This window comes from Saccharopolyspora hattusasensis (assembly GCF_050972075.1).
Taxonomy (GTDB): domain Bacteria; phylum Actinomycetota; class Actinomycetes; order Mycobacteriales; family Pseudonocardiaceae; genus Saccharopolyspora; species Saccharopolyspora hattusasensis.
Genome location: NZ_JBPCDC010000001.1, coordinates 5,594,827 through 5,651,237 on the forward strand (window position 1 = coordinate 5,594,827; position 56,411 = coordinate 5,651,237).

The 56,411-nt window shown below is 67.3% G+C and carries 54 protein-coding genes, 1 tRNA gene and 1 pseudogene (2 of these 56 only partly in view); 33 read left to right on the plus strand and 23 right to left on the minus strand.

What is annotated here, in order from left to right; genetic code table 11:
- Positions 1-2,541, plus strand: partial view of a coiled-coil domain-containing protein gene (locus tag ACRXBZ_RS26705; protein ID WP_433881413.1) — the 3' portion only. The gene continues 2,016 nt to the left of window position 1, outside the view; only the last 2,541 of its 4,557 coding nucleotides appear in the window; its start codon lies beyond the left edge, outside the window; it ends in the stop codon at positions 2,539-2,541.
- A gap of 824 nt (positions 2,542-3,365) precedes the next feature.
- On the opposite strand, the gene ltrA is transcribed toward ACRXBZ_RS26705, so the two are convergent.
- The 5 genes from ltrA to ACRXBZ_RS26730 form a co-directional block, all read right to left on the minus strand.
- A complete protein-coding gene (ltrA, locus tag ACRXBZ_RS26710; protein ID WP_433879290.1) occupies positions 3,366-5,144 on the minus strand; it encodes a group II intron reverse transcriptase/maturase in 1,779 nt (592 codons plus the stop codon).
- A 714-nt stretch (positions 5,145-5,858) separates the two neighbouring features.
- Complete coding sequence (locus tag ACRXBZ_RS26715; RefSeq protein ID WP_433881414.1) at positions 5,859-6,842, minus strand: IS4 family transposase; 984 nt, start codon at positions 6,840-6,842, stop codon at positions 5,859-5,861.
- 99 nt (positions 6,843-6,941) lie between these two features.
- Positions 6,942-7,148 carry a hypothetical protein gene (locus tag ACRXBZ_RS26720; RefSeq protein WP_433881415.1) on the minus strand — a complete coding sequence of 69 codons (207 nt, stop codon included), beginning with the start codon at positions 7,146-7,148 and terminating at the stop codon, positions 6,942-6,944.
- Positions 7,149-7,600: 452 nt separating this feature from the next.
- Positions 7,601-8,176: a TIGR03086 family metal-binding protein gene (locus ACRXBZ_RS26725; RefSeq protein ID WP_433881416.1), complete on the minus strand. Its 576-nt coding sequence runs from the start codon at positions 8,174-8,176 to the stop codon at positions 7,601-7,603.
- A 596-nt stretch (positions 8,177-8,772) separates the two neighbouring features.
- A complete protein-coding gene (locus tag ACRXBZ_RS26730; RefSeq protein WP_433881417.1) occupies positions 8,773-8,964 on the minus strand; it encodes a helix-turn-helix domain-containing protein in 192 nt (63 codons plus the stop codon).
- A 509-nt stretch (positions 8,965-9,473) separates the two neighbouring features.
- On the opposite strand from ACRXBZ_RS26730, the gene ACRXBZ_RS26735 reads away from it, so the two are divergent.
- A complete protein-coding gene (locus ACRXBZ_RS26735; RefSeq protein ID WP_433881128.1) occupies positions 9,474-9,881 on the plus strand; it encodes a hypothetical protein in 408 nt (135 codons plus the stop codon).
- 70 nt (positions 9,882-9,951) lie between these two features.
- Here ACRXBZ_RS26735 and ACRXBZ_RS26740 read toward each other — a convergent pair whose 3' ends face one another.
- Together ACRXBZ_RS26740 and ACRXBZ_RS26745 are read right to left on the minus strand one after the other, a co-directional pair.
- On the minus strand, positions 9,952-10,713 hold the full coding sequence (locus ACRXBZ_RS26740) for a glycosyltransferase family 2 protein (protein ID WP_433881418.1): 762 nt from the start codon (positions 10,711-10,713) through the stop codon (positions 9,952-9,954).
- A 3-nt stretch (positions 10,714-10,716) separates the two neighbouring features.
- On the minus strand, positions 10,717-11,433 hold the full coding sequence (locus ACRXBZ_RS26745; RefSeq protein WP_433881419.1) for a UTRA domain-containing protein: 717 nt from the start codon (positions 11,431-11,433) through the stop codon (positions 10,717-10,719).
- On the opposite strand from ACRXBZ_RS26745, the pseudogene ACRXBZ_RS26750 reads away from it, so the two are divergent.
- The 6 genes and pseudogenes from ACRXBZ_RS26750 (at position 11,335) to ACRXBZ_RS26775 (ending at position 15,856) form a co-directional block, all read left to right on the plus strand.
- A pseudogene (locus tag ACRXBZ_RS26750) lies at positions 11,335-11,787 on the plus strand (GGDEF domain-containing protein). The gene ACRXBZ_RS26745 and the pseudogene ACRXBZ_RS26750 overlap by 99 nt on opposite strands.
- A gap of 11 nt (positions 11,788-11,798) precedes the next feature.
- Positions 11,799-11,987 (plus strand): hypothetical protein, encoded by a 189-nt coding sequence (locus ACRXBZ_RS26755; protein ID WP_433881420.1) that lies wholly within the window; start codon positions 11,799-11,801, stop codon positions 11,985-11,987.
- A 14-nt stretch (positions 11,988-12,001) separates the two neighbouring features.
- Entirely contained in the window at positions 12,002-12,937 is a 936-nt protein-coding gene (locus tag ACRXBZ_RS26760; protein WP_433881421.1) for a hypothetical protein, read from the plus strand.
- 116 nt (positions 12,938-13,053) lie between these two features.
- Positions 13,054-14,529: a replication initiator gene (locus ACRXBZ_RS26765; protein WP_433881422.1), complete on the plus strand. Its 1,476-nt coding sequence runs from the start codon at positions 13,054-13,056 to the stop codon at positions 14,527-14,529.
- A 2-nt stretch (positions 14,530-14,531) separates the two neighbouring features.
- Complete coding sequence (locus ACRXBZ_RS26770) at positions 14,532-14,714, plus strand: helix-turn-helix transcriptional regulator (protein ID WP_433881423.1); 183 nt, start codon at positions 14,532-14,534, stop codon at positions 14,712-14,714.
- Positions 14,714-15,856, plus strand: a complete 1,143-nt coding sequence (locus tag ACRXBZ_RS26775) for a site-specific integrase (protein WP_433881424.1) — start codon at positions 14,714-14,716, stop codon at positions 15,854-15,856. Before ACRXBZ_RS26770 ends, ACRXBZ_RS26775 begins: the two co-directional genes overlap by 1 nt.
- A gap of 79 nt (positions 15,857-15,935) precedes the next feature.
- On the opposite strand, the gene ACRXBZ_RS26780 is transcribed toward ACRXBZ_RS26775, so the two are convergent.
- Positions 15,936-16,009, minus strand: a tRNA-Arg gene (locus ACRXBZ_RS26780).
- Positions 16,010-16,143: 134 nt separating this feature from the next.
- Positions 16,144-16,701: a DUF3558 family protein gene (locus ACRXBZ_RS26785; protein ID WP_433881425.1), complete on the minus strand. Its 558-nt coding sequence runs from the start codon at positions 16,699-16,701 to the stop codon at positions 16,144-16,146.
- A gap of 121 nt (positions 16,702-16,822) precedes the next feature.
- Between ACRXBZ_RS26785 and ACRXBZ_RS26790 the strand changes: the two genes are divergently transcribed.
- The 7 genes from ACRXBZ_RS26790 (at position 16,823) to ACRXBZ_RS26820 (ending at position 30,596) form a co-directional block, all read left to right on the plus strand.
- A complete protein-coding gene (locus ACRXBZ_RS26790; RefSeq protein WP_433881426.1) occupies positions 16,823-18,844 on the plus strand; it encodes a bifunctional copper resistance protein CopD/cytochrome c oxidase assembly protein in 2,022 nt (673 codons plus the stop codon).
- 122 nt (positions 18,845-18,966) lie between these two features.
- Positions 18,967-19,377, plus strand: coding sequence for a single-stranded DNA-binding protein (gene ssb / locus ACRXBZ_RS26795; RefSeq protein ID WP_168586921.1), 411 nt, complete (start codon positions 18,967-18,969; stop codon positions 19,375-19,377).
- Between the two features lie 142 nt (positions 19,378-19,519).
- Positions 19,520-21,196 carry an energy-dependent translational throttle protein EttA gene (gene ettA / locus ACRXBZ_RS26800; RefSeq protein WP_168586922.1) on the plus strand — a complete coding sequence of 559 codons (1,677 nt, stop codon included), beginning with the start codon at positions 19,520-19,522 and terminating at the stop codon, positions 21,194-21,196.
- Between the two features lie 77 nt (positions 21,197-21,273).
- Positions 21,274-24,192 carry a hypothetical protein gene (locus tag ACRXBZ_RS26805; protein WP_433881427.1) on the plus strand — a complete coding sequence of 973 codons (2,919 nt, stop codon included), beginning with the start codon at positions 21,274-21,276 and terminating at the stop codon, positions 24,190-24,192.
- A 303-nt stretch (positions 24,193-24,495) separates the two neighbouring features.
- Complete coding sequence (locus ACRXBZ_RS26810; RefSeq protein ID WP_433881428.1) at positions 24,496-29,466, plus strand: NAD-glutamate dehydrogenase; 4,971 nt, start codon at positions 24,496-24,498, stop codon at positions 29,464-29,466.
- Positions 29,467-29,530: 64 nt separating this feature from the next.
- On the plus strand, positions 29,531-29,962 hold the full coding sequence (locus ACRXBZ_RS26815; RefSeq protein WP_433881429.1) for an acyl-CoA thioesterase: 432 nt from the start codon (positions 29,531-29,533) through the stop codon (positions 29,960-29,962).
- Positions 29,955-30,596 carry a DUF8010 domain-containing protein gene (locus tag ACRXBZ_RS26820; RefSeq protein ID WP_433881430.1) on the plus strand — a complete coding sequence of 214 codons (642 nt, stop codon included), beginning with the start codon at positions 29,955-29,957 and terminating at the stop codon, positions 30,594-30,596. Before ACRXBZ_RS26815 ends, ACRXBZ_RS26820 begins: the two co-directional genes overlap by 8 nt.
- Positions 30,597-30,615: 19 nt before the next feature.
- On the opposite strand, the gene ACRXBZ_RS26825 is transcribed toward ACRXBZ_RS26820, so the two are convergent.
- Positions 30,616-30,906 (minus strand): hypothetical protein, encoded by a 291-nt coding sequence (locus ACRXBZ_RS26825; RefSeq protein ID WP_433881431.1) that lies wholly within the window; start codon positions 30,904-30,906, stop codon positions 30,616-30,618.
- A 610-nt stretch (positions 30,907-31,516) separates the two neighbouring features.
- On the opposite strand from ACRXBZ_RS26825, the gene ACRXBZ_RS26830 reads away from it, so the two are divergent.
- The 3 genes from ACRXBZ_RS26830 to ACRXBZ_RS26840 all read left to right on the plus strand — a co-directional run bounded on the left by ACRXBZ_RS26830 (position 31,517) and on the right by ACRXBZ_RS26840 (position 33,227).
- Positions 31,517-32,032, plus strand: a complete 516-nt coding sequence (locus ACRXBZ_RS26830; protein WP_433881432.1) for a DUF3558 family protein — start codon at positions 31,517-31,519, stop codon at positions 32,030-32,032.
- 248 nt (positions 32,033-32,280) lie between these two features.
- Positions 32,281-32,712 (plus strand): hypothetical protein, encoded by a 432-nt coding sequence (locus ACRXBZ_RS26835; protein WP_433881433.1) that lies wholly within the window; start codon positions 32,281-32,283, stop codon positions 32,710-32,712.
- A 17-nt stretch (positions 32,713-32,729) separates the two neighbouring features.
- Positions 32,730-33,227 carry a DUF3558 family protein gene (locus tag ACRXBZ_RS26840; RefSeq protein WP_433881434.1) on the plus strand — a complete coding sequence of 166 codons (498 nt, stop codon included), beginning with the start codon at positions 32,730-32,732 and terminating at the stop codon, positions 33,225-33,227.
- A gap of 287 nt (positions 33,228-33,514) precedes the next feature.
- Here ACRXBZ_RS26840 and ACRXBZ_RS26845 read toward each other — a convergent pair whose 3' ends face one another.
- Both ACRXBZ_RS26845 and ACRXBZ_RS26850 read right to left on the minus strand, forming a co-directional pair.
- Complete coding sequence (locus ACRXBZ_RS26845) at positions 33,515-33,721, minus strand: hypothetical protein (RefSeq protein ID WP_168586928.1); 207 nt, start codon at positions 33,719-33,721, stop codon at positions 33,515-33,517.
- A gap of 40 nt (positions 33,722-33,761) precedes the next feature.
- Complete coding sequence (locus ACRXBZ_RS26850; protein WP_433881435.1) at positions 33,762-33,938, minus strand: hypothetical protein; 177 nt, start codon at positions 33,936-33,938, stop codon at positions 33,762-33,764.
- Between the two features lie 227 nt (positions 33,939-34,165).
- Here ACRXBZ_RS26850 and ACRXBZ_RS26855 point away from each other — a divergent pair, with 227 nt between their 5' ends.
- From ACRXBZ_RS26855 to ACRXBZ_RS26890, 8 genes are all read left to right on the plus strand, one after another.
- On the plus strand, positions 34,166-34,447 hold the full coding sequence (locus ACRXBZ_RS26855; RefSeq protein ID WP_433881436.1) for a helix-turn-helix domain-containing protein: 282 nt from the start codon (positions 34,166-34,168) through the stop codon (positions 34,445-34,447).
- Positions 34,447-35,022: a DUF5753 domain-containing protein gene (locus tag ACRXBZ_RS26860; RefSeq protein WP_433883980.1), complete on the plus strand. Its 576-nt coding sequence runs from the start codon at positions 34,447-34,449 to the stop codon at positions 35,020-35,022. Before ACRXBZ_RS26855 ends, ACRXBZ_RS26860 begins: the two co-directional genes overlap by 1 nt.
- Before the next feature lie 20 nt (positions 35,023-35,042).
- Positions 35,043-35,237: a DUF397 domain-containing protein gene (locus ACRXBZ_RS26865; protein WP_433881437.1), complete on the plus strand. Its 195-nt coding sequence runs from the start codon at positions 35,043-35,045 to the stop codon at positions 35,235-35,237.
- 453 nt (positions 35,238-35,690) lie between these two features.
- Entirely contained in the window at positions 35,691-36,038 is a 348-nt protein-coding gene (locus ACRXBZ_RS26870; RefSeq protein ID WP_433881438.1) for a hypothetical protein, read from the plus strand.
- Positions 36,039-36,055: 17 nt separating this feature from the next.
- On the plus strand, positions 36,056-36,553 hold the full coding sequence (locus ACRXBZ_RS26875) for a DUF3558 family protein (protein WP_433881439.1): 498 nt from the start codon (positions 36,056-36,058) through the stop codon (positions 36,551-36,553).
- A 16-nt stretch (positions 36,554-36,569) separates the two neighbouring features.
- Positions 36,570-37,016: a DUF5753 domain-containing protein gene (locus ACRXBZ_RS26880; RefSeq protein WP_433883981.1), complete on the plus strand. Its 447-nt coding sequence runs from the start codon at positions 36,570-36,572 to the stop codon at positions 37,014-37,016.
- A gap of 46 nt (positions 37,017-37,062) precedes the next feature.
- A complete protein-coding gene (locus tag ACRXBZ_RS26885) occupies positions 37,063-37,266 on the plus strand; it encodes a DUF397 domain-containing protein (protein ID WP_433881440.1) in 204 nt (67 codons plus the stop codon).
- A 391-nt stretch (positions 37,267-37,657) separates the two neighbouring features.
- Positions 37,658-38,236, plus strand: coding sequence for a hypothetical protein (locus tag ACRXBZ_RS26890; RefSeq protein WP_433881441.1), 579 nt, complete (start codon positions 37,658-37,660; stop codon positions 38,234-38,236).
- Here ACRXBZ_RS26890 and ACRXBZ_RS26895 read toward each other — a convergent pair.
- Positions 38,214-39,839 (minus strand): AMP-binding protein, encoded by a 1,626-nt coding sequence (locus ACRXBZ_RS26895; protein WP_433881442.1) that lies wholly within the window; start codon positions 39,837-39,839, stop codon positions 38,214-38,216. The genes ACRXBZ_RS26890 and ACRXBZ_RS26895 overlap by 23 nt on opposite strands.
- A 657-nt stretch (positions 39,840-40,496) precedes the next feature.
- Between ACRXBZ_RS26895 and ACRXBZ_RS26900 the strand changes: the two genes are divergently transcribed.
- Positions 40,497-40,625 carry a DUF397 domain-containing protein gene (locus ACRXBZ_RS26900; RefSeq protein ID WP_433883982.1) on the plus strand — a complete coding sequence of 43 codons (129 nt, stop codon included), beginning with the start codon at positions 40,497-40,499 and terminating at the stop codon, positions 40,623-40,625.
- Between the two features lie 135 nt (positions 40,626-40,760).
- Here ACRXBZ_RS26900 and ACRXBZ_RS26905 read toward each other — a convergent pair whose 3' ends face one another.
- From ACRXBZ_RS26905 to ACRXBZ_RS26935, 7 genes are all read right to left on the minus strand, one after another.
- Entirely contained in the window at positions 40,761-42,014 is a 1,254-nt protein-coding gene (locus ACRXBZ_RS26905) for a hypothetical protein (protein WP_433881443.1), read from the minus strand.
- A 3-nt stretch (positions 42,015-42,017) separates the two neighbouring features.
- On the minus strand, positions 42,018-42,284 hold the full coding sequence (locus ACRXBZ_RS26910; protein ID WP_190817974.1) for a hypothetical protein: 267 nt from the start codon (positions 42,282-42,284) through the stop codon (positions 42,018-42,020).
- A 109-nt stretch (positions 42,285-42,393) separates the two neighbouring features.
- Positions 42,394-43,692, minus strand: coding sequence for a heparan-alpha-glucosaminide N-acetyltransferase domain-containing protein (locus tag ACRXBZ_RS26915; RefSeq protein ID WP_433881444.1), 1,299 nt, complete (start codon positions 43,690-43,692; stop codon positions 42,394-42,396).
- Positions 43,693-43,785: 93 nt separating this feature from the next.
- Positions 43,786-44,847 (minus strand): alpha-amylase family glycosyl hydrolase, encoded by a 1,062-nt coding sequence (locus ACRXBZ_RS26920; protein ID WP_433881445.1) that lies wholly within the window; start codon positions 44,845-44,847, stop codon positions 43,786-43,788.
- A 139-nt stretch (positions 44,848-44,986) separates the two neighbouring features.
- Entirely contained in the window at positions 44,987-45,370 is a 384-nt protein-coding gene (locus ACRXBZ_RS26925; RefSeq protein ID WP_168586940.1) for a globin, read from the minus strand.
- A gap of 135 nt (positions 45,371-45,505) precedes the next feature.
- Entirely contained in the window at positions 45,506-46,477 is a 972-nt protein-coding gene (locus tag ACRXBZ_RS26930) for a mechanosensitive ion channel family protein (RefSeq protein ID WP_433881446.1), read from the minus strand.
- 167 nt (positions 46,478-46,644) lie between these two features.
- Complete coding sequence (locus tag ACRXBZ_RS26935; protein ID WP_433881447.1) at positions 46,645-48,762, minus strand: prolyl oligopeptidase family serine peptidase; 2,118 nt, start codon at positions 48,760-48,762, stop codon at positions 46,645-46,647.
- 224 nt (positions 48,763-48,986) lie between these two features.
- Here ACRXBZ_RS26935 and ACRXBZ_RS26940 point away from each other — a divergent pair, with 224 nt between their 5' ends.
- Positions 48,987-49,637 carry an HNH endonuclease gene (locus ACRXBZ_RS26940; protein ID WP_433881448.1) on the plus strand — a complete coding sequence of 217 codons (651 nt, stop codon included), beginning with the start codon at positions 48,987-48,989 and terminating at the stop codon, positions 49,635-49,637.
- Positions 49,638-49,707: 70 nt separating this feature from the next.
- Here the strand turns inward: ACRXBZ_RS26940 and ACRXBZ_RS26945 are convergent, their stop codons facing one another.
- Complete coding sequence (locus ACRXBZ_RS26945) at positions 49,708-50,088, minus strand: hypothetical protein (protein WP_433881449.1); 381 nt, start codon at positions 50,086-50,088, stop codon at positions 49,708-49,710.
- 389 nt (positions 50,089-50,477) lie between these two features.
- Here ACRXBZ_RS26945 and ctaJ point away from each other — a divergent pair, with 389 nt between their 5' ends.
- Together ctaJ and ACRXBZ_RS26955 are read left to right on the plus strand one after the other, a co-directional pair.
- On the plus strand, positions 50,478-50,738 hold the full coding sequence (gene ctaJ, locus ACRXBZ_RS26950; protein WP_433881450.1) for an aa3-type cytochrome oxidase subunit CtaJ: 261 nt from the start codon (positions 50,478-50,480) through the stop codon (positions 50,736-50,738).
- On the plus strand, positions 50,725-51,228 hold the full coding sequence (locus ACRXBZ_RS26955; protein WP_433881451.1) for a DUF5130 family protein: 504 nt from the start codon (positions 50,725-50,727) through the stop codon (positions 51,226-51,228). The genes ctaJ and ACRXBZ_RS26955 overlap by 14 nt, the downstream gene beginning before the upstream one ends.
- Before the next feature lie 295 nt (positions 51,229-51,523).
- On the opposite strand, the gene ACRXBZ_RS26960 is transcribed toward ACRXBZ_RS26955, so the two are convergent.
- A complete protein-coding gene (locus tag ACRXBZ_RS26960) occupies positions 51,524-52,270 on the minus strand; it encodes a response regulator (protein ID WP_433881452.1) in 747 nt (248 codons plus the stop codon).
- A gap of 160 nt (positions 52,271-52,430) precedes the next feature.
- Complete coding sequence (gene pepN, locus ACRXBZ_RS26965; RefSeq protein WP_433881453.1) at positions 52,431-55,004, minus strand: aminopeptidase N; 2,574 nt, start codon at positions 55,002-55,004, stop codon at positions 52,431-52,433.
- A 264-nt stretch (positions 55,005-55,268) separates the two neighbouring features.
- On the opposite strand from pepN, the gene ACRXBZ_RS26970 reads away from it, so the two are divergent.
- The 3 genes from ACRXBZ_RS26970 to ACRXBZ_RS26980 form a co-directional block, all read left to right on the plus strand.
- A complete protein-coding gene (locus tag ACRXBZ_RS26970) occupies positions 55,269-55,883 on the plus strand; it encodes a mycothiol-dependent nitroreductase Rv2466c family protein (RefSeq protein ID WP_433881454.1) in 615 nt (204 codons plus the stop codon).
- A 218-nt stretch (positions 55,884-56,101) separates the two neighbouring features.
- Positions 56,102-56,311: a hypothetical protein gene (locus ACRXBZ_RS26975; RefSeq protein WP_433881455.1), complete on the plus strand. Its 210-nt coding sequence runs from the start codon at positions 56,102-56,104 to the stop codon at positions 56,309-56,311.
- Positions 56,308-56,411, plus strand: the start of a protein-coding gene (locus ACRXBZ_RS26980) for an endonuclease V (RefSeq protein ID WP_433881456.1). The gene runs 559 nt beyond the window's last position; 104 of the gene's 663 nt are visible here — the first part of the coding sequence; its start codon is at positions 56,308-56,310; its stop codon lies off the right edge, out of view. The genes ACRXBZ_RS26975 and ACRXBZ_RS26980 overlap by 4 nt, the downstream gene beginning before the upstream one ends.

Genomic DNA, 56,411 nt, shown 5'->3' on the forward strand with positions numbered 1-56,411 from the left:
GTGGCACCGGATCGGGAGGTGGTGTTGCCCAGTGGTTCCGGGCTGCGGCGCCTGGGCTGGGGGGCTGGGCTGCCCGCCGAGGTGGCAGGTCCTCCCCAGCGTCAGCGTCCCGGTGGGCCGGTGGCCGGCACGACGAGGAAACGGGAGCAGGCCGGCGAGGGTTCCCGGGCACCCAAGCGGCGGAAGGTGCAAGGACCCGTTGTTGAGGCTGGTTCCGGGAATCACGGCGGTGAGGGCGACGGGCCCGCGCCGACCAATCCGGCAGCACAGCAGGACCCGAGTGCGGAGCAGGAGCGGAAACAGAAACGCAAGGTATACGCCGCGACGCGGCGCCGGAAGGAGCGGGCCGAAGCCGCTCTGGTTAAGAAGTTGGAGGCGAAGCCGCCGGAGACGTTGACGCAGAAGGAACGGGAGGATCTGGCCCGGTTTGGGCCGGAGGTGGCGGAGCGGAGACGGAAAAACGCGGAAAAGGTTGCGAACCGGCGCCGGAATAAAAAGGACCGGATTGTGGGGTTGGAGGAGCAGGGGTGGCTGACTCCGAGGCAGCGGGCTGAGCTCGATTTGCGCAAGACAATACAAAAGGACGAAAAGGAGCAAAATCGGCTGGCGGAGCGAGTGTCGAGGCTGAAAAAAGATATCGAGGCGTTGGAGGCGCTGGGGGAGCCGACCGAGGCTGTGCGGGACAGGCTGGCGGACCAGAGGGCTAAGCGGGTTGATTCTGTGAAGGTTTTGGAAGCGGTGAGGGCAAGGCTGAAGGAAGATAAGGCGGCGCTGGGGATGATGCTGGCTGAGGGGGTGGGGGAGGCTGGGGGGAGGGTGGGTGCGGGGGCAAGTGGGCAGCAGGATCAGCGGGATGCGATGGTGCCCAGCGGGGTATCGGAGCGGGCTGGGGCTGATCGGGACGAACATTTTGATCAGGACGCGGGGTCGGAGGGAAGCGACGATCTCGCTGCGAGTCTGACGCAGCGGGCTGAGCTCGATTTGCGCAAGAGAATACAAAAGGGCGAAAAGGAGAAAAATCGGCTGTCGACCCGAGTGTCGTGGCTGAAAAAAGATATCGAGGCGTTGGAGGCGCTGGGGGAGCCGACCGAGGCTGTGCGGGACAGGCTGGCGGACAAGAGGGCTAAGCGGGCTGATTCTGTGAAGGTTTTGGAAGCGGTGAGGGCAAGGCTGAAGGAAGATAAGGCGGCGCTGGAGATGGAAAGGGTTGCGAACTGGCGCCGGAAAAAGGACAAGATTGTGGGGTTGGAGGAGCAGGGGTGGCTGACTCCGAGGCAGCGGGCTGAGCTCGATTTGCGCAAGAAAATACAAAAGGACGAAAAGGAGCAAAATCGGCTGGCGGAGCGAGTGTCGAGGCTGAAAAAAGATATCGAGGCATTGGAGGCGCTGGGGGAGCCGACCGAGGCTGTGCGGGACAGGCTGGCGGACAAGAGGGCTAAGCGGGCTGCTTCTGTGAAGGTTTTGGAAGCGGTGAGGGCAAGGCTGAAGGAAGATAAGGCGGCGCTGGGGATGATGCTGGCTGAGGGGGTGGGGGAGGCTGGGGGGAGGGTGGGTGCGGGGGCAAGTGGGCAGCAGGATCAGCGGGATGCGATGGTGCCCAGCGGGGTATCGGAGCGGGCTGGGTCTGATCGGGACGAACATTTTGATCAGGACGCGGGGTCGGAGGGAAGCGAAGATCTCGCTGCGTGGCTTGATTGGGCGAATGATGAGTGGGCTGGGTCGGGGGATGCGGGTGGCGCGGAGCAGAGTGGCGTTGTATGGGATGGGTTGGATAGCGGCGTTGTTTCTGGTGCGTCGGTTGAGGAGGTGATGGGGAATCCGGCCGGGCAGGAGCGGGTTGCGGCATCGTTGCCGGGCCGGGTCGAGGACCAGCAGACGGAGTGGGGGGCGGAGTGGGAGTTGGATGCGGATGTGCGGGCGGAGCGGGCGGAGACGCGGGAGGGGTTGGTTGAGGAGGAGCAGGCGGATGCGGCTCGCGATGAGGAGCCGGACGTGCGGGTTGCGTTGCTGCGGGAGTCGCTGAAGCAGGCCGAGTCTGAGCTGGCTTCGGTGGAGGCGTTGCCGGGCGGGGACGGGATTGAGCGGGCGGAGTTGGCGGTGTTGCCGGGGTTCGATGGGGGTTTGCGGGAGTACTGGGAAAAGGCGCAGTGGCGTATCGAGGAGTTGCGGGCGGAGTTGGCCGTGATGGTGAACGACGAGGGTGAACCGGCCGGGCAACACCTGGGTGAGACGGGAGAGGAGCGGGCTGCGGCATCCGTGCCGGCCGAGGTTGCGGCGTTGGCCGAGCTGACGGATCGGATGGAGCAGCATTTGCAGGCGATGCCGCCGGAGTACAACCCGGGCGGTGTGCGTGAGCAGGTCGCATTGGCGAAGCAGTGGGTGAGCCGGGGGCAGTGGACTCCAGATCAGTTGCAGACGGTTCGGTCGGGGTTGGCTGCGGTGCGGGCGGCGGAGAGGAAGTTGCGACACGATGCTGGCCGGGCGAAGGAGGCGCAGGCGATAGGCGGGGGCGAGCAGGGTCCCGGCAAACTCGGGTTTTAGCATGTCAGGAGCAGTTCGATGGGCCGGTTGAAATCGCGGGCGTGATGTCGGCGAGTGGCGGCGATGTTGGTGTGGCCGGCGAGTCGGAGCAGGCTGATGGCGGTGTTGCGGACCGCTGCCGTGTTCGGCGATGGCCTTGTGGGCTATTGCCTTGCGTATCCCGCGATACCAGGTCTCCCACTGGGTGGGGGGTCACCTTCGGTGCCTGCATCCGCTCGAACGGGCTGGATGGAATCTCTTCCTCGACGTCACGCAGCCACCGGAACAGCTGCTGCAACGACCTGTACTGCCTCAATGCCACGTAGCTTAAGTTGATCATGCTGCGCGGGGTTGGAGTTTGTAGAGGTGGATGGTGGCCGGTGCGGGGTGGCGGGTGCTTGCGGGCTCGTCGGGTTTTTTGATGCGGTAGTTGTTGTGGCGAGCGCGTTTGACCGCGCGGGGGCAGGTGCGGTGCCGTCGGACGGGGTTGGGCTTGCGGGCGATTTCGGCCAGGATCTCGGGTAGGGCGGTGTTCCAGTCCTCAGGGGGGAAAAGCCGCCGTACCGGTGGCGGTACGGCGGACGAGGCGCAGTGTGCGGGTGAAACTGATCCGGTCTGGGTCGATGTCGGCGGCCTCGGCGGCGCGGGCGATGAGCACGGACAGGGCGTAGTGCACGGTCAGCCAGGCCCAGATTTCCTGGCGGACCAGTTCCGGTAGTCGCGAGCGCAGGATGCGTCCGGGTCCGCGGAGGTGGGTCTTGAGCTGGTCGTTGGCGGTTTCCTCTTATCGGGTAAGGCCAGCGGGTTGCCCCGCTGGCCTCCCCTCAGCACTGCCCGTGCGGCTTTCACCGCGAGTCAGCGCAAGCAAGCCGCGAGGGCGGTGTGGGAGTGCAGGCTGTGCGGCTGCGCTGGCGAGCGAGGAGTTCGCGCTGGCAGGCCGCGTGGACGAGGCGGGTGTGGTCACCGTCTGGTGAGCTGGGCCGTCCGTGATGGGTGAGGTAGTTGGCGTTGATCGCCCGTCGGACGACGTGCTGCCACCACCGTTCCCATTCGTGGGGGGACTGCGGTTGGTCGGCGGTCAGGATCGGTCCCCGGCAGATCGGGCAGCGGCCGTCCTGCTTGGTGAGCAGGCGCAGCGTGTAGCTGTCCAGCGGGGGTTTGACGCGCCGTCGCCGGTTGGCCCAGTACTCGGCCAGGGCAGGGTCATCTGGGGATGCCGCGCCCTTGACCATGGTGTGCCGGACGATGCCGGTCCAGGAGGGTTTCGCCAGGTAGGTGCCGCTGGCGGCGTCACCGAACACCCAGCGATCGTTTCTGAACTTGTTGTATTTGCCGAAGTAGCGGGCCACGATCCATTTCTTCGGCTTGTTGGCGTGGCTGAAGGTTGCCCACTTGTAGCAGAGCACCCACAGATAGTTGTCCAGACTGGAAAATGTGCTGGACGAGACCACGCCCCGGTAGTAGGCCGTCCAACCCCGGGTGATGGGGTTGATCCTGGCGATGACCGCAGCCGCGTTCGCCCCGCGCAGGGCGCGGAACTCGGTGCGGAGCCGTTCCCGGATTCGCTGGACAGCCGCTTTCGATGGTTTGATCAGCAGCTTGCCGTGATACCGCCTGATGTTGAAGCCCAGAAAGTCGTACCCATCATCATCGATGTTTACGATCTTGGTCTTTTCCTCATTGAAGCTGAGACCCCTGGGTGCCAACCATTCAGCGATTCTGGCCTTGATTTCCTGTGCCTGCCGCTGGCTGTGGCAGAGTGCGACCAGGTCGTCGGCGTACCGAATTACCATCGGTGAGCCCGGTTTGATTTTCCTCGCCTCGCTGGTGCCGGCGGGGTAGTATTGGACTCCGGCTGCTGTTTCCAGCCCATGCAGAGCGACATTCAGTAGGAGTGGGCTGATCACGCCACCCTGGGGTGTGCCCTCATCGGTTGGCGTGAACCCTTTTCCTTCCTCTATCACACCGGCTTTCAGCCATTCCCGGATCAGGTCCCTGGCCGGGAAAGACCCGAGTGCTTCCAGTAGCCGGTTGTGGTCGATCTTGTCGAATGCCGCTGCCAGGTCCGCGTCCAGAGCCCAGACCCGCTTGGTCTTGGCGGAACAGCAGGTCTGGAAGATCGCCCCGATCGCGTCATGGCAGCTTCGCCCCGGTCGAAACCCGTAAGACTTGGGTTCGAACTGGGCTTCCCACTCAGCTTCGAGTGCATTACGGACCCTGCCTTGATGGCAGCGGTCCGCGATGACCGGAATTCCGAGCGGCCTCAGCTTTGCACGGTTTCCCGCCTTGGGTATATAAACCCTCTTCACCGGCCGGGGACGCCAGGTTGCGGCTTCGCGATGCACCCGCACCGCCAGCTCCATCCTGGCCTGAGGAGTCAAGGCGACCTCCGCATCGACCCCGGCGGTTTTGCGTCCCGCGTTCAACTGCGTCGCTTGCCGCACGCTGACCAGCGTGTTGCTCCAGCTCCGCAGCATGAGTTTCTGCAGGTTCCTGACCGTGGCCAGGGAACCCTCCCGCGCCGCCTTGAAGATCCGCTGCCGTAGCCGCCGTACGTTTTCCTCGTGCAGGCGCCAGTCAATGGCGGCCCAGTCGAGGGTCACGTCCTTGGGTCCGTTCACCATCGGTGTCTAACTTGTCCTTCGGTTCCAGGGTTTCGGCTGCTTGTCTTCAAAGGCTCACCTGCCCACGTCAGCGCCTCTTTCAAGGCCCGGGCACCAGGCCCGGTATCCGGCCAGTTATCCAGTGGCGGCGGCCGGGAGGTGCCGTCGTGTTGCCGCTGGTTTCCTGTTGACTTTCGTCCACCGCCACCAGGGTTTCTCCCGATGACGATGACGCCGTTATCGGCATGACCGGCTTTTGCTTCTTGGGCATCTTGTTCCCGGCAGAGGATTCCGCCTTCCTCGCGGTTGGCCTACCTGCCCGCCCCCAGGCGATCAGGACTCTGCCGGGGTTTCCATGTTCCGCACGTGTGAGATGCGGCCGGGGTGGGTGCCTCCTATACTCCGGGGCGGTGGTGTCCTCCCGATCAGCGCTGGGTCTCCGATCGGCACCTGCCGTTTCTCAACGGCCAGCCCTGTCATCCGCCTGACACATTCCACCGGCGGAAGCCACTATTACGAAGCATGCGGAGATTCACCTACATTCACCCGTCCGGCCTTCTCCTCGCCCGCTGCCGCTGGGTGGAACAGCAGCAGCTTCGGCTTTTACCCTGGGCTTCACACCCCGCGGTTACCCACGACGCATGCCAAGGCGGAGACGATCCCGCGGACACTGGACCGGATCACGTCTTCACTAGGGGAACCTCCAAACAACGTGACCACTCACATCGTGCGACCTCACGTCGCACCCCAGCGGTCGTGGTAAGCGGCGGCCAGTTCATCAGCCCGTGCCTGGGCGGGATCGAGGATTGTGGACAGCAGCACGATCAACTCGCCGGTGCCGTTACCGTCCCGGTCGGGCACGTCATATTCGACCACCCTGACCAGGTGGGCCTCGTCAGGGTCCAGCTCGGTCCCGGCACAGGCAGCGGCGATGATGCGCTCCCGGTGGGCGCCCCGGATTGCCGGGTTGATCACGACCGAGACGTAGGTCCCGTCGGACAAGACCGCCACGACAGGCAGCCGCAGTTGGGTCGGAGCCCGCCACAACAACGCCGCCCCGGTGCGCACCGCGGCGGCCCAGGCGTCGAAGGAGTAGAAATTGCGGTCCGCGGTGAGCAACTCGTCCGGGTGCAGCCGCGGGTAGAGCCGGGCGGCCAGCGTCGCCTCCCCCTGCGACCACGCCCCGACCTCCGCGGCCACAAACGCGTGCGTACCACACTCGGCCAGGGCCACCACCCGCGCTTTCGGGAACGCCGACCGGTTCTTGCCGGACCCGGCGTAGCTGAAGGCCTCCGCGTTGTCCCTGCTGTCCGGCAGATCCACATCGAACCCATCGATCGCCAGCAACCGCCAGTGCCGCAGCCACGCTCCCCGAGTGTCCACTGTGGCCACCGGCTGCGCCACGCCCTCGAAAACATCGGCCAGCACCGCCGAACCCAACCGCTTACGCGCCTGGGTGATCCCACTGGATGTCGGCGCCTGCCACGACGCGTCCCAGCAGCCGAACCGCGACAACGACCCGGTCACCTTCATGGCGACCTCCTCATAGTCATCGTCGGGAAACAAGCACAATCCCATCGTCAGATACGCCACCACATGCGGCGGCAACGTCCCACCCGAACGCTTCGCACCGACACCACGCGCAGCCACCGCCAGGTCAATCACATCCCGCGGCACCGCCGAAACCAGCACACCCAACGACACCTGATCCGGCGCCACCGTCACACCTGAGGTCACGGATCATGATCAGACCACACCACCACCCACGATCACGCCGCCACACCGCGATACCCACAGAAACCCAGCTCAACACCATGATCAACTTAAGCTACGCGGCATTGTGTACTGCCTGGCCACCGTCGCGGGCGACAGCAGCTTGCCGGTGCGCTGGTTCGGCCGCTCCTGAAGGTGGACGATGTAGTGCCCGACGTGCTCGCGGGTGATCGCGCTGGCCGAGGTCGGCATACCTCGGTCGACGAGAAACTTCACGAACTCCTCGCCGACGTTGAGGTAGGACACGATCATGCTCGGCGCGGTATTCGTGGCGCGCAGGTGGCGCCGCCAGTCGGTCAGCAGCTCGCCGAGGTCGTCGAGCGCGGCGGTCTGCGGAGCGCGGGCGCGCGCTGAGTAGTCGGCATAACCCGAGAGTCCGGTCGCCGAGTCCTTTGCTCGCCATACGCTGTGCGGGACTCAGTCCCTACGTCTTGCCTGGTGGCGCCCCCAGCAGGACTCGAACCTGCGACCTAAGGATTATGAGAGCTCGTTTGTCGTCCTCTGTGGTCCGTTGCTGAAACCTGTTGTATTCTCGGCTAATTCCGAAAGCAAACGATGGACGATCGGCCTTGCTTGTGATCGTTTGCTGTTAATTCATGGGGGTAAAGTGGGGGCACTTTTCCTGCTTCCGCCCGGCACGGAGCCTGCCTTCAGGATGGCGGGAAGGAGTCAAGGGGCGAAGCTCCGTAGGACGAGTTGATCAGTCATTTGCCCCAGTTGACGGGACGGCCGAGGAATGCGGCAAGTCTGTCTATAACTGGAGCGTCCTCCGATACGGCCTGTGCATGCTCGAATCGGCCGGTTCGTGCTGGTGTGGTGAACTCGCGGCGGACGAATGCCAAAGCCTGTTCCACCAGGTCCTCGGGGAGGCTAGCGGGCGGTTCGGTTGCCTGGGCAAGATCCCAGCCGTGGGTGAGAAGATCAGCCAGACGCACGTGCAGGAGTGCTGCGCCGGTGGCTTCACCGAAAGGCCCCTGGTAGGTGTGTTCGAGAACGCCGGGTCGATCGAATGCAGCCTGCACCGCTGCACCGGATCTGACGTAGGCGTTTACTGGTGCACCGTTGAGGTGGTCAGTGCCAGGTTCGGGCGGTGGCTGACGCTTCAGGGAACTGGCTACAGCTAGGTTCACGTCCACCAGGTGGTTCACTAAGTCCTTCACGGTCCAGTCGGTGCACGGAGTCGGGTCCGACCACTGTGCTTCACGGATGCTGGAAACCAGGTGGCCGACGGCATTCAACGCTCGGTTGAGCTGTTCCACGGACGGAGTCAGCGGCGTCATCAAGGTTCTCCATGTCGTGCTTCCGGGCTAGATAAGGCAGTTGATCTTAGCTTCGATTGCTCAAGCGAGGCGATGATCGTCAAGCTCTACCGGACCACAAGCGGGCAACCCCGTTCGGCACGCGATGGCTCGGCACCTCGCCGGAGTGGTAAGGCGACCAGCTCGGCGACGTGCCCAGCACCGTTCTTAGATGGCTCGCCCAGGTGACCAGTGGAGTCGGGACTCCCGGCGATTCAAAATCTCCATCTCGGCGGCTTCTGCGGGGCCGTCTGCCTTCCGCTCGCGCCAGGCCGGGACCGCCGGCCTTTCCGCTCGCGCCCGGTCGCCGTCGTTGGCCGGCCGGGACCGGTGAGCGCAGCGAGCCGCACGCCCGGCCGGCCAACGACGGCCTGACCGGGCTTGCATACAGGAAGGTCGGCGGTCCCGGCCTGGCTCGCATACAGCAGGCAGGCGGCCCCGCAGGGCCGCCCTTGATGAAGTAGAGAAAGTTTAAACACACGTGGGCTGGGGCCTGACCTGGTGATGGCGGCTCAAACGTGTGGATCATCGGGCACCCCGAATGAGGGGCGAGTGATCAGCCGTAGAAGCCCATTGGGCTAGTCGCGCTCCCGGCGGTGCTTCTCGGCGAGCTTGCGTAGCTCTTCCCGGACCGTTTCAAGGTCGAACCTGTACTTGCCGCCAGGTGTCACGAGCGCGATCGAGATCAGGCCTTCATCGGCGTAGCGGCTGATCGACCGGCGCGAGATTCCAAGCTCTTTCGCCAGTTCGCCGGATGAGAGCAGCCGCATTACCCGAACGTATGGCCGCCGACTGGCCCGCGCTGCCTGTCTGGCCTGTCCGGCCTCACTGGCCTACCATCTGGCCTGACTGGCCTCAATGACCGATTCGCGGAGGTGGTTATGGACCGGAGCGCGTGGGTCGTGGGCATCTGCGGCCACATCTATGTCTGGCCACGTGGTGAGTGTGTGCAGGTTTTTGGTCAGGTGGAGTACGTCCGGCGACTCTCCGGCGAGACCCGCGATGCCCACCCGTTCAAGGTCGTCGTAGTGCCCTGGTTTCAGTCGGTTGATGAGTTTCGGGCTTGGTGTCGAAACGACAGAACGAGGCCGAGTGAAGACAGTCGGCCATACCTGAGAAGTTTGCCGCGCCGGTCCCGGGAGATTGAACGAGCCGACCCGACAACAGCGGCGCAGAATGCTGGTTGATGGCAGACACAGATGATCTCGACCAACGGACTAGTCACCACTCGGCGTGGGACCGTCCTGCGGAGCGTCACTGGTGGCCTGAAGGCGTCGATGTGGCCTCGGTCGATGCTGCTAGCAAGGTGACTGAAGCGCTGGAGACGGTCGAGCGGGCACGTGGCCACCTCTACGAGTGGCACCAGCTGATCGGCTCAGCCAACGATAAGCTCAACGTGGCCGTGCGGGCGCTACGCAGCACCGGACACACCGAGCTCGCTGACGCCGTCGAACGCAACCTTGTGGGCCGTAACGTCCTTCCCGGCCGTTGGACGTTCCAAGCAATCGAGGAATTTGACGAGGGCTACTACGAACCCTTCCGCAACAACGAGGAGCACGTTCGTCAGATCATGCTCGGCGGTCGACGGCATGTGTACGAGGCTGCGATGAAGGAGGCCGCGCGTAGCGTTGACGAGTCCGGCGCACCCTTGCCGTGGCATGCGGCAACGCCAGAGTCAGGAACCTGACCCATAAAGATCGGCGCTGCCTGGTTGTAGCCAAGCAGCGCCGTTGTCCTACGTCGTCTTTGAGTTTGAGCTAGTTCATCTCGGTACTGCTCGCCGTCCAGCGCCATCCAAGCTCCCGCAGGGCGTCGGCTCGCGAGAGGATCGCCGTGTTTCGAAGATGGCCTTCGTCGGGTCGGTAGTCAGCCGTTTGAGCCGTAGTCGCTCCTGGCCACTTGCGGTAGTACAGCCCGGGATCGGGCAACATCACACCTGGTGCCACGGCTTCAACTGCGAGCATCAGCGCCACATCTTCATCGGCGAACAGTGCCGGCCACCCGCCAAGAGCACGCACAAGCGCCGTATAGGTGCACATCGTCGTGCCGACAACCTGAAGCTCACCGGCCGCCTGGCCCTCGTACAGGACGCCGGGGGACAGCGGTCCCGGCTCCGGGTCGCATGGACCAGGCAGTAGCGAACCGTCCGGCATGAGATCGAGTGTCGAGGACACACACCAGGCGAATTCCGGCGAACCCGTCAGGGCCTTGACGTCCTGGGCGAGGGCGCCTGCCGGAAGGATGTCGTCGGCGTCAAGCGTGCGCATGAGCTCGCCCTCGGCGCGATTAAGACCGATCGTGCGTGCCATCGAGGCGCGGCCGTGCTGACTGGCACCGGGCGAGATACGCGGGTCTTTCGGTAGGAGATCGTCAAGGAGACCGGTTTGCCCGTCCTCCTGAACAATCCACTGCCAGTCCCATCCGTCCGGAAGCTCCTGCGAGGAAAGGGATTCGTAGGTGTCAAGCAGGTGTTGATGCTTGCCGCGGACGACAGCCGTCACGATCGACATCTTGTGCATGCGTCACCACCTATCCAGGCGCTCGACGTAACACACCTCGGTCCGATCAGCGGGGTAGACGGCTTCGGAAAGCTCGACCACTCGCCCCTCGATGTCGATGGACTTCGAGCGTCCGCGAAGCAGCGGAACACCCTCGTTCAGTCCCCACTGCTGGCGCTCGATGGTTGTCGGGGTGACGGACCAAAGAGTCGTCTCGAAGCGGTCCAGCTCGATACCGACGGTGTAGAGCTGGTGTTGGTGTCCTCCGGGCCAGGGTTCGTTGTTCTCGTCGAGAAGGGCCGGGTTGGACTCGATTAGTGCGCGCGGAATGTAGCTGACAGACCATGACGTGTAGGTGCCGCTGCGCTTATCGACCATCGAATACTCGCGCTTGATCAATGACACCCCGGCTTCGATGCCGAACTCCTGCGCGAGTTCCTCGGTTGTCTCAACCTCGGTGTAGTTGGCCGAGAATTCGACGTCTTGGACACTGTCGCCGGTCGTCATCTCAAGAGCGCCGCTTGCCGCCCGCATATCTTCAGGCTCGCGAACGAGGTTCTTCATGGCCTGGCCCATCTCGGCCGGCAACTTGATCGGCTGCGGACCGACTCGCTGACGGGCTTGGGCAACCGGGCAGCGCTGGTGGCCGCGTTCGAACGGGCTCGACGGTCGCCCGGCCTGCTCGGGGTGGCGCTCGGTGACCTCAATGGGTTCAAAGTGCTCAATGACACCCACGGACACCGCTTTGGGGATCGGGTGCTGCTCGAAGTCGCGGCGGTACTGCGGCACTGAGCTCCTGAAGTGAACATGATCCCGTTCCGGCTGCACGGCGACGAGTTCGCGCTCCTGCTGCCGGATGTGGCCGGCCACCCCGAGGCAGACCGCGCCGTCCGCTGTGTACAGACCGCAGTGTCCCGGTTGACCGAAGTCGACGGCCAGCCGATCGAAGTCTCGATGGCACTGGGCGTGGTTACCGCACCGACCACCATGCCGAACCTCTCCACGCTCCTGGCGATCGCCGATGACCGCATGTACGGCGACAAGCACGCCACCCGCACCCACCACACCAAGAACACGGTTTCCGTTTCCCTGTAAGGAGTTTCGAAGTGCAGAGCATCAATATTCACCTCACCGGCCGCAGCGTCCTGACCGGTCTGATGCTGCTCGCGGTCGTGCTCGGCGTGCTGGCGCTGGTGTGGCTGCTGGTCACCCCGGCCTGGGCGATCGGGATCGGCGCGGGCCTGGTCCTGCTCATCCGGGGCCTGGTCTGGCTGTTCAAGCCCCACAGCGAGTAGGAAGGAAACGCAACGTGGGCCTGCTGCGCCGTAAACACGACGACAACGCCCCCGCCAAGACCGGGAAGACCCGGCGGGTACGCAAGCTAGGAGACCGGATCTCCGAGGCTCGGCAACTGCGGGGCCTGGTGCGGGACCCGGACCTGCAAGCCGTGGAGATGGAGCGGCGGGGACAGCGGACCCTGAAGGGCCTGTGGTTCTTCCTCGCGCTGGGCCTGGTGTTCACTACCGCCGGTGTTCAGCGCTTCCTCGCAGGCGGGACGACCATGGTCGATCCGTTGTGGTGGGCCGCGTGGACGGTGGAACCGATGTTCGCCGGGCTGCTGATCGTGATCCTCAACTTCGAGGCCGTGATCCTGTCCTACAACGTCAAACCCGATCACGAGTGGTGGGTCCGGCTGAAGAAGGTGCTGCTGACCTCCACGCTCGCGATGAACGTCATCCCGCAAGTAGTCCCGCTCGTACGGGGCAACTGGGCCGAGTTCAATCCCGGGTCGGCAGCCGTGCACGCGATCATCCCGGTCATCGTCTACGGCATCGCCGAAGTCATCCCGGTCATCCAGGCCAAGCAGCGGAAGGTCCTGCTCCTGATCTACGAGGCCACGGAACAAGCCGAGGACACCGAGGACGCCGACGAGCAGGAAGCGCCGGACACCGAGCCGGCCCCGGCCCCGGTACCGGCTCCCGAACCAAGCCCGGCACCCGTAAGCGGACCAGCCCCGGCACCTGTTTCCGAACCTGCTCCGGTACCGGTGATGCCTGCGATCCGGCGGGCTCCACGGCTCCCGGCTCCGATCCTCCACACGCTCAAGGACGCCCGTTCCCGGGCTCTGGCTGAGGGTCGGGAGTTCACCGCCGCCGACATCCAGCGGGTAGCCAAGCTGTCGGCGGACATTGCCGAACAGGTCGCGGCCGAGTTCGCCACCCACAACGGTCACGCCTTCAACTGAAACCCGTTGCGGGACAACTGAAAACAGATCCAGCACAACCATGCTCGGCGGGCAGCACCGCGGGGATGGACCTGGTGGTGATGCCCGCCGGGCTCTATCCCTCGAAAGGTCACCACATGGTGTTGCCCACGCTCCCGGACGTCGACCGCATCAAACAGCGCATCCAAGCCCCCGATTACCGCGACTGGCGCAAGAAGGTCGAAGACGTCTACGGCTGCCTGCACCCGGTCCGGCTCTCCGGCAGCTGGCAGATCACCGACAAAACCACCGGAGCCGTGCTCACCCGCCCCGACGGGCGCCCGGCCGAGACCAGCGGGCACATCCTGTCCCCCTGCGGCAACCGCCGCGAGTCGGTCTGCCCGGCCTGCTCGGACCGCTACGCCGCCGACGCCTTCCAGCTCATGCGCGCGGGCCTCTCCGGTGGCTCCAAAGGCGTCCCGGTCACCGTGTCCGACAAGCCCCGCCTGTTCGTGACCCTGACCGCCCCGTCGTTCGGTCCGGTGCACAACCGACGTACCGACAACGGCAAGGCTCTGCCCTGCCGCTGCGGGCGCTACCACCACGAACACGACCCGCTGATCGGCCAAGCGATCGACCCCGACGGCTACGACTACACCGGACACGTCCTGTGGCAGGCACACAGCGGCAAGCTCTGGAACCGCTTCACTCAGAAGCTGCGGCGGTACCTCGCCCGCGCGGCCGGGCTCACCGTCCGCGACTTCAAGGACCACGCCCGGCTCTCGTACGCCAAGGTCGCCGAGTTCCAGCGGCGCGGCATCATCCACTTCCACGCCGTGATCCGCCTCGATGGCCCCGACGGCGCGATCGACGCCACCCCAGCATGGGGCACGGTCGAGTTGCTGGCCGACGCTGTGCGGGCCGCTCACGCCGACACCACCGTCACCTCACCGAAGTTCAACGGCCAGGCGCTGACGTTCGTGTGGGGTGAACAGGTCGACATCCGGCCAATCCGCCCCGCTGAGGCGCGCCGGTTCGAGGACGAGAACGGCACGATCAGCGATGACCGGATCGCCTCCTACGTGGCCAAGTACGCCACCAAGGGCACCGGCAAGTCCGAAGCCGCGGACCGGCCGATCCGCTCCCGCACCGTGATCGAGCTCCTGCGCACCACCGAGCACCACAAACAGATCATGCGCACCGCCTGGGACCTCGGCGCACCCATCGTCTGCCCCGACTGCCACCCCGACGGCGAGCACCAAGCCGGCGGCTGCCCCTGCGCTGCGATCGACCACTGCGCCACCTGCGACAACGGCGGCTGGATCCCCGGGCCGCTCGACGAACTCAACCTCCGGCGCTGGACGCACATGCTCGCCTTCCGTGGGCACTTCCTGTCCAAATCGCGGGCGTACTCGACCACGTTCAAGCAGCTCCGCGAAGACCGGCAGATCTGGCGCTTTGAGCAGAACCTCGCCGAACTCGGCGTCGACGCCGACACCGTGACCGTGGTCAACCACTGGGACATGACCAGCGTCGGCCACCGCACCGACGAAGAACGCGAACTCGCCGCCGCCATCGCCGAACGCACCCGCCAAGCACGCAAAAACCGCTACGCCACCGAAAGGAAAGACTGACCATGATCCGCAACCTCTGGGGAATCGAAGACGTCTCCAGCTACCTCGGCGTTCCCGTCGGCACCCTCTACCAGTGGCGCTCTCGGGGCTATGGTCCGGTCGGCCGCAAGATCGGCAAGTACGTCCGGTTCAAGCCCGACGACGTCGAGTCCTGGTTCGAATCCCAGGCTGAGGGGGTGGCCTGATGGGAAGACCGCCGTTGGCGCTGGGGACGTACGGCGAGATCCGGTGCTACCAGCTCGGACCGAAGAAGTGGCGGGCTAGGACCAAGTACCGCGACTACGACGGCAAGGTCCACGACGTCGAGCGGGTCGGACAGAGCAAGGTAGCGGCCAAGGAGAACCTTCGCGCGGCTCTACGCGATCGCTCTCGTGCAGCCGTGGGTGAGGAAGTCGCTTCAACCACAAAGCTCGACATCGTTGCCGAATTGTGGCTTCGAGAGTTGGACGAGTCGGACAAGGCGCTGCGAACCAAGCGAACGTATCGGGAAAGTTGGACACGTGATGTTCAGCCAGCCGTCGGGGGCCTGCGTGGTTCGGAGATCACGGTTTCCCTGGCGACCCGGGTTCTGCGGACCGTGCACGACACCGCCGGACCCGGAAGCGCGAAACACGCCAAGGTCGTCCTCGGCGGCATCATGGGCATCCTCGTCCGACATGACGCGATCGAGACCAATCCGATCCGAGAGGTGGTCCTCCCGAAATCCGGTAGCAAGAAGGTCAAGAAGGAACGGATGACCCTGGAACCGGAGGAGCTGCCGAAGCTACGGAAAGCGATCAGCTTGGACAAGAAAGCCGTCAAGCGCGACCTTCCGGACTTGGTCGATAGCCTGGCTGCCCTTGGGTGCCGGATCGGAGAGCTCCTGGCTCTCGACTGGACCAAGATCGACTTCGAGGCCGGGACGATCGCAATCGAAGGCACGGTCATCCGGGAGAAGGGCGTCGGCCTGTTCGTGCAGCCGCACACCAAGTCATCGGCCGGGATGCGGACGGTTGAGCCGCCGCCGTGGCTCATCGAGATCTTGAAGCGCCGGTGCGCGGAGGCGGAATGTGAATGGATCTACCCATCCAAGGCGGGAACCCTTCGTGATCCCGACAACACCCGAGCGGATCTACGGGAGGCCGTGGAGGAAACCCCTTGGGAAGGTCTTCATCCGCACGCCTTCCGGCACCTGGTCGCCACGATGCTCGATGCGGCGGGACTCTCCGCGCGGGAGATCGCTGACTACCTCGGACACGAGAAGGTCAGCATGACCCAAGACGTGTACATGAATCGCAAATCGAAGGGGAGCTCGGCGGCCAAGGCGCTGGGAAACATGCAGCTCTGAGCCTGATGGCATTGGTGGGGTTAAAGTGGGGGTTGATCTTGAACGAGATCAACCCCCACTTCGTTTACCAGGCGTTTTGCGCCCCCAGCAGGACTCGAACCTGCGACCTAAGGATTAGAAGTCCTTTGCTCTATCCAGCTGAGCTATGGGGGCCGATCGGAGCGCGGCTCGCCTTAGCCGCAGCAAGCAGGGTAGCCGCCGCCGCCCGCAGGGGTGGGACTGACGCCGCTTCGTTGCCAAGCCGGTACCGAACGGCAAGCTGATCGACAACCAGACGCCGCCCCCGATCAGGTCGGTGGCAGCTTGTGCAAGGCGGCGGCCGTTAGCTTGCCCAGCTGCTCAGCGGTGTCGGCCGCGGCCGCCCCGTGCATCGAGAGCATGGTCAGCAGCGTCCGGTCGGACCGGATCGCGGTGGCCGCGGTGCAGGTCTGGTGGCTGTCCACCAGTTCGCAGTACAACCAGGCCGAATGCCCCTCGATGTCGAGCTGCACGCCGCGCGGTTGGCGGCCGGACGCGACCTCGTAGGGCTCGTAGAAGCCGGCCGCGGCGGTATTCTCCGGGCCGCTGGCCAACGCCTGGGAGCAGGTCCCGGCGATCGGGTTGTCCGGGTGTGGCGGCCCGGCCGGACCGCCGACGACCGCGAGGTCCGCGGGTGTCAGCAGGGTGCACGGATCGATCCCGTCGAAGTTGCGCGGGATCGCGATGCGCGCCTGTGCGGCGACGGTCGATCTCGGCTGGGCGGGCTCTGCCGGGTGGTTCTCGTGGAACCCCGCCGCAGGGATCGGCTCGCCCGGGATCTTCGAGGCGCAGCCGGTCACCGTGCACAGCAGCAACATCGGCAACATGAATGCACAGCGACGGACAGTGGTCACTCCGCAACCGTAGCGGCCCGCACGTGCGGCAAGCCACGCTCCCGGCCGCCATCCTGCAAGGTGGCCGCCCAGGATCGGCCGTTACGCTCGGTATGTGCCATCCGAGACCCCCGCGCCAGCACCGGAACGGCGCACGTCGAGCACGGTCGGCGTGCTGGTCATCACCGCCGGGGTGCTGGCGGCGCTGATTGCCGCCGCCCTGACCGCGCTTTCCGCCGGCGCCTCCTACGCGCTGCTCGGCCTGCCGGATCCCGGGCCGATCACGCAGTACGGCCTGCCGGTGGTCCGGGTGGTGGCCGAATCCGGTGCGGTGGTGTGCATCGGCTCGCTGCTGCTGGCCGCGTTCGGGATTCCGGCGAAGCGTTCGGGTCCGCTGGCCGCCGACGGTTACGCCGCCGTGCGGACCGCCAGCTGGGCGGCCGCGGTGTGGTGCGTGGGTGCGGCGCTGATGGTGCCGTTCATCGTCGCGGACGCCGCTGGGCGCCCGGTGGGGGACGTGCTCAGCGTCGACGTGCTCTTCGGCCTGGTCGACGCGTTGGAAGAAGCCAAGGCGTGGGCGCTGACCGCGCTGATCGCGTTCGTGGTCGCCCTGGTCTGCCGGGTGGTGCTGTCCTGGGGCTGGACCGTCGTGGCCTTCGTCCTGGGGCTGGCCGGGTTGTTCCCGGTGATCGCCACCGGCCACTCCGCCAGCGGCGGCGCGCACGACATCGCGACCAACAGCCTGCTCGTCCACCTGTTCGGCGCGGTCCTGTGGGTGGGTGGCCTGGTGGCGCTGCTGGCGCACGCCGCCCGCCGGGGTGCGCACCTCCCCCTGGTGGCCCGGCGCTTCTCGCAGATCGCCCTGGTGTGCTGGATCGCGATGGCGCTTTCCGGCATGATCAACTCGCTGGTCCGGGTGTCGCCGGCGGACCTGTTCACCTCCACCTACGGCTTCCTGCTGGTGCTCAAGGTCGTCGGCCTGGTGGCGCTCGGCGTGTTCGGGTACTTCCAGCGCAGCGGCGTCGTCCGGCGGTTGGACGACGGGCCCGGTGCGGCCGCGCTGCTGCGGTTGGGCGCGGCGGAGGTGCTGATCATGTTCGCCACGATCGGCGTCGCCGTCGCCCTCGGACGCACCCCTCCGCCGGAGGGGAGCAAGGCGGTGCCGGGCCGGACGGAGCTGCTGATCGGCTACCCACTGGACGCCCCGCCGACGCTGTTCCGGCTGCTGTTCGACATGCGGTTCGACCTGATCTACGGCACGTCCGCGATCGCGCTGGCCGGGCTGTACCTGTGGGGCGTTTACCGGCTGCGCAAGCGCGGTGACGCCTGGCCGGTCGGGCGGACCATCGCCTGGTTGTGCGGGTGCGCGACGATCTTCATGGCCACCTCGTCGGGCATCAGCAAGTACGCGCCCGCCATGTTCAGTGTGCACATGGGCCAGCACATGCTGATGTCCATGCTGGCACCGGTCTTCCTGGTGCTGGCCGGTCCGACTTCGCTGGCGCTGCGCGTGTTCAAGCCCGCCGGGAAGACGCAGCCGCCGGGACCGCGCGAATGGCTGCTGGCGTTCGTGCACTCGCCATTGGCGCGCGTGCTGACCAATCCGTTCGTGGCGTTGGCGCTGTTCGTCGGCTCCTTCTACGCGCTGTACTTCTCCGGTCTGTTCGACGTGGCGCTGACCCAGCACTGGGCGCACCTGGCGATGAACGCGCACTTCCTGCTGGTCGGCTACATCTTCTACTGGCCGGTGATCGGCATCGACCCGGCGCCGCGCCCGCTGCCGTCGCTGGGCAAGGTCGGCCTGGTTTTCGCCTCCATGCCGTTCCACGCGTTCTTCGGAATCGTGCTGATGATGTCGCAGACGGTGATCGGGGCGTCCTTCTACCGCGGCCTCGACCTGCCCTGGATGACCGACCTGCTTGCCGACCAGCGGCTCGGCGGCGGCCTGGCGTGGGCGTCGGGCGAGGTGCCGCTGGTCGTGGTGATGCTGGCGCTCCTGATCCAGTGGTCCAGGGCGGATTCCCGGGCGGCCCGGAGGATCGACCGGAAGGCCGATGCGGACGGCGGCGCGGACCTGGCCGCGTACAACGAAATGCTGAGGCAACTGGCCGAGAAGGACACCCCCCGTCGCAAGTGACCTGGCCGATCGGCCGGAATGTGCACGAAACGTGGTAAATCTGTCGCGCTGCGTGACATCGCTCGGGCAATCTCTTGGTCAGGGGCCGGAGTCCGGCCCCGCGGGACCGAGAGGAGCGGCAGATGTTCGAGACGCAGGTGACGGTGGTGGGCTACGTCCTCACCGACCCCGTCGTGCGGGAGACGCAGAACGGCCACCGGGTGGTCAACTTCCGGGTGGTGGCCGCCTCCCGCCGGCTTGACCGGGACACCGGGGAATGGGTGGATGGCGACCGGTTCTACGCCACGGTGAACTGCTGGAAGCGGCTGGCCGACGGGGTCGCCAGCGCGTTGGGCAAAGGCGATCCGGTGGTGGCGACCGGGCGGCTGCGCACCCGCGATTACGAGTCGGGCGGGCAGTGGCGCACCGTCGTCGAGTTGGAGGCCAACGCGATCGGGCTGGACCTGGCGCGGGGCGCGCCACCGGAGGTGCCTGGCATGTCAAGACCACGTCCGGGAAGCGAGCGCGGGTTGGTTTCCGTGCCTGGCGGTTGACCGCGATCTTCGCCGCCGGGCCAGCGACAACTTCGATCCGGAGGAGGTGATAGGTGCCGGTACGAGGCGTATTGACGCCGACGGCGAGGGGCTGGGGGACCGCGTGCGCGGTCCGACACGGGGCGCAACTACGATTCATGTCATGGCCGAGTTCATTTACACCATGAAAAACGTGCGCAAGACGCATGGTGACAAGGTCATCCTCGACAACGCGACCATCCAGTTCTACCCCGGCGCCAAGATCGGCGTCGTCGGTCCGAACGGGGCTGGCAAGTCGACCGTGCTGCGCATCATGGCGGGACTCGACCAGCCGAACAACGGTGAAGCGTTCCTCACGCCGGGTTACACCGTCGGCATCCAGCAGCAGGAGCCTCCGCTCAACGAGGAGAAGACGGTCCTCGGCAATGTCGAGGAGGGCGTCGGGGAGATCAAGCAGAAGCTCAACCGCTTCAACGAGATCGCCGAACTGCTCGCGACCGACTACTCCGACGAGCTCATGGAGGAGATGGGCAAGCTCCAGGAGGACCTGGATCACGCCGACGCGTGGGAACTGGACTCCCAGCTGGAGCAGGCGATGGACGCCCTGCGGTGTCCGCCGCCGGACGCGGAGGTCAAGAACCTCTCCGGTGGCGAGCGCCGCCGGGTCGCCCTCTGCAAGCTGCTGCTGAGCAAGCCCGACCTGTTGCTGCTCGACGAGCCGACCAACCACCTCGACGCCGAGAGCGTGCTCTGGCTGGAACAGCACCTCGCCACCTACCCGGGCGCCGTGCTCGCCGTTACCCACGACCGGTACTTCCTGGACAACGTCGCTGGCTGGATCCTGGAGCTGGACCGCGGCCGCACCTTCCCCTACGAGGGCAACTACTCGACCTATCTGGAGAAGAAGGCTGAGCGGCTGGCCGTGCAGGGCAAGCGCGACGCGAAACTGCAGAAGCGCCTCAAGGACGAGCTGGAGTGGGTTCGCTCCAACGCCAAGGCCCGCCAGACCAAGTCGCGTTCCCGTCTGTCGCGCTATGAGGAGATGGCCGCTGAGGCGGAGAAGACCCGCAAGCTCGACTTCGAGGAGATCCAGATCCCGCCGGGCCCCCGCCTGGGCAACGTCGTGGTCGACGTCGAGAACCTGAAGAAGGGCTTCGACGACAACCTCCTCATTGACGGGCTGTCGTTCACGCTGCCGCGCAACGGCATCGTGGGCGTCATCGGGCCGAACGGCGTCGGCAAGACGACGCTGTTCAAGACCATCGTGGGCCTGGAGCAGCCGGATTCCGGCACGGTCAAGGTCGGCGACACCGTCAAGCTGTCCTATGTGGACCAGAACCGCGCGAACATCGACCCGAACAAGAACGTTTGGCAGGTCGTGTCCGACGGGCTGGACTACATCCAGGTCGGCCAGGTCGAGATGCCTTCGCGCGCCTACGTCAGCGCCTTCGGGTTCAAGGGCCCGGACCAGCAGAAGCCGGCCGGGGTGCTCTCCGGTGGTGAGCGCAACCGCCTGAACTTGGCGTTGACGCTCAAGGAGGGCGGCAACCTGATCCTGCTGGACGAGCCGACGAACGACCTCGACGTGGAGACGCTGAGCTCGCTGGAAAACGCGCTCGAACAGTTCCCCGGCTGCGCCGTGGTGATTTCCCACGACCGGTGGTTCCTGGACCGCGTCGCCACCCATATCCTCGCGTGGGAAGGCGACGACGAGGACCCGGCGAAGTGGTTCTGGTTCGAGGGCAACTTCGGTGGCTATGAGGAGAACAAGCTCGAGAGACTGGGTCCGGACGCGGCCCGCCCGCACCGCGTGACGCACCGAAAACTGACCCGGGGCTGAACGGAGGCGCCTTGGCGAGCGTGCCCGCTTCACCGAACACAAGCTCGGCACAGGGACTGCTCGGACCCGCACGGCAGATGCGGTGGCGAGTCCCCGAGTTGGCATTGGTGCTCAGTGATCGCGCGGTTGCGCTCGCCAGGCATGCGGGTGATCGGGCGATTCGGCTGCGCGCCGAGGCCCTCGCGTTGTTCGCCTCGAACCGGCTGGGCCGCGGGGTCGCGGCCAGCAGTCGGGCGCTCGCGGCGGTCCGCGACGCGGTGGCGGCGGGCGACGCCGAGGTCGAGGCGGAGCTACGGGTCGAGCTGGCGTGGTGCGCCAGCAGCGCGGGCAGCGGCGAGGTCGCCGTTCGCGTGCTGAACCCGGTGCTGGAGCAGGACCGGATCGCGCCCGAGGTGCGGGCGCATGCCCTGCTCGCGTTGGCGGCGTCGCTGCCCGCGCACGGGCAGGACGGGGACCGCTCCGAGGCGCTCGACGAGGCCGAGTGGCTGTACGAGGCATGCGGGCTCAGCCGGGACACCGCCCGGCTGCTCAACGCGTGGGTCTGCGCTGCGCGTGCGGGGCATCGCCGCAGGCTGGGCGAGTTCGACGAAGCCATCGCGGTGGCCGACGCCGGACTGGCGCTGCTCGGGCAGCTCGGCGACCCGGCTGCGGACAGCGGGGAGATGCGCGCTCGGCTGGTGCTGGAGCGGGTGCTGTCGCTGCTGGAACTGGGGCGCCGCCCGGAGGCCGTCCAAGCGACGGAATCCGTGCTGGCGCAGCCGGTTCGCGCCGCGGCGGCCGGGCCGGTCGGCTGGTTGGGGCTCGCGATGGCCACCCGCGTGCACCTGCCGGACGGCAACCACGGTGCGGCGGTGCGGACGCTGAACGACACCGCGGCGATCTCCGAGCGGCACAAGCTGGACGGACTGCTCGCCGAAACCCTGAACACCCTGTCCCACGTGCACGAACGCGGCGCGGAGTTCCCCGAAGCGCTTCGCGCGCTCCGGGGCGCGTATTCCGCCGACCGGCGCTGGCGCGCGACCGTGCACACCGCACGAGTCCGGTTGCTCGCGGAGTACCCGGTGCACTCGGGCGGTGTCGAGGTGCCTCGGCAATCGAGCGCATCACCCGAGCCGGGACCGGCCGGGCCGGAGGCGGTCCCCGGGCTGGTCGGGACCCGGGCGGCCGAACCCGAGCAGCCGGAGCCCGCAGCGCCGCAACCTCGGCGACCCGAAAAGGGCCTTCTCGAGCAGGGCCTTCGCGAGCAGGGCTTTCCCGAGCCTTCCGAGCCGGAGCAGGCGACGTCCAGGCACGGGGCGGGGTACGAGGAAAGGCATGACGCGGCACGCCGGTTGATGGAGACGCTCACCAATCGGGCCGCTGAGCTGCGCGAAGGCGGACACCGACGGCAGGAGCCGCCCGAACCCCGGACCGCCGAGGAGCCGGAAGCCACCGAAGAGGCGGCGTCGCAGACGGTCGTGTTCGACTCGTGGGCGTTGGAGTCCCAGGCGGCGGGGATCGGGCAGCAGGACTGGCAGGCGGCCGCCGAACCCGCGGACGCCCAAAACGCCCGGACGATCCAGGTGCCCGAGGTCGAGGCGGTCGCCTTCGCGGAGCCGGCCGACCAAGGTTTTCCGAGCCACGAACCGGTTTCAGAGGAGCACGCCGAACCGGTCGCGACGTCGGCGCAGGCGAGCTGGTGGCCGTCGGAGAATCCGGAACAGCCGCAGAACGCCGAGCGCACTGTCCCCGAAGTGCCGGTGGCGCGCGAACCCCAGCCCGCCGAGTCGCAGCAGCGGCTGTCAGTGGAGTTCCGGCCCGCCGAGTCTCCGTCGGTCGAGCCGCTGCCAAGCACGGCAGTGCTCGCCGCAGCGGCGGACGACATCTACCGGCCGGCGCCCGCCGATGACGATCATGGTGCGATGGACGCCACGGCGATCCTGCCGGTGATCGGCGGCCCGGCCGGCTCGGCCGAACCGGTCGATCTGCCGGGAACCGGATCGGCGGCGCGCAACCGACCGGAGGAATCGTCGCCGGAAGGCCTGCACCCCCGGGAATCGCGGTACGGGCTTTCGCAGTACGGCCGAGACCTGCCGGGCAACGACCTCCCCGCCATCGAACAGCCGCGTAACTACCAGGTCCACGACGCACCGCAGGACGAACCGGCGCACGGCAGCCGCGAAACCGAACCGGCAGCCGAGACACCAACGGGTGGGACTCCGGCGGCGGAGGTGACCCCGGCGAGCGGGACTTCGGTGTCGGAGGCTCCGCCGGGCGGGACGCAGCGGCGCCAGGTCGGACGCCGGTCGCGCGGCAAATCGCTGGCCGAGATCCGCGCCAGCCTCCAACTGTCCGCGGAGCCGCGCAGCAGCCGTCGCCGCGCACGGCACGCCGATCCGGCCGAACCGGCGGAGTCATCCGACACACGAGAAACGTCCGACCCTGCGGTCGCACCACCAACTCCAGCCGCAGAAGTACTGGGCCGGCACCGCCAGGACTGGGCGACCGAACCGAACCTCTTGGTGGTCGAGCGGCATCGAACGGAGGAACTTGTCGGCGACGGGGACGCTGCCGAGCCGCCAGCTGCTGGGCCGTCAGCTGCCGAGCCGCCAGCTGCTGGGCCGTCAGCTGCTGGGCCGTCAGCTGTCGAGCCGTCGATCGTAGTGCCGCTTGCTGCGGAGTTAGCCACCGCAGAACAGCCGGGGGAAGAGGCACCGGCCGCCGAGCCCGCAGCCGAGTCGGCGGGAGAGGATGCGGGTCCGCCGGGGAAGATCGGGCTCGCCGAGCTGCTGACCGAGGCGCTGATGGCCTACGAGAGCGGTCGGCGCGCGCAGCCGGAAGCCGAGGAAACCGCACCGTCCGGTCGGCACAGCGAAGCGCGTGTGTCCGGAATCACTGGTCGTCCCCAGGTTTCCCACGCGACACATTTGTCCACATCGGACGATCGAGGTTCGGGCTTGGCCGCCCGGCACCGCCGCCCCGCGATCGACTCCACGGCGGTGGATCCGCTGTTCTGAAGGCTTTTTCCGAAGGCTCGCGGCCGGCTTGTCCAATGAGCACTTCGCGATCTCCGGCTGTGCGGTACGAATAGGACAGCGCGCTGTCGGCGATCCCACATTCCTTCCGGAGCGGTTCGTGACAAGGGTTCGTCGCGAACAGGATTCAAGATCGTTGTTCTGAAACGTCAAAGACATCGATCATTGTGCCGCTTTTCACGTGTTCGACTCCGTTGCCGCCCACCGCCTGCTCCCGGAACTGGCAGTCTTAAGGTGGAACCTGTTGGCACAATGAGGTGCCGTCAAGCGTGGAGCTGCCTGAAGATGACCTCGAACCCCGGACAGTTGAAGACCGGAGAACGCCCGCGAGCCGATGGGGATGACGCGGCCGGCGAGCGCTCCGAGAACCCCGAACTGGCCAAGCGCCGCCTCCTGGACAGAGCGGTCGAGTTCGCCCCGGAACTCGCCGAGCTGTTGCACGCCTACTACCGGCACGTGCCCGCCGAGGAGCTCGTCGACGACGAACCCACCGACCTCGTCGGAGCCCTGCGGTCGCACTACCGGCTCGCCTCGACGCGCGTCGCCGGACGCCCGCTGGTGCAGATCTCCAATCCGGAGCGGACCGATGACGGCTGGCAGAGCCAGGCGACGGTGGTGCAGATCGTCACCGACGACATGCCCTTCCTGGTGGATTCGGTGATCGCCGAGCTTGGTCGCGATGGCGCCGAGGTGCAGCGCATCATCCACCCCATCTTCGTGGTCCGCCGCGACGTGGCCGGCGAGTTGCAGGAAGTGCTGCCCGGTGCGGACCCGGCGGAACCGCCGGCCGAGGCGATCGCCGAGAGCTGGATGTTCGTCGAGGTCGACCGGGTCGTCGACGAAGAGCGGCTGAGCGTCCTTCAACACGGCCTGACCGACGTGCTCAACGACGTGCGCGAGGTCGTCGAGGACACCGAGCGGATGCACGCTACCGCCAAGGCGTTGGCCGACGAGCTGGAGCGGACCCCGCCGCGTCTGCCGGGAGAGGACGTCCACGACGGGGTCGAGCTGCTGCGCTGGCTGGCCGAAGGCCACTTCACGTTCCTCGGCTACCGGCACTACGAGCTGGTCGACGGTTCCGGACCCGCGCTGCAGGCCGTGCTGGCCTCCGGGCTGGGCGTGCTGCGCAGCGACAGCGTCGCGGCGCGCAGCCTGACCGCCGGGCCGGACGGCCGCGCCAATGCGCTGTCCAAGGACCTGCTGGTGCTCACGCAGGCCAGCGCACCGTCCACAGTGCACCGTCCGGTGCATCCGTTCTATGTCGGTGTCAAGACTTTCGACGAGTCCGGGCAGGTCAACGGGGAACACCGGTTCCTCGGGCTGTTCAACACCGCCGCTCTGCACGAAGACGTGCTCGACATCCCGTTCATCCAACGCCGGGTGCGGGAGATCATCCACCGCGCCGGGTTCCCGATGGAGTCCTACTCGGGCCAGCGGATGCTGGAGGAGATCCAGAACTACCCGCGCACCGAACTGTTCTCCACCGACCCGGACACGCTGCAGGAAATCATCACCGGCGTGCTGGCGCTGGCCGAGCGGCGCAAGCTCAAGCCGTTCCTGCGCCGCGACCCGTACGGCCGCTTCTACTCCTGCCTGGTGTACCTGCCGCGGGACCGCTACACGACCAGTTCGCGGCTGGCGATGCAGGAGGTGCTGCTGGAGGAGCTCCACGGCACCGGCCTGGAGTACAGCACGCGGGTCGGCGAATCCACCCTGGCGCGGGTGCACTTCGTGGTGCACACCGACCCGGAGAACCAGGTCGAGCCGGACCTGGCGCGCATCCAGCGGCGGCTCGACGAGGCCATCCACACCTGGGACGACCAGATGATCGAGGAGGTCGACGCCGAGCAGTCCGGCGCCGGCCGCGACGGACACGCGACGCGCAGCCTGTCGGAAGCGATCAGCCAGATCGGTCAGAGCTGCGCGTCGAGCTTCCCGGAGTCCTACAAGGAGGACTTCACGGCAGCCGAGGGCCTGGCGGACCTGCGGCGGCTGGAGTCGCTATCGGATCCCCGCGACCTGAAGATGTCGTTCTACGCGCCGCGCGACGCCAGCGCGGGCCAGCGCCGCTTCAAGCTCTACGTCGGCGGCCGGGTCACGCTGTCCCGGGTGCTGCCGGTGCTGCAGAGCATGGGCGTCGAGGTCGTTGACGAGCGTCCCTACGAGGTGATCGTCGGCGACACCGACCAGCAGTACTGGATCTACGACTTCGGGCTGCGGCTGGACCCGAGCTTGCTGGACAGCGCGACCAGCGGGGGCCTGCTGGACACCCTGCGGCAGCGCTTCGAGGACGCCTTCCGGGCCGCCTGGCTCGGTGACGCCGAGGTCGACCGGTTCAACGCGCTCGTGTTGCGCGCCGGGCTGAACTGGCGGCAGGCCTCGGTGCTGCGCGCCTACGCCAAATACCTGCGGCAGGTCGGCATCGCCTACAGCCAGGACTACATCGAGGATGCGATCCTGGCGCACCGCACCACCACCACGACGCTGGTCAGGCTGTTCGAGACGCGCTTCGACCCGGCGCTGGGCGCGGACGACAGGGCGTCCCGCGAGGCGGACCTGACCGAAGATGTCACCAAGCTGATCGACGAGGTCACCAGCCTCGACGCGGACCGGATCCTGCGCAGCTACCTGAGCCTGATCCGCGCCACGCTGCGGACCAACTACTTCGCCGGGGACGAGCAGCGCGAGCGCTCCTACCTGGCGTTGAAGCTGGAGCCCAGGGAGATCCCGGGGCTGCCGGAGCCGCGCCCGCAGTTCGAGATCTTCGTGTACTCGCCGTGGGTGGAGGGCGTGCACCTGAGGTTCGGTTCGGTGGCCCGCGGCGGTCTGCGCTGGTCGGACCGGCGAGAGGACTTCCGCACCGAGATCCTGGGCCTGGTCAAGGCGCAGGCGGTGAAGAACGCGGTGATCGTGCCGGTCGGCGCGAAGGGCGGCTTCGTGGTGAAGCGGCCGCCGACGCCCACCGGCGACCCGGCGGTGGACCGCAAGGCCACCCTCGACGAGGGCATCGCCTGCTACCGGATGTTCATCTCCGGGCTGCTGGACCTGACCGACAACCTGGTCGGCGGCGAGGTGGCCCCGCCGCGGGACGTGGTGCGCCACGACGGCGACGACACCTACCTGGTGGTGGCGGCCGATAAGGGCACCGCAAAGTTCTCCGACATCGCCAACGACGTGGCCAAGTCTTACGGGTTCTGGCTGGGCGACGCGTTCGCCTCCGGTGGCTCGGTGGGTTACGACCACAAGGCGATGGGCATCACCGCGAAGGGCGCGTGGGAGAGCGTCAAGCGGCACTTCCGCGAGCTCGACGTGGACACCCAGTCCGAGGACTTCACCGTGGTCGGCATCGGCGACATGGCCGGGGACGTCTTCGGCAACGGGATGCTGCTGTCCGAGCACATCAAGCTCGTGGCCGCGTTCAACCACATGCACGTGTTCATCGACCCAGCCCCGGACCCGGCGGTGTCCTTCGCCGAGCGCCGCAGGCTGTTCGAGCTGCCGCGGTCGACCTGGGACGACTACGACCGCACCAAGATCAGCGCCGGTGGTGGCGTGTGGTCGCGGTCGCTGAAGTCGATCCCGCTTAACCCGCAGATCCGGCAGGCGCTGGGCATCGACGAGTCGGTGCGCCAGCTGGCCCCGGCCGAGCTGATCAAGAGGATCCTGCTGGCCCCGACCGATCTGCTGTGGAACGGCGGCATCGGCACCTACGTCAAGGCTGCGACCGAAACACACGCCGAGGTCGGCGACAAGGCCAACGACCCGGTCCGGGTCAACGGAGCCGACCTGCGGGTGAAGGTCGTCGGCGAGGGCGGCAACCTCGGGCTGACGCAGCTCGGGCGCATCGAGTTCGCCCGCGCCGGCGGCAAGGTCAACACCGATGCGCTGGACAACTCCGCCGGTGTGGACTGCTCCGACCACGAGGTCAACATCAAGATCCTGCTCGACCACCTGGTGGCCGACGGGAAGTTGACCGGTGAGCAGCGCAACGAGCTGCTCGCGGACATGACGGACGAGGTCGGCGAGCTGGTGCTGGCCGACAACCACTCGCAGAACGCGGTGCTGGGCATCTCGCGGGCGCACGCCGCCCCGATGGTGTCGGTGCACGCCCGCCAGGTGACCGCCCTGGAAAAGACCACGGGGCTGGACCGCAAGCTGGAGGCGTTGCCGACGTCGAAGGAGTTCCGCGACCGAGAGAAGGCCGGGGAGGGGCTGAGCTCGCCGGAGCTGGCGACGCTGATGGCGCACGTCAAGCTGTCGCTGAAGCGCGATGTGCTGGCCAGCGGCCTGCCGGACGCCGAGGCGTTCAGCGGTCGGCTCCCGGAGTACTTCCCGAAGCCCCTGCGGGAGCAATACGGCGACGCGATCGCGGCGCACCCGCTGCGCCGGGAGATCATCACGATGCTGCTGGTGAACGAGATGGTCGACGGCGCGGGCATCTCCTACGCCTACCGCCTGTCGGAGGAGATCAGCGCTTCGACGACCGACGCGGTGCGGGCGTTCGCGGTGGTCACCAACGTCTTCGGGCTGCGCGAGCTGTGGGCGCAGATCGACGCGCTGGGTGGTTCGATGCCGAGTTCGGTGGCCGACGAGCTGGTGCTGGAAAGCCGCCGACTGCTGGACCGGGCGGCGCGCTGGATGCTGACGAACCGGCCGCAGCCGCTGGCGATCGGTGCCGAGATCAGCCGGTTCCAGCCGGTGGTGGCGGAGCTGTCCGACTCCGTCCGCGGCCTGCTTCGCGGCCGGGCGGCCGAAGGCGCCACCGAGATGATCGACCACTGCGTGGCGGCTGGCGTCCCAGAGGACCTGGCGGAACGCGTAGGCGTGCTGCTGGATTCGTTCGCGCTGCTGGACATCCGGGAGATCGCCGAGCTCGCGGAACGCGACGCGGGGGTCGCGGCGGAGCGCAGCCCGCGGGAAAGCGCGGACCTGTACTACTCGCTCGCGGAGCACCTCGACGTCGAGCGGATGCTGCTGGCGGTCAACGAGCTGGAGCGCGGGAACCGGTGGCACTCGCTGGCCCGGTTGGCGTTGCGGGATGATTTCTACGCGTCGCTGCGTGCGATCACCATCGACGTCCTGCGGACCAGCGATCCGGAGGACAATCCGGAGGAGAAGATCGCTCGTTGGGAGTCGACCAACGAGTCGCGACTGGCGCGGGCCAACTCGTCGCTGGAGCAGATCAAGAACTCCGGTCGGCTGGATCTGGCCACGTTGTCGGTGGCGGCCCGCCAGCTGCGCAGCATGGTCCGGTGAACGTCGGGTGGCTTGCGGTCGTGCCGGCCGCAAGCCACCCGAACGGCAGAAAGGAAGCTCGCCTGTGGGCGCGTTCGTAGCCGAGGTGGCCCTGCGTTGGTCCGACATGGACGCGTTCGGGCACGTCAACCATGCAAGGACGATCACGCTGCTGGAGGAGGCGCGGGCCGAGCTGCTGTTCACCGAGGCGGAACGGCAGGGCCTGCTCGGGATGGCGGAGGGCATGGTGGTCGCCCGGGTCGTGATCGACTACCACAGTCCGGTGCTGTACCGGGCGAGGTCGTTGCAGGTGCGGATGTCGGTGCGGGAGCTGAAAGCCGCGTCATTCATCGTCGACTACACGGCCTACGCGCAGGAGGCGGTGGCCACCGCGGAAACCCTGATGGTGCCCTACGACCTGCGGGCGGGACGGCCGCGGCGGCTGACCTCGGAGGAGCGGGACTTCCTCGCGGAGTGGCAGCTCGAACCGGCGAAATCGGAGTTGAGCCGTGCCTGAGCTGCGGATGCCCGACCCGGTCGAGCGCGAGGACCTCGGAGCGTTCGTGGCCCGCGCGGTGCGGCTGGACGGCCAGGCGCTGGTGCGCTTGCGCAACAGGCCTGGCGCAGGCCGCGTCGACGTGTGGGCGGCGACGCCGTTCGACGCGCTGTCTACCAGGTCGGTCGAGGGCGAGGTCGAGCCGTCGGACGTGACGGTGTCCGGCAACGGACTGCTGGCCGCGTTGACGGTAGCGGGCGCCCCGGTGATGGATCCCGGACCGCCGCGGGACCTGATGTGGCGCTCCGAACTGCCGCCATTCGAGGGCTGGCACCGGGTGGACGATCTGCCTGCGAAGCTCGTCGGGGAGGTCGCGGAGCGCGGCATCGACGTGGCCAAGGACAACGTCGGTCCAAAGGGGACACCGCCGGCGTCCTTGCTGGACCAGGAGGTCTTCACGGTCAGCGGTTCGGGTTTCGAGGTGAAGGTTCCGCTGCGCTGTCTGTTCGTGTTGTCCGGCATGGGTTTCTTGGTGCCCAAGCCGGCGGAGTCGGAGATCGTCCGGGTGAGCGCCACGGACGCCTGGCTGCGCCTCGATTCCCGCTACGGCGCGGTGGTCCGCCGCCGCCACGCCCTGCTCCCGCTACTGATCTGATCGTCGCGGAGCGTTCCCGCTAGTCGGGATCTCCAGGGACAAAGTCGAGGTGTGCGATCCGTTCCTCGACGGTGACAACGTTGGCTATGACGTCGCATGCCTGCCTGGTGAGCTCGGTTAGTCCGGCAAGATGTTGTTCCGCAATATCCCGGCCAATCGGGGTTTCGGCCAGCGCCTGCAGCGTAACCTCGCGTAACTCGAACTCGGTCGTAGTGAAGAACTCCAGCAATTCGCGCTGTTGTGCTTCCGTGATCAGCAGGCTGTGATCACGGTCCGCGTCGTCGGGAACTTCTGGGTGCCGGTTGGTCATCGCAGCGAACTCCTCGTTCTGCCTGAGTTCATTACCGTACCGCCGGCCCGATTGAGCCGTTTGCAACTTGGCCACAAACGCAATGGCGCAGTTCGGCTGATGTGATCTTTCTTCGGATTTGCCTGTGGGCGGGTGTCCGGACTCGCTAGGGTCGTCCCAGGGGGCTGGAACGGGAGGGGCATGATGGCGGAGAGCTTCTTATCGGGTGACCTGGCGGCGGGCTTCGCCGGTGCTGGAGCCCAGCTGGGTGCGATCAGGCAACAGAACGACCACCTGACACAACAGGTGTCCGAAGGCAAGCTGCGGATGAATCCCGACAGCGCCAACAAGGCGGCCGCAGTTTACGAACGCGAAGCCGAAGAGGTTGACAGGCTCGCGAAGAAGGCATTCCAGCTTGAGCGGGTCGAGGGATTGGGGAATACCGCTCGGCGCAGGAGCTTGCGATCAAGTTCGGCCAGAAGGCGACCAACGGGGTCAACGGTGCTGCGGAACTGTTGGGGCAGCTTCGTGATGAGCTGCTTCGGAAGGCGGACCTCTTTCGTGAGGCGGCCAGGGACTACGTTGCTAGCGACGAGCAGATCGCCCAGGACTTGCGGAGGGGTAATCAGGAATGAACGCACTGTCTCGTACCGTGGCCGTCGGGTGTGCCGGGGCAGCCGTCCTCGCGATAACGGGCTGTGGTGGGCCGACTACGAAGCAGGACCCCGCCGTGCAGCCGCAAGGTCTCGCCGCGGTTGACCCGTGCACGTTGCTGACCCCGGACGAGCTGAAGTCCTTCGGCTTCAATGGTCCCGGCGAGCCCGAAACCACCATTTCCTCAGAACCAGGCTGTTCGTTCAGCGGAAGGCCGCTGACCGTGACGTTCTACAAGAACCAGGAGAAGACGGTCGAGGCCTACAGCCACCAGAAGAATTGGTCGAAGTTCGACCGGCTGCAGATCGATGGGCGTGCGGCGGCGAGTGCCACCAGCGAGAGTGGCAAGGCTGCGCGGATCTGCTCCGCGATGTTCGACGCGGGTGGCGGCGTGATCCTCGTCGACGTCAGCGAGTTCCTGGACCAGGGGCTGGACGAGTGTGCTGAGGCGGTGAAGGTGGCGCAGGTGATCGCACCGCGCATGCCCCGGTGAGCCTGCGGATCAGACGATAGGTGGTGGGGGCCGGGCAGGGGGAGGGGACTGCCCGGCCCACCTGGGCGGTCTGGCGCCCACGAGGTCGGGGTCGGGCACCAGACCTGGTCAGGGGTGCGGTCCGTTCACGATTCGGCCGCAAACGCGGTGGCGTGGTTCGTCATGTGATCTTTCTTCGGATTTGCCTGTGGGCGGGTGGCCTGGCTCGTTAGGGTCGGTTCCAGGAGCTGAAGTGGGAGGGGTGCACAATGGCGGAGAACTTCTTATCGGGAGATCTGTCGGGGGCGTTCGCCGGTGCTGGAGCCCAGCTGGGTGCGATCAGGCAGCAGAATGACCAGCTGGCACAGCAGGTCTCCGAAGGCAAGCTGCGGATGAACCCCGACAGCGCCAACAAGGCCGCTGCAGTCTACGAAAAGGAAGGCGACAAGGTCGACAAGCTCGCGCGTAAGGCATACCTGCTTGAGCGTGTCGAGGGTTTAGGGGAGTACCGCTCGGCACAGGAGCTTGCGACGAAGTTCGGCCAGAAGGCGACCAACGGGGTCAACGGCGCCGCTGAACTGCTGGGGCAGCTTCGTGACGAGCTGTTCCGGAAGGCGAACCTCTTTCGTGAGGCGGCCAGGGACTACGTTGCTACCGACGAGCAGATCGCCCAGGACTTGCAGAGGGGTAATCAGGAATGAATGCACCGTCTCGAACCGTGGCTGCTGTGTGTGCCGGGGTAGCCGCGTTGATGATTGCGGGCTGCGGTGGGCCGGCTGCGAAGCGGGAGCCTGCTGACACGCAGCCGCAAGGTCTGGCTTCGGTTGATCCGTGCACGCTGCTGACTCCCGATGAGCTGAAGTCCTTCGGCTTCAAAGGCCCCGGCGAGCCCGAAACCACTATTTCCTCGGAACCCGGCTGCTCCTTCAGCGGAAGACCGCTCGGAGCGACGTTCTACAAGAACCAGGAGAAGACGGTCGAGGCCTACAGCCACCAGAAGAATTGGTCGAAGTTCGACCGGCTGCAGATCGATGGGCGTGCGGCGGCGAGTGCCACCAGCGAGAGCGGGAAGGCTGCGCGGATCTGCTCGGCGATGTTCGACGCGGGTGGCGGAGTCATCGTCATCGACGTCAGCGAGGTCATGGACCAGGGTCTGGACGAGTGTGCTGAGGCGCTGAAGGTGGCGCAGGTGATCGCACCGCGCATGCCCCGGTGAGCCTGCGGATCAGACGATAGGTGGTGGGGGCCGGGCAGGGGGAGGGGACTGCCCGGCCCACCTGGGCGGTCTGGCGCCCACGAGGTCGGGGTCGGGCACCAGACCTGGTCAGGGGTGCGGTCGAAGGTGGCTGCAATGCCAGCGGCGCCTCAGCGCCTCATCAGGTGCCCTTCACCGTTCGCCGTTCTGGGTGGCCGGGCGCGGAAAGGGGGCGGCGCGCCCGGCCACCGGGTGGACCGGTGCGGGGTCGGGAAGTCCGCACCGGTCCGGCTTCGGGGTCATTGGCGTCAGGTCGGCTCGCGCAGACGATGTCGTCCAGTGCCGGATTCCTCTTGCGCTGCTTGGCGTTCCGCCTCGATCTGGGCGATCAGATGCCAGACCGTGTAATCGCCTTCGCCACCGCCGCTGTGCCGCGCTTGCGGTAAGCGCGAGAACACCATGCCGAAGATGATGACGTTAATCAGCACGAGCGTCGCGACCTGGAGCCAGAACATCGTGGTTTCCTTCGCTGTCGAATCCGGTTGTGGTTGAGCGCTACTGGCGGGATGCGAGGACCTGCCAGCACGCAATGCAGGTGCTCTCGCGTATCCAGGCGATCTCCGGCGCGATGCGCTGCAGTTCGTCGGTGCTGACCTCAACGCCGCACAACGCCTTGACGACCAGCCCCCGGCTCGGCGCTCCGCGCGGCTGAATCGAAGGCGTGCCGACCACCGCTGACCGGCTGCCACAGACCGATTTTCGCGCCACCAGACAACATCCCAACTCCTTCCATCGATCAACTGACCTTGATCAGAGTGCCCGGCTGCAACGGTAAAAATGCAATGGTCACTTTGCTAAAAGGGAGAATGCAACCGATTCGAGTGACGATCTGCAGAAAGCCTTTCGTGTTGGCGCCGTTAGCGGCAAGGTGTCTGGTGTCGACGCGATGGAGGTGGGTAATGGTTGTCCACGGTGGACCAACGGTTCGGCGTCGCCGACTTGCGGCGGAGCTGCGGAGGCTTCGAGAATCCGCCGACGTCAGTTGGGAGCAGGCGATCTCCGAACTCGATTTCTCACGGTCCAAGCTGAGTCGGATCGAGACGGCGCGTTCGGGTGTGACCGTCAACGACACGCGAGCCATGTGCGGCCTTTACGGTGTGGTCGGGTCCGAGTTGGAGAACTTGCTTGAGCTGGCCAAGCAAGCCAAGAAGAAGGCTGGTGGCATCCCTACTCCAGAGTGATGTCGGACTGGTTTGAGGTCTACATCGGACTCGAATCGGAGGCCGCTGCTGTCCGCAACTTCGAGATCGACCTGATCCCCGGACTGCTCCAGACAGAGGAGTACGCCCGCGCGATCATCGGGTCCTGGGCTCCGGACGAACCGGATCACGACAATGAGCAGCGCACACAACTCAGGAAGGCCAGACAGGCGCGCCTGACCGAAGGTGCTGAGCCGCTGAAGTTCTGGGCAATCATCTCGGAAGCAGCGATCCGCCAGCAGGTCGGCGGCGCGGACGTCATGCGAGAACAGCTGAAGCATTTGCTTTCAAGATCCAAGCTTCCGAACGTGACCGTTCAAGTTCTGCCGTTCCAGGCCGGGGCACATGCGTCTCTGGGCACTGGATTCTCGATCCTGTCGTTCCCGGACCCGGTCGATCCAGACGTCGTCTACCTGGAGTATCTCACCGGCAGCCTCTATTTGGAGGAAGCGGAGGAAATCGAGCGGTATACGCTGAACTTCGACCACCTGAGAGCAACGGCGTTGGATCCGCGAGACTCGGCGAAGCTGCTCGGCAAGGTGGCCCGGGAAACATAGCCGCACTCAGGGAGATCAATGTGCTACCCGCGCAGACCCGATGGCGTAAGAGCAGCTACAGCAACGGCGGCGGCAACTGCGTCGAGGTGGCTGCCGGAGGCGAGTGCACCGGGGTGCGGGACACGAAGGACCGGGCCGGTGGTGTCCTGATCGTGCCAGCCAGGCAGTGGGGGACTTTCATCGCCGCCGCGAAGTCCGGTCGGTACCACCGCTGATCTGTGCAGTCCTTCGCCAGGTGGGCGTGCTGCCGCGCTGGCCGTCGCCGGAGCTGGACCCGATCTTTCGAGGTGAACGGCACCTTCACCAGTCCATCCCGCAATTTCAATGGAAATTGGACCTCGGACCTCTGATTTCAATGGAAATTGCGCACCGGATGCCCTCAGGACGTGCCGCGATCCGGGGTGTAGGTCGGCGCGGTCGTGGTCGGGTTGTGAGCGGTCGTCGTGGGATCAGCAGTGGGTTCCGTCGCCGTCGTGGTCGGCGTGGGTTCCGTCGCTTGCGTCGGTTCGTGAGTCGGCGTGGTCTGCGTCGGTTGATGGGCTGGCGTAGTGCGCGTTTGCTGGTCGGTCGTCATGGTCAGTGTCGGTTCGTGAGTTGGCGTGGTCTGCGTCGACGGGTCGGCAGCCGTGGTCTTTTGTGGTTGGTGGGTCGGCGTGGTTTCCGGGTGAGTGGGCCGCACCGCGGTCGGACCGTTGGAGATCTCCCGTGGCGGGGCTGGTGGCGGTTCGACCGGCTTCGCCGAAGCAGTACCGCCCTGCTGTCCGCCGGTTTCCGGGGCCCAGATGGGCGCCGCGCCAGACCCGGTCGAGTCCTGCCGCCTGGTGCTGACGTCCGGCGAACCCGACGTCCCGTCCGAAGAAGCCCCCGTCTCCGGCGGGGCCGGGGCGACAGTCGCGCTTGGCGGCGGCGTTGGGGTGGCGGCCGTGCTTGGCGGTGGGGCTGGGGTGACAGTCGAGCTTGGCGGCGGGGCTGACGAGCAGATCGCCCAGGACTTGCAGAGGGGTAATCAGGAATGAATGCACCGTCTCGAACCGTGGCTGCTGTGTGTGCCGGGGTAGCCGCGTTGATGATCGCGGGCTGCGGTGGGCCGGCTGCGAAGCGGGAGCCTGCTGACACGCAGCCGCAAGGTCTGGCTTCGGTTGATCCGTGCACGCTGCTGACTCCCGATGAGCTGAAGTCCTTCGGCTTCAAAGGCCCCGGCGAGCCCGAAACCACTATTTCCTCGGAACCCGGCTGCTCCTTCAGCGGAAGACCGCTCGGAGCGACGTTCTACAAGAACCAGGAGAAGACGGTCGAGGCTTACAGTCACAAGGAGAACTGGTCGAAGTTCGACCGGTTGCAGATTGATGGTCGGGCGGCGGCAAGTGCCACCAGCGAGAGCGGGCAGGCTGCGCGGATCTGCTCGGCGATGTTCGACGCGGGTGGCGGAGTCATCGTCATCGACGTCAGCGAGGTCATGGACCAGGGGCTGGACGAGTGTGCCGAGGCGGTGAAGGTGGCGCAGGTGATCGCACCGCGCATGCCCCGGTGAGCCTGCGGATCAGACGATAGGTGGTGGGCCAGCGTATGCACGCGCTGTCACGTCGGCCACGCCTCGGGTACGGCAAGATCATGTCGACCGGTTCGTTGCCTTCCGGCAGGTCAGGGCGGCTGTGCTGACAGATTCGGAGCCGCTGGAGCTTGCTGTTGTCGTCGGAGAAACAGCGCTTCGCCTTGATGTCGGTGACCCTGCCATCCTGCAAGATCAGTACCGGCACCTGATTCGTTTGGCGGCGTTGCCGAATGTCGAACTGCAGGTCTTGTGCCCTGAAGACGGCATCCACAGTGGATTTACCGGTGCCTTCGCGATCCTTGGCTTCGACCATGCGCACTCGGTCGGGTATGTCGAACTCCAAGACGACGCCGTCTACATTCACGTCAAGAGCGGATACGCGGATATAGCATGGCAGCGGAGAACCTGCGGGACGTCGCGCTGTCGCGTCCTGAATCGGTGAGGTTCATCGAGTCGCTGGTGCACGACTGATCGGGAGAGGGAAAGCCATGTCAGTGGATGACTTAGCTGAGGCGCGTTGGATCACGAGTAGCTACAGCGGCGGTAATGGCAACTGCGTTGAGGTGGCCGCGGGGGCTGACTGGACCGGGGTGCGGGACACGAAGGATCGGGCTGGCGGCGCCCTGGTCGTGTCGGCACGTCAGTGGCGGGGCTTCATCGCTGCTGTGAAGTCCGCCTACTACGAGCTCTGAAGCGCTGGTCTGATGTGCGAAGGATGCCTTGACCGATATGTCGGTCAAGGCGCCCCTCACTCGCCACCCTTCCCCGGTGATGCTTGCGCGAGGGTGCGGCGCGTCCGACTAGCCTGGGTTTCCCCATTAGCTGATTGCTCGACAGCATTTCCCTTGGGGCGCTTAGGTTTCGACCCGGCGCACTGTATTACCCAGTACGGCAGCGGCCAGTCCCGACGGCCCATGGCGTAACATCGAGTTTCTGCGGCCTCACGTCGGTGACCTGCGAGCCCGCCGCAGCGGTGATCGAGCGAGTTGGGTAATACGCCGGGGATCATGAAACGTTCCCTCTGATCAGCCGAAACCCCTGATGTTGATCATGTTAGCTCGTGCGGCGCTGTTCCGCAGTCTGGTGCACGGCAAGCAGATGCTCATCCTGCTCGACAATGCCCGCAGAGCCGACCAGGTCCGGCCGCTGCTGCCTGGCAGCTCAAGCTGCTTGGCGCTGGTTACCAGCCGGAACCGGTTGCACGAGTTGGTCGTTCGAGAAGGCGCGAGTCGTATTTCACTGTACGTCCTAACAATGGACGAAGCAGAGCTGCTGCTGGCTTGCTACCTCGGCGATCAGCGGGTGGCAGCAGAGCACGAGGCGATGCGGGAGCTCATCCGGCACTGCGTCGGCGTTCCTCTTGCGCTCGGCATCGTTGCGGCCCGAGCAGGCGAGAATCCGAGCTTTCCACTGATCGAACTGGTCTCGCAGTTGCAGGACGAGCGGGAGCGACTCGATGCCTTGGATGCGGGCGGGGTAACAGGCGTGCGCTCGGTTTCTCCTGGTCCTACCGCTTACTTTCAACCGAGGCGGCCCGTCTTTTCCGTCTGCTCGGCCTGCCGACCGGACCGAGGCGACGACGGATCCGAGCGAGAAGCCATGCGTCAGCCGGAACTGACGACCGGCTCCTACCCTTCGCTCATCGCTGCTCGTCGAGGTTGAGGAGTATTTCGGCGGTCTGGCGCATTTCGACCTTGCGGATCTTCCCAGTCACCGTCATTGGGAACTCGGCCACGATGTGGACGTAGCGGGGGATCTTGTAGTGTGCGAGCTTGCCGGTGCAGAACTCCCGCAGGGCCTCCGCGGTCAGGGCTTCGGCGCCCTCGCGCATGCGGATCCAGGCCATCAGCTCCTCGCCGTAGCGCTGGTCGGGGACCCCGATGACCTGGGCGTCGAGGATGTCCGGGTGGGTGTAGAGGAATTCCTCGATCTCGCGGGGGTAGATGTTCTCGCCACCTCGGATCACCATGTCCTTGATCCGGCCCGTGATGCTGACGTAGCCGTCCGCGTCCATCACCGCAAGGTCGCCGGTGTGCATCCAGCGGGCCGCGTCGATGGCCTCCGCGGTCTTGTCGTCTTGCTGCCAGTAGCCGAGCATCACCGAGTACCCGCGGGTGCAGAACTCGCCCGGCATGCCGCGCGGCACGGTCAGTCCGGTGGCCGGGTCGGTGATCTTGACCTCCAGGTGCGGCCCGACCCTGCCGACCGTCGAAACCCGGCGCTCCAGGGAGTCGTCGGCGCGGGTCTGCATCGACACCGGCGATGTTTCGGTCATGCCGTAGCAGATCGATACCTCCGCCATGCCCATCCGGTCGATGACCTGCTTCATCACCTCCACCGGGCAGGGCGAGCCGGCCATGATCCCGGTGCGCAGCGATGATAGGTCGAAGGAGTCGAAGTCCGGGTGGTCGAGCTCGGCGATGAACATCGTCGGTACCCCGTACAGCGACGTGCACCGCTCCACCGCGACCGCCGCCAGTGACGCGGCGGGGTCGAAGCCCGCGGCGGGGATGATCATGGCGGCGGCGTGGCTGGTGGCGGCGAGGTTGCCCATGACCATGCCGAAGCAGTGGTAGAAGGGCACCGGGATGCAGATCCGGTCGTCCTCGGTGTAGCCGCAGAGCTCACCGACGAAGAAACCGTTGTTGAGGATGTTGTGGTGCGACAGCGTCGCGCCCTTGGGGAATCCGGTGGTGCCGGAGGTGTACTGGATGTTGATCGGCTCGTCGGTGGACAGCCTGATCCCGCCCAGCCGGACCGGATCTGCCGGGCTGGCCGTGAGAGCAGTCCATTCCGGGGTGTCGAGGAAGACCACCTGCTCCAGGCCGGGGCACTTCGGGCGGACCTCCGCCACCATCGCGGCGTAGTCGGAGGATTTGAACGACTGGGCGGAGACCAGCAACCGGACCCCGGCCTGGTTCAGCACGTACTCCAGCTCGTGCACCCGGTACGCCGGGTTGATGTTGACCAGGATCGCGCCGATCTTCGCCGTGGCGTACTGGATCAGCGCCCACTCCGCCCGGTTCGGCGACCAGATCCCTACCCGGTCGCCCTTGCCGATCCCGGCATCCAGCAGTCCCACGGCCAGCGAGTCCACCGCCGCGCCGAACTCCCGGTACGTCCACCGCCGCCCCGAGGCGCATTCCACCAGCGCGTCCCGGTCCCCGAACTTCGCCACCGATCGATCGAGGTTGGCGCCGATCGTTTCCCCCAACAACGGCACCTCGGAAACACCCGAGTCGTAGGACAGCTGCTCGGTCGCCACCTTTGCCTCCCGAAAAGCGATGCTCAGCAGTAGTCGCAGACAGTAGAGTCCTTCGGCGCATCCGTCACGCCCGGATGGGGGTAGTGTCCCGGCGTGTTTGGTCGGGAGCTGCTGGTCCGGTCTCCCGGGCATGCGCATCTGACTGCTGAGAGGAAGCGCTGAATCGTTCCTAGGTGAGTGGCCGTTGGTCGTGTCATCCGGAGCTGTACTGATTCGGTGATCTCCCGCCACGACCCTCTGCTCGTGTCCGGGTCGCACCTGGCCGACGCCGCTGGCCGACGCCGCAACCGATGCTGGTGGGCGCGTCTGCCGATGGCCACCTTCGCGTGGCGGAAGAACACCCGTGAGCGTTTGTGGGTGCCATAGCACCCAAAAACACTCACGGCGTCCTGCTTACCGAAACGCTCGTCGCGATCCGCATAACCGCGAACACGCCCCCGCCGCTTCCTGTCAATGGCGCGGCCAGGCGTTGTCCGATAGCGCGGATTGCCCTGGTGAGACTGGTTTTCTGGAGCGCCCAGGCACCGCAGGGACAACCGGTACTGGTCCTCGGATGCCCGGGTGATCGCACCAGTCCACCGTGACGAACACCCCGCGGTGAGATTCCTCCTGCGTCGTGCCCGTTCGATGCGCTTCGCCGCCACATCGCCGAAGCCGATGTTGTGCGACAAGAATTGGATTGGTAAGGGCGACTGCGTCGAGGTGGCTGTCGGGAGTGAGCGCACCGGGGTGCGGGACACGAAGGACCGGGCCGGTGGTGTCCTGATCGTGCCAGTCAGGCGGTAGAGGACTTTCATCGCCGCCGCGAAATCCGGTCCACGCCATCTGCGGTCAGCTGTGCAGTCCTTCGCCAGGTCCATCCCGCAATTTCAATGGAAATTGGCCCTCTGATTTCAATGGAAATTGCGGCACCGGATGCCTTCAGGACGTGCCGCGATCCGGTGTGTAGGCCGGCGCGGTCGTACTGGGGTTGTGAGTCGTCGTGGGGTCAGTGGTGGGTTTCGTCGCCGTCGTCGTCGGCGTGGGTTCCGGCGTTTGTGGTGGTTGGTGAGTCGGCGTGGTCTGCGTCGACGGGTCGGTAGTCGTCGTCTGTGTCGGCTGTTGGGTCTGCGTCGGCTGGTTGGCAGCCTTGGTCTGTGTCGGTTGATGGGCCGGTGTAGTGCGCGTCGGCTGGTCGGTCGTCGTGGTTCGCGTCTGTTGATGGGTCGGCGTGGTCTGCGTCGACGGGTCGGTAGTCGTGGTCTGTGGTGGTTGGTGGGTCGGCGTGGTTTGCGGGTGAGTGGGCGGCACCGCGGTCGGGCCGTTGGAGATCTCCCGTGGCGGGGCAGGTGGCGGCTCGGCCGGCTTCGCCGGAGCACCGTGCTGCCCGGCCGGTTCCGGGGCCTGGATGGGCGCCGCTCCAGACTCGGTCGAGTCCTGCCGCCTGGTGCCGACGTCCGGCGAAGCCGCCGTCCTGGCCGAAGCCCCCGTCTCCGGCGGGGCTGGGGTGGCGGCCGTGCTTGGTGGCGGGGCTGGGGTGGCGGCCGTGCTTGGTGGCGGGGCTGGGGTGGCGGCCGCGTTTGGTGGCGGGGCTGGGGTGACAGTCGCGCTCAGCAGCGGGGCTGAGATGGCGGCCGCGCTTGGCGGCGGAGGGGGTGGTTGGGGCGGCCCCGGAGTCCGCGCCACGAGCGGCAGCCCGGGGGCCACCACGTCGTGGGGTGGATTGGTGTTGAGCAGGGGCGCCTCGCCATCCGGCGCGGGCACCGTGTTCTCGGCGAACGGCGGGAGCCGGCTGAAGATGCCCGGTGGGATCAGGCCGAAGAAGGGATCCGCGAGCGGCGCCGTCAAGGTGTAGGCGGCCGCGGCGATGCTGGCACCGAGCGCCGCCGTCGCCAGCGAGAGGCGGAACTGCTTCCGCAGCGGCAGGGCTGTCGGCTCCTGGGGCGGGATGGGCGAGCCCAGCGGCTCGCTCACCAGCCACCGCCGCACCGCCGCGCCGTCCCGCGCGAACCCGGCCCAAGCCCGGCCGAGCCAACTTGTCGCGTTGCGCAGGTGGTCCTGCAGCGCGGCCACCGGGAGCGGACTCGCCGAGAGGGGACTCCCCAGCCCGGACGGGCCCGGTTCTGCGTCGCGGAGCAGGTCGGCGAGGCCGGCGAGGCGTTCCCGGAGGATCGCCGGGTCGGTCGGGGCCGGCACCGCTCAGCCCTCGACTTCCCGGAACCGCAGGCTCGACAGCGCGACGCCGTCGTAGCGCCACCACCGCTCGGTCGAGAGGTCCAGGATCCAGGCGTCGTGCTCGCGCACGATCAGCCCGACGCCGAGAGCGCGGCGGCGGAAGGTCGCGTCGTCGATGCTGCCCGCCTCCAACTCGTCGAGCAGCGACCGGTAGCTGGCCATGGCCTTGCCGAGGGCGGGTGGGATTCCGACTGCGTCCGGTGGGTCGTCGGGCCGGTGCCGGAAACTCATCAAGATCACCTCCGGATGGGCGACGCCATCCCCAACGCAACGACTTCCGGCGCGTGGTTGTTAAGAGGCGAAAGTCCCACCGGTTCTGAAGCCCCGGCGTTCTACCTGCTCAGCGCTGGCAGGCCGAACGCTCGGTCACCCACCGGACGGTCTCGCTGATGGCCGCCTCCAGCGGCCCGCGGCGGAAGAACCGCTTCCAGATCAGCGGGAACACGATCGAGAAGATCAGGAAAAGCTCGGGCATGTAGGTGTTGACGAACGCCACCACGCCCTCGGGGTGGTGGCCGTCGCGCGGGAACGCCGGCATGTCCGGGACGTCCGTCGGCAGCGCCGGGCCCATGCTGGCCAGCTGGGCCAGGGTGTCCGGCACGCCGCTCAGCGGCCAGCCGCCGACGACGATCTGCCAGGCCAGCGTCAGCGCGTGGATCGCGTACAGCGTCAGCGCCATCGAGCCGGCCGTGGCCAGTGGCTTCAGCGACCGCCCGGTCCGGTCGGCCAGTTCCAGGCAGATCGCGAGGATCACCAACGCGATGCCCCCGGAGTCGAGCAGTTCGAACGTGCTGCCGCTGTGCGCGGAGGCGGTCAGTAGCCACTCCGGGTGGTCGATCGGGACGGTGCCCTCGCTCGGCCCCGGCGGCAGTGCCGTGCTGGTGGCCTCCACCAGCCAGCTCGACAGCTCGTATCCCGCGTACGACACGGCCAGCCCGGTCGCGCCGAGCCAGATCCGCACCTTGGTCGACCGCAGGTCCAACCGCCCGACGGCCATCCCGGCCAGCACCAGCGGCAGGTACGACGCCGCCGGGTAGAAGCCGAGCAGCAGCAGGTCGAACAGCCCCTCGTCGGCGATCAGATGCCCCGGATCGATCAGGTCGATCGAGTCGACGACCGCGCGCAGCGGCGTGTCCCCGGCGATCCAGGTCCGCAGCACGAACGACAGCTGGGGACCCACCGCGGCCGCGACGACCGCGGCGATCAGCAGCCCGCGCGCCCGCAACCGGATGAACGGCACTGCCAGCAAGAAGTAGAGCCCGTAGAACGGGATGATCACGGTGAGCAGGAAGCCCGTCGCGCTGGTCGCCCGCGCCAGCGCGAGGCCGGCCACCAGCAGCAGCACCGCGCGCACCGCGACCCGGACGCGGGCGTCGCGGAGCGCGCTATCGGTCGGCGGCTCGCTGCGCCCTGTCATCATCGCCAGCGAGACCCCGGCCAGCAGGGTGAACAGCGCGGTGGACCGGCCGCTGGAGAACTGCGCGATCCAAACCTCAACGTCGCCCTGCGCGAACGGCACGCCGAAGTGGATACAGAACATGCCGAACACCGCGACGAACCGGGCGATGTCGACTCCGACCAACCGGCGGGTGCGTTCCGTCGTCCGAGGAAGGCTCAGCTCGGGCGCACGGGCAGACATAGCATCCAGCGGGTCGTCAGGCGGCGGTCCTACCAAAATTTACCGGCACCCGCTCCGGCCCACTCGCGCCCGGTCGCCTAGGCGAGGTCAGGCTCACACCAACCAAGCGGCGGTGCCCGGCGGCAACTCCCCGGATTCCAGCGGTCGCGAGGTCAGCAGCACCTCGCCGGGAGGCAGCGGCACGGGGGCCGGTGAGGTGTTCAACGCGCAGATCAGGGTCGTGCCGGTGCGCCGGAACGCTAAGCACCCGTCCGGCGCCCCGAACCACTCGACGTCGTCGCCAGTGAACGCCGGATGCGTGCTCCGGGTCTCCAGCGCATGCCGGTACAGCGACAGCGTGGACGTCTCGTCCTCCAGCTGAGCCTCGGCGGTGAACGTGACCCAGTCCGCCGGGATCGACGACCAGTCGGCCTCGGCGGTGGAGAAGCCGAACGGCGGCCGGTCGCCCTCCCACGGCATCCGGACGCGCTGGGTCCCGGGCAGGCCGAGCTCCTCGCCGTGCCGCAGGCAGACCGCGCCGGGCAGCGCCAGCTGCACCAGGGCCATCGCGCGGACCGGGGTCAGCGCGGCGTCGTCCCGGCTCTGCTCGGTGTCGCGGCTGGCCATCGCCCACGCCTGGCGCGCCCTGGGGGAGGCGAACACCTCCGTGATCGCCTTGCGGACCCGTTCGGCGTCGAAACCGGCGACGGCCAGGTCGAGGTTGAACGACAGGTGCCAATCGCCCGGTCCGCTGCCGATCACCACGCGATCCGGGTAGTCGGCAAGCGCTGCGCCGATGGCACCGGTCGGGTCGGGACGCGGCGCCAGGTGGAACCCATCGGCGCCGTGCTCCAGCCAGGGCAGCAGCACCGGTCCGGGGTCGCTGCGCGCGGGATCCACATCGAGCGAGACCATCACTCGCATGCCGGCTTCGTGCGCCTCGCCGAGCAATTCGGCGAACGGCGCTGCCGACGGATCCAGCCCGGCTACCCCCGCCAGCACGACCGCGTCGACGCCGAGCAGCTCCAGGTAGCCGAGCCGACCGGTCAGCCCGGCGAGGTCACCGACCCCGTCACCGTCGCCGTCGGCGAACGAGCCGACGTCGACCTGGTAGCACACCGCGTCCCACCACCACGGCAGTTCGCCGTGGCGTGTCCGCGCGTCCGCCCGTCGCATCACCAGGTCCTTCGTCTCAGTGGCTGTCTTCGAATTCTGCCGGTCTTGTCCCTGAAGCGGTGCAGCCGTCGTGCACGAGTCGCCAGCGAGGCGATGACGGTAACTCCCGCAGGGGTCGCGCCCGGCGCCGCCGCGCTCGTCAGAACCAGGAGTTGATCATGCTGTTGGCGGCCATCTCCATGTACTGCCACAGCTGGTCGCGGTGCTCCGGTTTGAGGTCGACCTCGTCGATCGCGATCCGCATGCAGCGCAGCCATGCGTCCCGCTCCGCCGGGCCGATTTTGAACGGGGCATGCCGCATCCGCAGCCGGGGGTGGCCGCGCCGGTCGGAGTACGTGTGCGGGCCGCCCCAGTACTGGATCAGGAACAGCCGCAGCCGCTCCTCGGCGGGCCCGAGGTCCTCCTCCGGGTAGAGCGGCCGCAGCAGCTCGTCCTCGGCCACCTCCTCGTAAAAGCGCGCCACGATCCGGTGGAAGGTCGCCTCGCCGCCGACCTGCTGGTAGAAGGTCTCCACGGAAGTCACGGCTCCATCCTCTCAGGGGCGCGGTGGAATTTGGACGGCATGGCCGACGAACGCCTCACAGCTGCGCTCACGCCGACCGCGAGCCCCCGGGCAGCGATGGCGACCCGAAGGACTCACGACCGGCGTGACCAGCGGCTATGCAACCGGGCCGGAATGCAGCGGCCGACCGTACGGGTACGGCGGCTCGATGTCCTCCTCGTCGTAGGCGCGCTTGATCTCCGCGCGTAACCGCCGCTGCACCGCCCACTGCCGGCCGGGGCGGACCTTGGTGGTCATGCGCAGGGTGATGGTGTCCGCGGTGATCTGGTCCACGCCCAGCATTTCCGGCGGGTTAAGCACGTCCTTGGTCAGCGGCTCGCGCGAGGCGGCCGCGGTGGCGACCTTGGCGGCCACCTCGATGGCCTTCTGCACGTCACTGGTGTGCGAGATCGGGAAGTCCACCACGGCCACGGCGAAGCCTTGGCTGGAGTTGCCGACCCGCAGGATCTCGCCGTTGCGGACGTACCAGACGGTGCCGTTGATGTCGCGCAGCGTGGTGACCCGCAGGCCGACGGACTCGACGGTGCCGCTGGCCTCGCCGAGGTCGACCACGTCACCGACGCCGTACTGGTCCTCGACCAGCATGAACATGCCGGACAGGAAGTCCCGGACGAGGTTCTGGGCGCCGAAGGCGACCGCGACACCCAGCACACCGGCAGAGGCCAGTACCGGGGCGATCTGGATGCTCAGCACCTGCAGCACGTAGATCGCGCCAAGGCCGAAGATCACGAACGAGGCCATCGACTTGAGCACCGAGCCGATCGTGCGCGCGCGCTGGACGCGCCGCTCCGACAGCAACTCGGCCGTCATCGTGTCCGCCCGGCGTTCCCTCAGCGAAGTCAGCAGTTTCGGGGGTTTGCCGTTGCCGCGGGTGAGGCGGTTGATCGTGCGGTGCACCAGCCATCGCACGATGAATGCGACGACCAGGATGAGCAGGATGTTCACCGGCTTGGCGATGAGGAGGTCGGCGTAGGACGCCAGCCACTGGTTGCCGGTCCAATCGGAGATGGTCCGGCACCAGACCGAGTCCACGGCACAGTTCGGTTGGGTTAAAAGCGGCAGATCCATGGGTCGGGGTTCTCCATGCTGTCGTCCAGGGCCCGCGGTGGTGACCGGCACGGCGGCGCCGGATGCGTTGGGGCATATCACCGGGTCGGCAACCGGCCAACCGAGCATCGTGCGCGCCCCGCCGCGCACGAGTCTCGAACAGCTGACCGCCGGGACCGAGTTCGGGCTCAGTCCAGGGCGAGTCCGGTGGCCTCCGAGAGGAAGGCGAGCTGGTCGGTCGCCAGACCCACCGTACGGGACACCGAACGCGCGGCATGCCCGACCTCGGTCTCCCGGCGCAGCAGAACCGGACGTTTCGCCGGGTCGGAGCTGGTGGCGTGCTGCAACGCCGCGCACATCTTGCGGGCGTGGTTCGGGTCGACCCGGGAGTCCGATTCGAAGACGGTGAACAGCACCGACGGGTAGTCCGTCTGGTCGGTCACGTTGTGGTACGGCGAATAGGACAGCAGCCAGCCCAGCTCCTCCGCATCGTCGGCGGTGCCGTACTCGTCGTTCCACGTGCGGCCGAGCAGGAACTGCTCGTAGCGGACCATGTCCAGCAGCGGCGCCGAGCACACCACCGCCCGGTAGAGGTCCGGGCGCTGCGTCAGCGCCGCCCCGACCAGCAGGCCGCCGTTCGAGCCACCGGAGATCGCCAGCTGCTCGGCGGTCGTCCAGCCCTCGTCGATCAGGTGCTGCGCCGCAGCGTGGAAGTCGTCGAAGGTGTGCTGCTTCTGCTCGCGCATGCCCGCGACGTGCCACTCCTCGCCTTCCTCGCCGCCACCGCGCAGCGAGGGCAACGCCCAGACGCCGCCGGCGGCGACCCACGCCAGCGCGGACGGCGTGTAGCCGGGCTCGCGGGACAGGGAGAAACCGCCGTAGCCGGTCATGAACACCGGCCGGGGGCGGTCGGGTTCGGCCGCCGGGCTCAGCAGGAACATCCGCACCGGGGTGCCGTCCAGCGAGCGGTAGGTGACCTGCTGGGTGTGCACCGTGGGCAGCTCGACGGTGCCCGGCGCCTGCTGGTCCAGCGCGGTCTGCCCGGTGCGGCGGGAGTAGGCGTGCACGCACGACGGGGTGGCGAAGTCGGTCCAGCCGATCCACAGCCGGTCGCGGTCGCCTTCGGTGGCCTCGTCCACGGTGGTCAGCGCGGTGACCTGTCCGGTGCTCGGCAGCGGGACCTCCGCGGTCCGCCGGCCGGTAGCCGGATCGTGCAGCGTCACCTCGGACACCGCGTGCCGGGTCCGCAGCACCACCAGCTGCGGGTCGCCGTCACCGGTGTCGAACCAGCGCACGGCCTCCAGCACCGAGTCGGGTTCCTCGGCGATCAGCTCGGTCCAGTTCGCCGGCTCCGGGTTGGTCGGGTCCGCCACGCACAGCCGCCAGCGCGGGGCGTCCAGCGTCGTCATCACGTACAGCCGGCCATCGCGCTCCACCCAGGCGCCGACCCGGTAACCGTCGGAGGTGTCCACGACCTGCCGGAGGTCCGGCACGTCGCCGCCCTCGGAGAGGTCGGCGATCCACACCGAATCCCGCCGCGCGGTGCCCGGGCTGCCCTCGACGACCAGCCAACGGCCGTCCCGCGACACCCGGGTTCCGTAGTAGTAGGTGTGGTCCAGGCCCTCGCCGTGCACCAGCAGGTCCTGGTCGGGGTCGGCACCCACCCGGTGCCGCCACACCCGGCGGTGAAACTGCTCCTCGCCGTCGGGCACCAGCTCCGGTGCCAGCCGCCGGATGTAGAAGTACTCCTCGCCGCCGGGCAGCCACGAGATCGTCGAATAGCGGCACCGGTCGATCGGACCCTCGACGAGGTCGCCGGTGGCGACGTCCAGCACGTGCAGCAGCGACTCCTCGTCGCCGCCGACGGAGATCTGGTAGGCCAGCCGGTCGCCCTCCAGGCTCGGCGTCCAGCTGTCCAACGTGGTCAGCCCGGACGGGTCCAGTTCGGTGACGTCCAGCAGCACCCGCTCGGCGCCGTCGGGCTCGCGCACGTAAAGCACGGGGAACTCCTGCCCGGGCTCCCGGCGGGTGAAGAACGCCCGCCCCACGCGCCAGGCTGGGGCCGAGACGGAACCGGCGGCCAGCAGCGATCGCATCCGCTCCGCGACCGCTTCGCGGCCGGGCAACGCGTCCAGCCAGGTGCGGGCGAGCTCGTCCTGCGCCGTCGACCACGCCTCGGTGCGCGGCTCGGCTGGGTCCTCCAGCCACCGGTACGGATCGGCCACCTGGTGGCCGTGCAGGTCTTCGGCGATGTCGTCGCGGTCGGCGCGGGGGTAGGTCAGATGCGCTGCTTGCACGTCGTTCACGGCAGCGACGATACGTGCATCCCGTGGTCGACCCTTGATCTCGGCGTGGTCATTTCGCCGGAACCGACCCGATTCACCCGGAATGATCATTGTTGTTCCGCGGTCCATGATCGGGAATGATTTGGTGTGGGTTCGACGGTGACCAGGCGTGGCGTGTCGAATCACACGTGCGTTCGGGCAGGGTTGTGTGTTCGACTAGGCCCGACACCGGTGGAGGTGGTCGCGTGCCCGACCGACAACCGATCCGACAACCGGCGCTGAAGGCCACCGGCCTCGCGTCGCGGGCCCCGCTGTGCCCGCCTAGCCGCGCTGGCACTTCGCCGCCTCAGTCGGACCGGCCTCCCGGTCACGCACCGTCCTGGCGAAAACGCCGGGTGCTCCTGCTCAACACCACGTTCGAGCCGTTGACCGCGCTCCCGCTGCGCCGAGCGATCGTGCTGCTCGTCTGCGGCAAGGCCGAGGTCGTGCACGGCGATTCGGCCGGCGTGGTGCTGCATTCCGCGACTGACAGCGTCGAAGTCCCGTCGGTGATCAGGTTGAGCAACTTCGTGCGAGTGCCGTACCGCGGCCGAGTGCCGTTGACCCGAGCCGCGTTGATGCTGCGGGACAACTACCGGTGCGTGTACTGCGGTGCTCGCGCTGAAACGATAGATCATGTCGTGCCGCGAAGCCGCGGCGGGCCGCACACTTGGGAGAACTGCGTCGCCTGCTGCACGAAGTGCAACCACCGCAAGGCGGACAAGACGCTCAGCGAGCTGGGCTGGCGCCTCCCGGTGGCACCGCACGCGCCGCGCGGGCGGCACTGGCGGTTGCTGGCTGGGCTTTCTGAAACGGACCCGCTGTGGCTGCCATACCTCGGTGAGCCCGCGGCCTGAAGTGCTGGTTCGGGCGACCGGAGAACCGCCGCGCGCCGGGTTGGCGTGGGTCCAATGCCACGTGGGCTGATCAGCTGATCCGGACGCCGTGCTGTCCGCTGATGCGGACGCCGTGCTGTCCGCTGATGCGCACGCCGTGCTGACGCACGCTGATCCGCACACCGCTGGAAATCCGTACGCCCTGACGCCCGCTGATCCGCACACCCTGACGCCCGCTGGTGCGGACGCCGTGCTGTCCGCTGATCCGCACGCCGTGCTCGCCGCTGATCCGCACGCCTTGCCGACCGCTGATCCGGACGCCGTGCTGTCCGCTGATGCGCACACCGTGCTGTCCGCTGATGCGCACACCGTGGTTGCGGCCGCTGATCCGGACGCCGTGTTCAAGCAGTGGCCGGTTAATCGCCGGAAGAGTGAGGGCGCTGCTCTGAGTGGCGGTTTCGATGATCGACATTGTGTGCCTCCCGCATTCAAAGGACGCTTTGAACGCATATGATCAAATATGCAAGACCCATACAGGTGAAAAACTAGGAGCAGGAGCCCTCAGGAACAAGCCGCCAAGTTGCCGCGCATTGCAACCGTCTGGTTGGGCCCCATTCGGGGGCAGCGATTACTCTGAACGAGTTAGCTTAAGTGATGTAGAACACTCTTGACTAGTAACCGTAAGTAGTTTCCGGACTCCTATATTCAGGTTCCGACCAGCGGGAATCGCGTTGCGCGCGACTTGCTCGTCGTCGAATCACTCGAACGTGTTGCGACGGTGGCTCGGCGTTAACTACGGCTTCGATCACGCGCCGCACAGGTCGAGCGCACGACGCAGGGCGCGTCGGATACCGTATTCGCGTGACTGTCCTGGAGACTGTTCTCTTCCTGGCGGTGATCCCCGCGGCCATCTACGGCTTGATCGTGCTCATCGCGATGTGGCCCCGGCTCACCCGTCCGCGTTACCGAGCGGGGCAGGAGTGGGATTTCGCGCCGGTGTTCTGGGTGTCCAACCCGGCGGGCGTGAACACCGCTTCACCGGTGGCAGACGTGGATTCGGAGGCTGTGCGGGACGATGCGCGGCCCAGCACTGCTCGGGGAGGCGCACGTGGCAACTGGTGAGATCGCGGGGCGGCCCGCCGCGGACGCCGGCGAGCTCGGCATCGGCGAAGCGATGATGGCCACCGGTCGGCTGTCTGTCGCCCGCCACGTCGAACCCGACCGGCCGCGGCTGCCGTTCGGCCCCGGCCAGCTCGCGCGACTGGACGAGGCGTTGGCGCTGTCCAGCCGCAGCACCGGGCTGGAGTTCGCGATCTACCTCGGCGATCTCGGCGAGGACACCCGCAAGCAGGCCGAGGAGCTGCACGCGAACCTCGGGCCGATCGCCTCCGACGGCGTGCTGATCGCGGTTTCGCCAGGCCAGCAGAAGTTCGAGATCGTCACCGGCGAAGAAGCGCACCGGCGCATCCCGGACCGCAGCTGCCAGCTCGCCGCGATGAGCATGGTCGCGTCCTTCAAGGAGGGCGAGCTGATCGACGGCCTTATCGGGGCCCTGCGGATGCTCGCCGACACGGCCGGCACCAGCTACCAGCAGTCCCGCTCCCGCCACTGATCTGACCGTCGGCTCGTCTTGCGAGGCGGTGCGGGTGGCGGAACCTCAGAGCCTGCCTGGTGAATGGTCTGGGTGGGTGGTCGCTTAGCGGAACCTGAGAGAGGTTCCCTGGACTGCGGGTGCCCCTCCTGATGTATGACCAAATACGCGGCGGAGGGGCCGTCCTCGCCAGAAAACCTCTCGGAACCCGCCGATGGTCGTCTTGGCAAGGTGAACGCAAGCGGCTACGCCGCTTCCAAAGGCGCGGACGGCATTCGCCGACAGGCTCTCAGAGTTCTCCAGCAACGGCCCAAGATCAGAGCAGGTCGAAGCTCTGGAGGTTCTGGAACATCTCGTAGGCCGACGACGTCGTGCCGACCGCGCCCAGCTGTCGCGCTTGTTCGCCGTACTGCTGCTGGGCCTGCTGGCTGCTGTAGATGATCACCGGGGTGTCCACGCCCAGATCGCGCAGTTCGCGCAGCAGCCCGAGCCCGGCGTCGGGGCGCCACCGGCCGTTCTCCTTGCGGCCCATGTCCTCCACGATCAGCCGGTACTGGCGTTGGGACAGCTCCGCCAGCGCCGCATCGTTGCTCGTCGTCATCGTCACCCGCACGCCGTTGTCCCGGAGTTGCTCCGCCAGGATTGCGTGCGCCTCCGGCTTCTCCGCGACCCACAGCACCGCGAGCGGCTCCGGCCCGGCCGGCGAGTGCACCGGCGGCAGTTCGACCTCTGCCTCGTGCCTCCCGTCGCCGTTGCCGACGATCTCGGGTGCCTCGGGTAGCGCCGGAACGGGCACCAACGCCTCCGCCGGGGTGCCGGCTCGGTCACGTTCCTCCAGCTGCTTGCTGAGCAGGCTCAGCTGCCGCTGCAGGTCCTGGATCATGTCGTTCTGCTGATCGTTGAGCTGGTGCATGGTGAGCCGCTGGCCGCCGATCTCGAACTCCAGCTCTCGCTTCTCGGCGGTGCGCAACACCCGCCAGATGGCGCGGCGGAACACGAAGATCGCCATCAGCGCGATCAACGGCCACAGCAGCTCGGAGATGGCGGAGATCAGTTCGGGCATCGACGCTCCCACCCCTCGCATCGGGCAGATCAACGGAATCTTACTCGCCGTATCCGCCACGACACGATTCGTGTTCACCTGCCCGGGAAACGCGGTGGAGGACAGTTTCGAGCAAGTTGAGTTGCTCGAAACTGCCCTCCACCTCTCGCCCGCACGGGCGTCAGGAGCGGTCGAACTCCCGGGCCGCGAGGGCGCGCACGATGCCCGCGCGCCCCTCCGACACCAAGCGGCGCAGCGCCGACGGGTGCTCGTCGGCCAGCCACGCGTCCGATTCCGCCACCGTGTCGTCGGTGACCGCCCACGACGGGAACAGCCCGATCACGGTCGGCTGGGCCCGCTCGCTGGAACGGCGCTGCCAGACCTCGTCGATCTCCTCGAAGTAGCGGCGCACGTACGGCGTGAGCAGTTCGCGCTGGACCGGGTGCTGGAAGCCCGCGATGATCGAGTCGCTGACCGCGTTCGGCAGCTGGTCGTCGTGCACCGCCCGCTGCCAGGCCTTCTCCTTGGACTCCGGAGTCGGGATCAGCGCCCGCGCCCGCTCCGCGCGCCGCCGACCGGTTGCGGTCTGGTCCTTCTCCAGCTCGGCGTCGATCTCGGACTCGTCGGCCGCGCCGTGCGCGACCAGCGCCTGCAGCAGCTGCCAGCGCAGGTCGGTGTCGACGGTCAGCCCGGCCAGCGGCGCCGACCCGTCCAGCCAGCCGCGCAACTCGGCGACCTGCTCGGCGGAGAACACCGATCCGGCCAGCGAATTGACGAACGCGAGCTGGTGGTCCGAACCGGGCTCGGCGGCGCGAGCGAGCTCGAAGAGCCGACCGGTGAACCGCCGCCAGCCCTCCGCCTGCCACGACGGGTCCACATAGGACGCAAGCGCGGTCTGGGTCTGCAGCAGCACCCGCTGCACCACGCCGATCTCGCTCTCGGCACCGATGCCGCCCTCCGCCGACGCACCCAGCACCAGCGTCACGAAGTCGCGCGCCTTGAGCTCGGCCTCGCGGGTCATCTCCCACGCGGTGGACCAGCACAGCGCCCGCGGCAACGACTCGTCGATGTCGCCGATCCGGTCGATCAGCGCGGCCAGCGACTCGGGGTCGAAGCGCAGCGAACAATAGGTCAGGTCGTCGTCGTTGACCAGCACGAGCTTGCCCCGATGCACGCCGACCAGGTCGGGCACCTCGGTGCGCTCGCCGGTGACGTCGAGCTCGACGCGGTGCTTGCGCACCAGCTTGCCGCCCTCGTCGTCGTAGATGCCGATCGCCAGCCGGTGCGTGCGCAGCTCGCCCGCGCCCGGCCGGGCGCCGTTCTGCACCACCTCGAACGAGGTGAACCGGCCCTCGTCGTCGGTGGCGAACCGCGGCCGCAGCATGTTCAGGCCCGTGGTCTCCAGCCACTGCGCGCTCCACCACGACAGGTCGCGACCGGAGGCCTCCTCCAGCGCCTGCAGCAGGTCGTTGAGGGTGGCGTTGCCCCAGGCGTGCCGGTTGAAGTAGATCCGCAGCCCGGCCAGGAAGTTGTCCAGGCCCACGTAGGCGACCAGCTGCTTGAGGACCGAGGCGCCCTTGGCGTAGGTGATGCCGTCGAAGTTGACTTCGACGGCCTGCAGGTCCTGGATGTCGGCGGCCACCGGGTGGGTGGACGGCAGCTGGTCCTGCCGGTACGCCCAGGACTTCTCCACGCTGGCGAACGTCGTCCACGCGTGGCCGTACTGGGTGGCGCCGACCTGCGCGAGCACGCTGGCCCAGGTCGCGAACGACTCGTTGAGCCACAGGTCGTCCCACCAGCGCATGGTCACCAGGTCGCCGAACCACATGTGCGCCATCTCGTGCAGGACCGTCTCGCAGCGCCGCTCGTAGAGGTAGCCGGTGACCTTTGACCGGAAGACGTAGTCCTCCAGGAACGTGACGCAACCGGCGTTCTCCATCGCGCCCGCGTTGAACTCCGGCACGAAGCACTGGTCGTACTTGCCGAACGGGTAGGGCACCCCGAACGCCTTGTGGTAGAAACCGAAACCCTGCTTGGTCTCGGTGAATAGCCGCTCCGCGTCGAGGTGCTCGGCAAGTGAAGCGCGGCAGTAGATGCCCAGCGGGATCTCGTCCTGGCCGTCCTCGCCGGGGAAGACGTCGCGCCACTCGGCGTACGGCCCGGCCACCAGCGCTACCAGGTAGGTGGACATCGGCTTGGTGGTGGCGAATTCGTGCCGCTTGCCGTTCGCCGAGTCGGTGACCTCGGCGGTGGCGTTGGAGATGACCTTCCACGACTCCGGGGCGTCCACCGTGATCTGGTAGGTGGCCTTCAGGTCGGGCTGGTCGAAGCAGGTGAACATCCGCTTCGCGTCGGCGGTCTCGAACTGGCTGTAGAGGTACACGCCGCCGTCGACCGGGTCGACGAAGCGGTGCAGGCCCTCGCCGGTGTTGGTGTAGGCGCAGTCGGCGCGCACCACGAGCTCGTTGTCGGCGGCCAGATTCGGCAGCCGGATGCCGGTGGACTCGTCGTAGTCGGCGACGTCGAGCTCGACTCCGTTGAGCACGGCGCTGTGCACCCGGTCGGCGACCAGGTCGATCCAGCTGTCGGCGCCTGCCTCGTTGCTGCGGAACCGCACCGTGGTGGTGGAACCGAACGTCTCCACGTCCGGGCCACCCGCGCCGGCACTGAGATCCAGTTCGATCACGTACGACTGGACCTCCAGCAGGGCCGCGCGCTGCTCGGCCTGTTCGCGGGTGAGGTTCGGCGGGGCCACGGATCACCTCGTTACTCGTCGGGGACTCGTCAGGCCAGGGGCGCCTGGCGCACCTGGCGCAGGCATCAAATCACGTCCGCGTGCGGGCGTGCTGCCGGGCGGGTCCGCCTTCGTCGTCGGCGTGTCGGGTCGGGTGGGAAGACATTCGGTTCTACCGGGGTTGGTACCCATGACGACGCGTTCCGGAACGCGTCCGCGACCGGACTTCTCGAACACCGGGGAGCCGGGCGATCCACGCCCGTCCCGGAGAACACTGGAGGCTTGATGAGCGCCGCAGCCCGACCCAAGGTCGACTTCTACTTCGACCCGGCGTGCCCGTTCGCGTGGGTTTCCTCGCGCTGGATCCTGGAGGTCGCGAAGGTCCGCGACATCGACCTGAACTTCCGCGTGATGAGCTTGTCGGTGCTCAACCAGGGCCGCGACCTGCCCGCCGAATACCAGGAGCTGCTGGAGAAGGCGTGGGGTCCGGTGCGGGTGGCCATCGCCGCTGCCAAGCACCACGGCAACGACGTGCTGTCGCCGCTCTACACCGCGATGGGCACCCGCCTGCACGACCAAGGCAACAAGGACTTCGAGCAGGTGATCAGCGAGTCGCTGGCCGAGGTGGGCCTGCCCGCGTCGCTGGCCGAGGCGGCCGGCAGCACCGAGTACGACGAGGAGCTGCGGGCCAGCCACCACGCGGGCATGGACCCGGTCGGCGACGAGGTGGGCACGCCGACCATCCACGTCGACGGGGTGGCGTTCTTCGGCCCGGTGATCACCCGCATCCCGCGCGGGGAGGAGGCGGCGAAGCTGTTCGACGGCGCCCTCGCGCTGGCCAGCTACCCGTACTTCTTCGAGCTCAAGCGCACCCGCACCGAGTCGCCGCGGTTCGACTGACGTTTCCGGCTGGGAAGGTGTCGGGCCGGCACCTTCCCAGCGCGCTCGGCGAGGCGATCGGCGGGCGTTCCCGCAGAAATGGGAAAGACCGTTGTCGTTCGGTAACACGAGCACACCGGTGCCACAGCGGCGGAGCGGGCACCGCGACGAGATCGCTGCGACGGTGACCCGCCGAGACGGGCTCACCGATCAAGTTCGCTACTCATGTGCACCCGAGCGTGCCGGTGGCGACCTCGGCCGGGATCGCCGGGTGCTTCGCCTGGACCGAGGAGGCCGGCACTCGCGAATTCGGCCGCTCGGGGATCGAGGAGTTCCTGGAGACCAGGTCCCTCCAGCGCTGGCCTCGGGGTCGTGGGTCCTATGGGCAGCTGCAGCAGTCCAAAGGACTCACGGTCCCGTGCGCGGACTGGCATACGATCGAGGCGTGATCCGCGCCCGTGACCTGCACCCGTGGCCCTCGACGGAAGTCGAAGCCGTTGCGATCCAAGAACGGCTGCGCCCGCTGATCCGGTTCGACGGCGAGCCGGC

Bases quoted from the DNA above. Each gene is read 5' to 3' on its own strand.
- ACRXBZ_RS26765 (WP_433881422.1), top strand. From the start codon at position 13,054: ATGGTGTTGCCCACGCTCCCGGACGTCGACCGCATCAAACAGCGCATC.
- ACRXBZ_RS26845 (WP_168586928.1), bottom strand. From the start codon at position 33,721: ATGTTCTGGCTCCAGGTCGCGACGCTCGTGCTGATTAACGTCATCATC.
- ettA (WP_168586922.1), top strand. From the start codon at position 19,520: ATGGCCGAGTTCATTTACACCATGAAAAACGTGCGCAAGACGCATGGT.
- ACRXBZ_RS26740 (WP_433881418.1), bottom strand. From the start codon at position 10,713: ATGCACAAGATGTCGATCGTGACGGCTGTCGTCCGCGGCAAGCATCAA.
- ACRXBZ_RS26805 (WP_433881427.1), top strand. From the start codon at position 21,274: ATGCGGTGGCGAGTCCCCGAGTTGGCATTGGTGCTCAGTGATCGCGCG.
- ssb (WP_168586921.1), top strand. From the start codon at position 18,967: ATGTTCGAGACGCAGGTGACGGTGGTGGGCTACGTCCTCACCGACCCC.
- ACRXBZ_RS26910 (WP_190817974.1), bottom strand. From the start codon at position 42,284: ATGAGTTTCCGGCACCGGCCCGACGACCCACCGGACGCAGTCGGAATC.
- ACRXBZ_RS26860 (WP_433883980.1), top strand. From the start codon at position 34,447: ATGTCGGACTGGTTTGAGGTCTACATCGGACTCGAATCGGAGGCCGCT.
- ACRXBZ_RS26785 (WP_433881425.1), bottom strand. From the start codon at position 16,701: ATGTTGCCGATGTTGCTGCTGTGCACGGTGACCGGCTGCGCCTCGAAG.
- ACRXBZ_RS26885 (WP_433881440.1), top strand. From the start codon at position 37,063: ATGTCAGTGGATGACTTAGCTGAGGCGCGTTGGATCACGAGTAGCTAC.
- ltrA (WP_433879290.1), bottom strand. From the start codon at position 5,144: ATGGTGAACGGACCCAAGGACGTGACCCTCGACTGGGCCGCCATTGAC.
- ACRXBZ_RS26945 (WP_433881449.1), bottom strand. From the start codon at position 50,088: ATGTCGATCATCGAAACCGCCACTCAGAGCAGCGCCCTCACTCTTCCG.
- ACRXBZ_RS26900 (WP_433883982.1), top strand. From the start codon at position 40,497: ATGTTGTGCGACAAGAATTGGATTGGTAAGGGCGACTGCGTCGAGGTG.
- ACRXBZ_RS26775 (WP_433881424.1), top strand. From the start codon at position 14,714: ATGGGAAGACCGCCGTTGGCGCTGGGGACGTACGGCGAGATCCGGTGC.
- ACRXBZ_RS26770 (WP_433881423.1), top strand. From the start codon at position 14,532: ATGATCCGCAACCTCTGGGGAATCGAAGACGTCTCCAGCTACCTCGGC.
- ACRXBZ_RS26810 (WP_433881428.1), top strand. From the start codon at position 24,496: ATGACCTCGAACCCCGGACAGTTGAAGACCGGAGAACGCCCGCGAGCC.
- ACRXBZ_RS26930 (WP_433881446.1), bottom strand. From the start codon at position 46,477: ATGGATCTGCCGCTTTTAACCCAACCGAACTGTGCCGTGGACTCGGTC.
- ACRXBZ_RS26970 (WP_433881454.1), top strand. From the start codon at position 55,269: ATGAGCGCCGCAGCCCGACCCAAGGTCGACTTCTACTTCGACCCGGCG.
- ACRXBZ_RS26920 (WP_433881445.1), bottom strand. From the start codon at position 44,847: ATGCGACGGGCGGACGCGCGGACACGCCACGGCGAACTGCCGTGGTGG.
- ACRXBZ_RS26960 (WP_433881452.1), bottom strand. From the start codon at position 52,270: ATGCCCGAACTGATCTCCGCCATCTCCGAGCTGCTGTGGCCGTTGATC.
- ACRXBZ_RS26915 (WP_433881444.1), bottom strand. From the start codon at position 43,692: ATGTCTGCCCGTGCGCCCGAGCTGAGCCTTCCTCGGACGACGGAACGC.
- ACRXBZ_RS26725 (WP_433881416.1), bottom strand. From the start codon at position 8,176: ATGACGCCGCTGACTCCGTCCGTGGAACAGCTCAACCGAGCGTTGAAT.
- ACRXBZ_RS26720 (WP_433881415.1), bottom strand. From the start codon at position 7,148: ATGATCGTGTCCTACCTCAACGTCGGCGAGGAGTTCGTGAAGTTTCTC.
- ACRXBZ_RS26830 (WP_433881432.1), top strand. From the start codon at position 31,517: ATGAACGCACTGTCTCGTACCGTGGCCGTCGGGTGTGCCGGGGCAGCC.
- ACRXBZ_RS26855 (WP_433881436.1), top strand. From the start codon at position 34,166: ATGGTTGTCCACGGTGGACCAACGGTTCGGCGTCGCCGACTTGCGGCG.
- ACRXBZ_RS26835 (WP_433881433.1), top strand. From the start codon at position 32,281: ATGGCGGAGAACTTCTTATCGGGAGATCTGTCGGGGGCGTTCGCCGGT.
- ACRXBZ_RS26825 (WP_433881431.1), bottom strand. From the start codon at position 30,906: ATGACCAACCGGCACCCAGAAGTTCCCGACGACGCGGACCGTGATCAC.
- ACRXBZ_RS26730 (WP_433881417.1), bottom strand. From the start codon at position 8,964: ATGCGGCTGCTCTCATCCGGCGAACTGGCGAAAGAGCTTGGAATCTCG.